We start from the raw sequence: 57,097 nt of genomic DNA on the forward strand, positions 1-57,097 counted from the left end.
TCCACGTCGAGGTCTTTCGGATGGGCAGTGTGAGAACTTCCATCATCGGAAGACCTCGACGTCTATCCGGGTAGCGACTCGCTCTGTTTGAAATTCATCGGTATACACTCTCGTTTGCGAAGAGCCCCTATGGTGCGTCCAAAAGATAGTTCGGCGGGGCACCAAGTGTTAAAGCCTGCATCTAAACAGCTGTATCTCCAGCTACGACTAGCTCTCGACGGTATATAGTCACAATCAATTCGCATAACGCACTGGACGCCAGAGTCAGCGACTTCTGTGTCCAAATCATCATTTGACCCTTTTTCATCCTGCGGATGCAAGAACATTCGCCACTCGAACAACAGAAAACCTAGGCCAAAAGAGAGGATCGATTGAAACATCTAGCCTAATTCGGCATGGTGCTAACCTATCCGTAAAGGCACTCGCGAGGCGCTGATCCTAACTCCTTCATATCCAAGATTGTCTAACAAGACTTCCATAGCGCGAACTTGCGACTCGTCATCCAACCCCGGACCTGTTCGAATTTCACAAATAGGGCTGCTTTCGAATGAAGATTGAAATGCTATCCGCCGGTAAATGGTCAGTCCTTGGCGGCCTACACCTACGTCTGGCGCGAACTCGTCGTCTTGCGTTTTTGAATCTATGAATGTTAGCAAGCGCCATTCACGCTCTTCTGAAAAATGTTCATCTTTGTGCAAAGCCCCATTGAAGGCAAGATATTCAATTTTCTGGAAGAGTTTCGCTATGTCGCCTTTCATGTCCTCAAACTCGGATTCATAGATCACCCTCTTGCCTTCTTTGTCTTTTCGAAGCGAGTTGATCCCACCAGGAAACACCCGATGATACTCCTCTGTCACTTCTCGCGCATCAACGACTGCCCTCAGGAAGGAAGTGGAAGAAGAATATTCAACCGGCCGCAGAAATCCTTGCCATGACTCTCCCTCCCAAAACTGGCGCAACAGTTGCGACTTGAACCCAATCGCAAAGCCCCCACCACCACTATAGCCACGCCATTGACTTAATAAATCGCCATCCGGGCAAAAACACGCGGCTCCAAATCTTCGATATGCACTCTCAAATAACTTCTCGATTCCGGGCAGATCGTCTTTAGACGTCAGATGTTCAATCGGTTCTCGCATTAATCCACGTAAATACTTTCCCTCAGTAATATCGTTCAAATACGATAGGCCCGTCGCACGGATAGCCCCTTCCCGAAGTATTCCTAGCAGTCCAGACGCCGTCGTGTAGTGCCATAGAATCTTAGGCGGATCAACGACTTCAGTTGCCATCTCTTCACTCTCGCTGCTCGCCTTCGACCGCTGTTCACTTGATTTGAGATACGGATCCATAACCGCAATTTACCCGACATTCTGAGTCTCACCAAAGTTGAATAGGTGACGCTTTTGATAAAAATTGTCACTAGGCGATGCTGTGCAGTACCGGCAGGTACTAGCCCTGCAACCTGCCGAGAGTCGGAGTAGGAGTAGGAGCAACCCTGCCGTTCAGTCAGTGCGGGAGGCACCCAACGCTGAGAACTCATTGGTCACCAGCGATCATTTGGCATCGAGATACCCCTCCGGACCCTCAGAACTCCACCAGACCAGCTAATGAACACACCCTAAGACCCCTTGCTTGCGGGTCAGTTTCCGGTACAGAATGATCAATCCTCGACGTCGACCATTGACACATTAATGGCATGCTGCTTACCATTAACGTGCCACGGAGGAGGTCCCTGGTGACGTAAGAAGGGAGCAACATGAGCGGGAAGCGAGCACGCGCGGCGACCCTTGTAGAGCGCGGCGCGGTCGACACATTGCTGAGTGACTACGAGGGGAACTCTGAAATCGGCCCCTTTGAAAAGATGCTGGTGCTGCGAATAGTTGCGCGAATTGGATTGTCTGGAACCTGGGAGCCGATTGTCGTGAGTCATCTTGCGGACGAGCTGCGGACGAGCCGGCAAACAGTTCGCAACGCAATCGACGCTGTATCTGGAGATTTGCTTGACTTCGACGTTCGCGGCAGCGAATCAGGCCGCGGAAGGCGCGTCAATTTAGCCAAGGCATCCCAGTGGATGATCGATCGAGTTCGAGAAGTGATTGAGCAGGAGAAAAACAATGAGTGACGCTGAGGATTTTGAGGTCGTTCTCGACACACTTATTCGCGGGGACGAGCAGCAGAAAGTGGTGTTAAACGCCCTATTGGAAAGAGGTGTGAATTGTAAGACGTTTGCGCCAGTGAATGTGCTAGGAGTGTCGCGTGAGACCGGCGTTAACGCTAAGACTGCGATAATCCGACTCATCGAAAATGGGAATCTGGAACGGCAGCCAGCTACCGATTTGAGCGCTCACAACAATTCTTACAGAACTCTCAATGCTTCGAGAGAGCTTACTAACTTAGACGAAATTGAACTGTGAAAGGTGATGGACAATGCAACGCATGAGACTCGATGAAAGCAACAACGGTTCGTTCCAGGTCATCAGTGTGACTCCTCGTGTAGATCGTGACGGGGTTCAGCGCACTGACCGCGAGAACGTCAACCAGTGGGAACTGGAGACTCTACACCGGCCTGCTGACGGTGGGTCCGCGCAGGTGATTAAGGTTCGGGTCGCGAGTGCAAGTGAGCCGTCGATCCGACCGATGGCTGAGGTCCAGTTCAAGGAATTTGAGGCCTTCTTCTGGCAGATGGGCGACCGGGCAGGCGTGAGTTTATCGGCTATACAGGCTGTGCCTGTTGCCGGGGGCAGTCAGCCACACACCGAGGCGAAGGGACGGGGTGATTGAGCATGTGGGTCTTTGATCCAGGAACCTCGTCGCCTGGCTTCGACTTGCTCGGGTCGTTATTCAACTCGTGGTGGGCATGGCAACTCGTCGGCCTGGGCGCTTTTGCCGCTGTGTTAATGATCCTGGTGATATATGGCCTGTTCGTTCTTGGCCGTGATCGTGGTCAAACGTTCGAACGCCGTGTCATGCAAGAAGTTCAGGAGCGAGAGGCAGGTCATCAGCCTGGTAAGCACGCCTGCCCCTCGCCGGTGGTCCATCACGCCGAGCAACTTCAAGATGCACGAGGTGATGTGCCGTGACGATTCTACGTGGTGTTGCTAGTTGGGGAGCCTGGGCGGCTCGTGGCCTGGCCGCCGGTGTCCTCGTTGGCATCATCGTCGGACTGACCGACTCGACGCTGTTGCACGGCGTTCTCTGGGTCGGCTGGCTCATTGGGGGTGCTGTCGCCTTGCCGATGCGGCAACTGCTGCGTGTTCTTTTCATCTGTCGGCGGTCAGGTGTCTCGTTCGGAGTGGCTCGGGCTGCGGTTCAGGTCACGACGTTGTGGCCGTACATCTCATGGCGGTCAGGTCATGGACAGTCAGAGGACGAGGTTCGAAAGGCGCGACTCGAAAGAAACCCGAACCTCACCGAGGAAGACGATCATTCGTGGAGTGACCTTGCTCGGTGGGGTCTGTATGTAGTTGGCCTGTTGCCACGACGCCGCACGGAAAGATTCTTCGATGTTCCTCGCCTCGTCTCGGCGTCGGCAACGGCTGCGGGTATGACGCTGCGGGTGCGTCGTGCCAAGTCTGGAACCACGGCAGAGGACGTGGGATCGGTTGAATCTGTTCAGCGGTTTGCGCAGACGTTGAGAGAAGTCACCGGCGCATGGTCGCTGTTGCTGAGGTCCGAGGTGGAAGGTCCCCATACGGTGCTCCGTGTGCTCTGGTCGGATCCGCTGCAAGGGTCACGGCCTTCATTTGAGCCCTCCGGTGATCAATCGCCGGTCCGGATTGGTGTCGATGAGTTTGGTTCCGATGTCTGGTGGGATCCATTTGAGGCTACGCACACAGCCGTTCAAGGCATGACTCGCAGCGGGAAATCGGTTCAGGAGTATACGCGGCTGTCTGGTCTGGCTGGGCGAACCGCTGTTGAGGTGTGCGGCTTAGACCCAACCGGAGTGCTTCTAGGGCCTTTCGTGGCCACTGGTGGTCGGGCTGCTGTACCTGCGACAGCGGGTGAGAGTCCAATGTTTGCTCACTTTCTCGATGTCCTCTATTCCATCGTTTCAGAGATGGATCGACGGACAATGCAGCTTGCTGCCGACGGTAAGGACAAGCTGGGGTCTGGTGACTTCTCGGCAGACTTGCCGTGCTTGGTGGTGGTGCTGGAGGAATGGCCGGGAATTATTCGGGCGGCGGCTGCGGAGGATGTGACAAAGGAGCGCAAGCCTGCGGAGCGTGTTGGTCCGAAGATCGAGGCCGGTGTTGCTCGTCTTCTTGCGGAGGGAGCTAAGAGTGGCATTCGTGTGCTGCTACTCGGGCAGCGACTTTCAGCAAAATCACTGGACACGGATAGTCGAAGCAATTTCGGGGTTCGGCATACTCTGCGGGTCGATAACGCTGATGCCGTAGGGATGCTCCACGATCACGCTTCGGAGTGGGCACCGATTGTCGCGGTTTTCGAACCTGGCCAAGGACTCATCGAGCGTCCCGGTTTGGGTCAGCGCCGTTACCGTGCCGATTTCACGAGTTACGACACCTACCTGAGGAGAGTGAAGGAAAGTGTTGCTGAACATGTATGAAAGCATTTTCGAGTGCAAACCTATTACGCATCTGGAGGCCGGGGACATGGTTGCTGCACTCCGTGAATGGGTCGAATGTGTGGTGGAGGTCGAGGACCGGGAGCGCGTCGAGAAGCTACTGCGAAACTGCGAATCGTCCTTAGACATAGTTTTGGTGTCGCGCCCTTCTCCCAGAGCCTCGGAGCGAGGTACGAGTTTCGAGGGTGACCCTCGCCGGGTAGGCGCATCCGGTCTGAACATTTAAAGGAGTTTTGTTGTGGAGTCGCAAGTGGTGGATCGGTTGTTGACGGCTCGTGATGTGGCCGAATGGTTGGCGACGAGTCCGGCAACGCTGTGCAGGTGGCGGCAGTCAGGCAAGGGGCCGCGCTGGGTCGCATTGGGTGATGCTAGTCCTCGCTACCGGCGCGAGGACATTGAATCGTGGATCGACGAGCAGGCGAGCTGCTAAGTATGGCCGTTCGTAAAGAAGCATCTGGCCGGTGGCGTGCAGTAGTGAAGCAAGGACGCAGATACGTCGATGGGGCCACGTTTGACACTCAGCGAGAGGCTAAGGCGTGGGAGCAGCGTCAAAAGGCAGCGCTGGCTGGCGGGGTGGATCTAGCTGCTCGTAAACAACCGATTCGTTCACTGCTCCTGACGTGGATCGAGGAACGTAAGAAGACCGTGGCGACCACAACGGCGCATACAGATGCCGCGATGATTCAACGGCTACCTGGAGCGTTTACGGCTCGCGCGGTCGGTTCAGTCACTGATCGAGACGTGCAGCGGGTACTCAACAGCTGGTCCGGTAAGTATGCAGAAGCCAGTGTCCGCAGATTCCGGGCAAGCCTAGCCACCTTCTTCGGGTGGTGCGTCTTGGAGCGGTGCGTCGTCTCGAATCCAGTGAGTGGGAGTCAAGTGCCGCGTAAGGATGCCGAACCTGGCCGCATGAAGCCGCTAACAGAGACCGAACTGGAAGAAGTTGCTGAGGCGATCCGTGAGTTCGAGGGCCGCGCTGCGGACTTAGTACTGATCGCCTCGTGGACAGGCCTGCGGTGGTCGGAGCTGCGTGCAGTGACCGTGGGCGACTTCTCGCGGGTTCCTGTACCCGTGTTGGTTGTACGGAGGGCTGCGCCGGAGGGCGTCGCTGTGAAGACAACGAAGGGGCGTCGTGCCCGCACCGTTCCGGTCGCAGACCGAGTGTTGCGTCTGGTCGAGGCGTGTGCTGACGGCAAGGCCGGAGAAGATCCGCTGTTCACGTCGAGCACAGGGGCACGTCTTCATGCCTCAGGCTTCAAGAAGTCGGCACGCTGGTCCCAGACGGGGAAGGCCCGTCGTATCCACGATCTGCGCCACACAGCGATTTGTCTGTGGCTGGCTCGTGGAGTGGATGCGGCGACGGTACAGGCATGGGCCGGACACGCGTCGATTAGCACGACGAACTTGTATGTACAGCATCTTGGAACGGTCGCCGACCGGGCTGGATTGAACCGTTTGAACACTCCGGGGCACACCGGGGGCACACATGGAGAGGAGGACGGTGCTACCAACGAGAACACCCCAGGCCGTTGACCTGGGGTGAGCTACCGAGCCGCCTGCGAGAATCGAACTCGCGACCTATTCATTACGAGTGAATCGCTCTACCGACTGAGCTAAGGCGGCAACCGAGCTAACTCTAGCCAAAACCTGGACTCCTGGTCAAAAGGAGCACGGTCGAAACCAGACTCCGTTATGCAGCTCACATATGCTGGACTTCTCAGTGCGTTCCCTCCGCAGCTCAGGAGACACATGACTACCGTTTCGCTGTCCGTCCCGCAGGCCGCAGAACTTCCCGAGATCGGTGCCGTACTCGATTCGTGGCAGTCCGATTCCGGCCCTCTCCACCTCCACACAGGAGACCTGGGCTGGTATTCGCTCCGAGGTGCGCAGCCAACGGCGCAGGCCCTGCGAGTCTGGCGATTCGGCGAGCACATCGCCGCCATCGGCCTGCTTGATGGTGAGGATCTTCTGCGCCTGTCCATCGACCCGGACCTCAGCGATGACGACACTTTGGCACAACAGATCGAATCCGACGTCATTGCGGCAAGCACTGCAGTCTTCGGTCCGGGAGCGGCAGTACTCGAGGCTCGGGGTGCAATCCGACTCTGTGATCGTCTGCAGGCTCGCGGGTGGGATGCGGACGAGCCCTGGACCACGATGAGCCGAGATCTGAGTCTGCCGGTGGAGGACCCCGGCATCCGAGTGGAGATCGCCGAGTCCGACGATGCGGAGGTCTGGACCGCCATTCACTGGTCGGCGTTCCGTGGTGTGCCCTACACCGCAGACGACAGACAGCGGTTCGTCGAGCGGTGGAACGAGATGATGTCTGGCCCGTTCTACTCACAGGCGCAGAGCCTGCTGGGCTATGACGATTCCGGGCTGCCGGTCGCAGCGACCACAGTGTGGTCCGCAGGACCGGACCGACCTGGGCTGATCGAACCGCTGGCCGTCGACCGTGACCAGCAGGGCCACGGCTATGGAAAGGCGATAGCGTTCGCAGCGGCGCGAAGCTTGCAGCGGCTGGGATCCTCGTCGGCGGCAGTCGCGACGCCCAGCGCGAATACGGCTGCTGTCGCCGCCTACACATCCGCTGGATATGTTCCCGGCGCCGAGGTGAGGGATCTTCGGCGAGACGGGTGAAGATCCGTGCGCTGACGGTTTCGACCCAGCTCAACCGTTAACCTGGTGACAACAGACATTTCAACAGAGTAGAGGGTGACGCACATGGTCGAGTTCGACTCGAAGGATTTCATGAGCGATTTCAAGGCGCTCATCGAATGTGAGTCGTTCTCCCAGGATCCCGAATCACTGGCCCGCAGCGCTCAGCTGGTCTCTCGGATCGGCACCGGGCTGCTGGGTGCGGCTCCGCACATCATCGAAACCGATTCGCATCCCCATGTGCTGTGGCGATTCGGGACCGGGCCCCGCAAGGTCGTGCTCATCGGTCATCATGACACCGTGTGGCCGACGGGCACCTTGAGTGAGTTTCCCTATTCAGTCGCCGATGGTGTCGTGCGCGGTCCCGGAGCCGACGATATGAAGGGCGGTCTGCTCATCGCACTCTATGCGATGGCGCGGCTGCGCGAACAGCGCGGGGACCTCGATGGTGTCAGTATCCTCATGACCGGGGACGAAGAGCTCGGCTCGCCCGGATCTCGTCAGATCATCGAGGATGAGGCCCGCGGTGCCAAGGCGGCGCTGGTCTTCGAAAGCGGTGCGCCTGACGGAGCTGTGAAGATCGCTCGCAAAGGTGTCGCCATCTACTCCCTCGAAGTCACCGGTTTGGCCGCCCATGCCGGGGTGGAGCCGGAGAAGGGCATCAACGCCACGATCGAGGTGGCCAACCAGGTCGTGAAGATCGCTGCGCTGCATGACCCGTCGGTGGGGACCTCGGTCGTGCCGACCGTCATGCACAGTGGTTCGACGACGAACACCGTGCCGGCCAAGGCCGTCGTCGGCGTCGACTCCCGGGCTGCCTCGGTGGCCGAGCAGGAACGCATCGACGCAATCCTCAGCGACCTCTCCCCCACCGTGGCCGGAGCAAAGGTCGACGTCAGAGGCGGGATTAACCGTGCCCCTCTGGAAGAGAAGATGGCGATGGGACTCTACGCCAGAGCTCAACGACTCAGCGCTCACCTCGGGCACCCGCCGCTGCGGTCCGTGGCTGTCGGCGGCGGATCGGACGGCAACTTCACCGCAGGAGTCGGAACACCGACCATTGACGGTCTGGGCACGGTCGGCGGCGGTTCGCATGCCAGGACCGAACATGCCCTGCAGGTGTGGATCCCACGCCGCGTTGAGCTCACCACCGCTCTGGTCGGCGAGCTCCTGGCCGAAGACTGAACCTCAGCCTGACCGAGGACTGAACTTCAGAGCGCGCCGGTACGGTCGTCGAGCAGCCAGGGGTTCGACAGCAGCACGAACGCCGATTCGACGATGAGCACGGGAGACATATTCGTCTGCAGTCGTCGTCTCGCCTCGGTGATGGCGTCGATCCGCAGCAGAGTCGTATCGGGTCCGTCCCTGTTGGCCTGCTCGGAGATGAGGTCGACTTCGCCGGCGTTGATCCACCCCTCACGGATGCCCAACTGGTACATGAGGATATCGCGATAGAGGCTCATCAGCTCGAGGAAGATCCGGTCGAGCTCGTCGTTGCGGGCCCGGACTGACCGGCGCTTCTGCTCCTCTTCGAGCTTTCTGATCTGAGACCTCGCCGAGGGCGGAATGGACTTCTCCGATTCGATGCCCAAGGTCGCCATGAGATCGCTGCGCTCCGAGGCATTGCGTTCCTCGACCCGAGACTTCGCGGTCTCCGCTGCTTCGTCGACGATGCGGCCCGCCAGGCGGATCGTCGCGCCGACCGAGGTCAGTTTGCCCGGGATTGCGAGGATCTGTCTGCGTTCCTCATCGGCGGACTCGTTGAGGGCCATGTATTTGGCCCGGCCGATGTGGTTCTGCGCTACGGCCGCCGCCCACTTCGCTCTGTCAGGATCGACATGGTCGCGTTCGATGAGGAGCTGCGCCACCGCGTCCCGGGAGGGGATACGCAGACGCACGGGGCGGCACCGGGAACGGATCGTGGTGAGCACGTCGATGGGGCTCGGCGCGCACAGCAGCCACACTGTGGCCGGAGGTGGCTCTTCGATCGCCTTGAGCAGGACGTTGGCCGTGCGTTCGCTCATCCGGTCCGCGTCTTCGATGATGACGACTCGCCATGGGGAGTTGACCGGGGCTGACTGTGCTCTCGTCACCAGTTCCCGCACCTCGTCGATGGCGATGACCGACTTCTGAGTCGACATGATCGTCAGTGATTCGTGGTGGCCTTTGAGGACACGCGCCGTGACGTCACCCTGTTCTTCGCCGCCGGAGATCAGAGCCGCGGCGAAGGCGCGAGCTGCGTTTGACCTCCCGGATCCGGGAGGTCCGGTGAAGAGCCAAGCGTGGGTCATCGCTCCCGGTGAGTACAGGGCGTGCTTGAGCTGGGTGATGACATCGTCCTGCCCGACGAGCTCGTTGAAGACGCTCACTCAGTGACCTTCCGGGTTGTTGAAGCGCTGGTGGTTGCGTTCTCGCTGTTTGCGCAGCCGCTCCCGTGCCTGACGCTCGATTTCAGCCTGAGCCTGCAGTCGCTCTCGACTCATCTGCCGGGCATTGCGCACGGGCAGGACCGTCGTCTTGGCATCCTCGTCGTCCCGGCGGGAATCGTCCTGGTTGGGAGTCTCGACCTGCTTGACGACACGAGTCTGGGCTTCTTCGGAAGACGGAGTCTCGATCACGTCCGTCGGATCACTGTCATCGTCACCGTCGTCCGAATCGCCGCTGTCATGGGCCTGTGCCGCAGCAGCGCTCGGGGTGAAACCACGCGCCGGCAGAACCGTGGTTGCGGCTTCCTCGTCGGTCTCGTGCTCGACCCCGGTCTCTGCCTCGGGCTCGGCGCTGGCAGCCTGGGCGTCTTCCGAGGCCCGGACCGACGGCTGGTGTGGACGCTGAGTAGAGCTGTGGGGTGATCGCTGGGCTGATGTCGGGTCTGCCTCGTCGGACTCTCGCAGATCGGCACCGAGATCGACTCGTTCCGTCTCCACTCCGTCATTGCGGTCCTCGGATTCCCGACGGCCGGCCGATTCCGGGATGAATCGTTCGCCTGTGAGCGGCACGAATCGGACCCCGGGCTCCGGGGTGATGTCCTCATCGTCGGCAGGTGCAGAGCTCGCAGCCGAGTCTGATGACTGTGCTTCGCGGGCTTTCTCGGACACCGCACCATCGGCTTCCTCGGACGGATGACTCTCGACCACCTCGGCGTCGGGCGAAGTTTCGGTGGTATCCGTCGAAGCACCGGTGGCACCGGTGACGGCACCTGCGGTGGCGGTGCCTGCTGGAGCGGCAGACGCGCCGCCCATCTGCCGTGGCAGCCGGGTGCGGATGGCGGTGAGGATCTCAGCGGTCAGGTCTTCCTCGGACACCGAGGCATCGAGGACGATGTAGCGGTCGGGCTCTTTGTGGGCACGAGTCAGGTAGGTCTGGCGGACCCGCTGGTGGAATTGCTGGTTCTCCTCATCGAGGTAGTTGTTCTCGCCGCGCTTACCCATCCGCGTCGCCGAGACCTCTGGATCGATGTCGAGGACGATGGTCAGGTGCGGAACGAGCCCCTGAGTCGCCCATTTGCTCAACGCCAGAATGGTCTTCGGGTCGAAGTTGCGGCCCGCGGCCTGGTAGGCGATGGTCGAATCGATGTACCGGTCTGTGATGACGATGTTGCCGCTGTCGAGGCTCGGGTCCACCAAGGAGGCCACGTGGTGGGCGCGGTCTGCGGCGAAGAGCAGTGCTTCGGTCCGGGGGCTGGGTGGCTCGGAATCGAAGAGCACCGAACGGATCTGTCGTCCGAGCTCGGTTCCACCCGGTTCACGGGTCGCCTCAACGCTGTAACCTTCGTCGGCGAGGATCTGTGAGACCCGTTTGATCTGTGTGCTCTTGCCCGAGCCGTCGCCGCCTTCGATGGCGATGAAGAATCCGGCGCCGAGGCGTTCCGCGGAGTTTCCGATGCCGTCGTTCGCACCGTTCTCGGCGGCGCTGGGCGGACGGAATCCGTGCACGATGTCCACGGACAGTCCCTGCAGACCATGCGGGTCGAAGATGAAGAGTCCGATGACTCCAGCGACAAGTGCGGCCAGTCCCATGATTGCGAATGCAACGTCGCTGGGGGCCAGCGCCCAATCCATTGCGGAGCCGACAGGGATGATGATGCCGAAGTCGAGGGCGTTGAGGATGAGGGCGACCACGGCACCGCCGACGGCGCCGATGCGACGAGAGAAGTTGTAGGGCTGTGAGCGCACACCGATTCCGACGAGGAAGGCGATGACAGCCGCCAGGACGACCTTGCCTGAGAGCTCATTGATCGCGCCCGTGGCGATCAGCAGGATGCCCGATACGGTCAGTGCGAACGCAGACACGCGCGGCCTCGACATACCCGGTGCGAAGGTGGGGCCCATTTCGAAACCGATGGCCCACCCGACCAGGCATGACGCAAGCATGAAGGCGAATCCGGCTTGACCGAAGCTGTGCTCGACGGCGGTGGGCTGCGCCAGGATGAATGTGGTTCCCAGCACCGCGAAGAGGGCGATGCACACCCACGGCGTCGCGATATTCGCGGCCGGTCTGGCCACGCGGGCCTTGATCGAAGGGAATGCGCCCGTCGTCGCCGATTCCGCGTGGAGGGCTCGCTCGGGGGTGAGGAAGATGATGACGGCACCGACAGCCATGGCGATGCCCACCAGGAGGCTCGTCCAGCCCAGCGCTTGTGTGCCTGCGGCAGAGCCGCCGATGATCTGGAAAGAGAAGGAGACGAAGACGAGGAGTGCCGCGGGAATGCCGACCCGACGCCATGGCTTCTCGTTGGTGAAGGGGTTGATGCTCATCAGCAGGCCGACGACGGCACCCAGGAACAGAGCGGTAACCCAGGTCAGCCAGGCGCTCGGGGCAAGGCTGAGGACGATGAGCAGTCCGGCCTCAACGACAGCGGCGATGCTGAGGGCGAGTTTGCGGACGGCTGGCCCTTTGCTCGCCAAGATCTTCTGCGGGATGAAGAGTCCGGCTCCGGCGAGGACGAAGACGATGAGAAGAGACAGGCTTCCCAGCTGGTTGTCGAAGCCTCCCGCAGCCAGGCTGTCGGCCATCGCGGTGAAGGCTCGCCCGCCGATCGTGGCGAAGAAACCGCTGGTGCCCGCCACGACATAGCTGATCGCCACGAGTACGATCAATGCGCCCCAGGCTGCGGTCTCGGCAACCAACCGGCCAGGGGCTCCGGGAAGTCGATGTCCTGTAGTCGTCAACATACTCACAGACCTACAATATCTGCCGCGACTGACATATCTCTTGGAACAGACCGGATCTCTTCTCACCGATGTCTGATCCTCTACTCTTGATTGCGTGCACATAACGCGAACATCGATGTCAGCAGTAGCAACGACCGGCTTGGGTCCGATCGAGGAACTTGCCTTTGCCAGGGTCCTCCTCGACTCGGTCAAGCACGGCACCCGAGGAGCAACGCTGCGGATGTACAGGCCAGCACCGACGTTGGCCTTCGGGGCCAGAGATCGGTTCCTTCCCGGGTTCCCCGCAGCAATCGAAGCGGCGAAGGATCACGGTTTCACGCCAGCTCTGCGCAGCCTCGGCGGGCGAGCTGCCGCCTATCATCGGGGATCGCTGGTCATCGATCACATCGAACCCAGTGATGCGTTCATCAAAGACACCACGGCGAGGTTCTCCGCCTTTGGGCAGGACTACGTCGAGGTTCTGCGTGGCATCGGAGTCGACGCCCGCCTCGGCGAGATTCCTGGGGAGTACTGCCCCGGTGAGCACAGCGTGAATGTGGCCGGTCGGATCAAGGCGATCGGAACCGCACAGCGAGTGGTCTCGGGCGCGTGGCTGTTCTCCTCATCCGTGATCGTCGAGGATCCCGATCCCATCCGTTCCGTCCTCACCGACGTCGAGGCGGCCCTGGGCATCGAGTGGGATCCGGCCACTGGTGGGTCGATCAGAGAAGTCCACCCCGAGGTCACGATCGACACCGTCGCCGAGGCGTTCGCCTCCTACTATGCCCACGCCGATCCGCACACGCCCGGTGAGCCCACAGCCGCCGAACTCGCAGCGCTGCCCGACAAGATCGGCACCCACGTGCTGTGACGGCACCTACTCCATGACGACCCCTGCACTGCGACCCTGTACTGCGACACCGAAGCAATTGGAGACGATGACCCGATGAATGTGCGCGAGGCGACGAAGGACGATCTGCCCGACATCCTCCGGCTGGTCCAAGCCCTGGCCGTGTATGAGAAGGAGCCCGATGCGGTCGAGGCCACCGAAGACGATTTCGCTGCGGTGATGTTTCCCGCCGATGGGCATCCGAGCACCTATGGCCTCGTCGCCGAGGTGGACGGACAGATCATCGGCATCGCGATCTGGTTCCACTCGTTCTCCACCTGGACTGGGAAGAATGGGATCTGGCTCGAAGACTTATTCGTCGATCCCGATCACCGCGGAAATGGGGCGGGCAAGGCGCTGCTGGGTCACTTGGCCCAGATCTGCCAGGAACGGGGTCTGACTCGACTCGAGTGGTGCGTTCTCAAATGGAACGAGCCCTCAATCGGCTTCTACCGTTCGCTGGGTGCAAAGGCTCAGGACGAATGGGAGACCTTCCGTCTCGATGGTGAGGCGCTGCGCTCGTTCGCAGCAGAGTCGGCGGGCGCGTAGCTCGCTCAATTCCACAAGCTGTCAATTTCTCAAGCTGTTTGCCTCTGACAGGCGTTGAAGCCAGGTGTTCCCGGCGGAAAACGAAGATCGAGGAACTTTTGGAACGATTCACCGTAGAGAAATCGAACCAGAAGTTCCTCGATTCAGAGCTGGGACACCGGACTCAGGGAGTCTTCGGCTTCGCAGTCGTGGACTTCTTGGCCGCGGTTGTCGACTTAGCAGTCGTCTTCTTCGCCGTCGTCGACTTCGCAGCAGTCGACTTGGCAGCGGTCTTAGCCGGAGCCTTCGCCGTGGTCTTCTTCGCTGTGCTTGTCTTGGCTGCGGTCGACTTCTTCGCAGGAGCCTTCTTAGCCGCAGTCTTCTTAGCCGGCGCCTTCTTCTTTGCCGGTCCCTTTGCACGCTTCTCCGCGAGGAGCTCGGCGGCACGGCTGATGTCCATCGACTCGACCGAATCGTCCTTGCGCAGGGTTGCGTTGAACTCGCCATCGGTGACGTAGGGGCCGAAGCGACCGTCCTTGACCACGACCGGCTTCTTCGAAATGGGGTCCTCGCCCAGTTCCTTCAGCGGTGCCGTTGCCTGACGCCCACCACGCTGCTTCGGCTGGGCGTAGATCTTCAGCGCCTCGTCGAGGGTGATGTTGAAGATCTGATCTTCCTCGGTCAGCGACCGTGAGTCGGTGCCCTTCTTCAGATACGGACCATAGCGGCCGTTCTGAGCGGTGATGTCGGTGCCCTCTTCGTCCTGGCCGACGACGCGAGGCAGGCTGAGCAGAGTCAGCGCAGTCTCGAGGTCGATCGAGTTCAGGTCCATGGACTTGAACAGGGAGCCGGTGCGTGGCTTCGGCTTCTTGGCCCCACGCTTGGGCTTCTCTTCAGGCTCAGGCAGAACCTCGGAGACGTACGGGCCGAAACGCCCGTTCTTCGCCACAATCGTGTGTCCGCTCTCAGGATCGACTCCCAGTTCACGGTCACCGTCGCCCTGGGATTCGATGAGTTCAGCGGCCTTGGCCGCAGTCAACTCGTCCGGGGCCAAGTCCTCAGGCACAGATACGCGCTTCGGGTCTGCACCCTCTTCGGAGGCCGGGACTTCGAGGTATGGACCGTAGCGGCCGACGCGCAGGTTCACGCCTTCACTGATGCGAACGGTGTTGACCTCGCGGGCATCGATGTCGCCGAGGTCATCGACGACTTCCTTGAGCCCATCGCGATCTTGAGACTTGTCGCCGAAGTAGAAGCGGGCCAGCCAGGCCTTGCGATCTTCTTCGCCCATGGCGATCCGGTCAAGTTCGGATTCCAGATCGGCGGTGAAGGCGTAGTCGACGAGACCGGTGAAGTGCTCCTCGAGGAGTCGCACGACGGAGAACGCCAACCAGCTGGGCACCAGGGCGTTGCCGCGGGAGGTGACGTAGCCGCGGTCCTGGATGACGGAGATCGTGGCAGCGTAGGTCGAAGGACGGCCGATGCCGAGCTCTTCGAGCTGCTTGACCAGGCTGGCTTCCGTGAAGCGCGGTGGTGGGGCTGTCGTGTGACCGTCGGCTTCGGCCTTGACCACCGACAGCGACTGTCCTTCGTCGACCTGCGGCAGGCGTGATTCGCCGGACTTCGTGTCGTAGCGTCCGGCGTCGGTGCCCTCTTCGTAGGCGGCGAGGAATCCGCGGAAGGTGATGACGGTGCCGCTGGCGCTGAAGCCGGCTTCGTGGCCGTCGGCGAGGTCGGCACGGACCTTGATGGTTGCGGTCTTGCCCTTGGCGTCGGCCATCTGGCTGGCGACTGTGCGCTTCCAGATCAGGTCATAGAGACGGAACTCGTCGCCGCTGAGTGACTTCGAGACCTGGGCCGGGGTGCGGAAGGAGTCACCGGAGGGACGGATCGCCTCGTGGGCCTCCTGCGCCGACTTCTGCTTGCCCGAGTAGGTGCGAGGCGACTGCGGAACGAATTCGGGACCGTAGAGTTCGGTCACCTGCTTCCGTGCCGCGGAGATCGCCTGGCCCGACAGCGCCGAGGAGTCGGTACGCATATAGGTGATGTAACCGTGTTCGTACAGCGACTGGGCAGTGCGCATGGCCTGACGCGCACTCATGCGCAGCTTACGGCCGGCTTCCTGCTGCAGGGTCGAGGTAGTGAACGGTGCCGCAGGCTTGCGCGAATAGGGCTTCGACTCGACGGCAGTGACCGTCAGCGCGTCCTTCGCGGTGCCGTTGAGCTCTGTGGCCAATGCTTCAGCCCTGGCCTGGTCGACGACGGTGGCCGATGAGTTCTTCAGCTCACCCTTGTCGTTGAAGTCACGGCCGGAGGCCACGCGAGCACCGTCAAGGGTCGCAAGGTTCGCTGCGAACGGGCTGGTGCCGTCGGGCAGCCCCAGGTCGACATCGAGGTCCCAGTAGTCGGCGGAGACGAAGGCCATGCGTTCGCGTTCGCGTTCGACGACGAGGCGGGTTGCCACAGACTGGACACGTCCGGCGGAGAGGCCGGCGCGGATCTTGCGCCACAGGACGGGCGAGATCTCGTAGCCGTAGAGGCGGTCGAGGATGCGGCGGGTCTCCTGTGCGTCGACGAGAGCGGTGTCGATCTCACGAGTGTTCTCCAGAGCCCGTTCGATGGCCTCGGGAGTGATCTCGTGGAAGACCATGCGCTTGACGGGGATCTTCGGCTTGAGAACCTCGAGAAGGTGCCAGGCGATGGCCTCACCTTCGCGGTCCTCATCTGTTGCGAGATAGAGTTCGTCGGCGTCCTTGAGGAGGCGCTTGAGTTCGGTGACCTTCTTCTTGCCAGGGTCGACCCGGTAGTAGGGATCGAAGTCGTTGTCGACGTCGACGGCGAATTTGCCGTACGGTCCCTTCTTCATGTCTGCCGGGAGCTCGGACGGGGTGGGAAGGTCGCGGATGTGGCCGACCGACGCCTCAACGTCGTAACCCTCTCCGAGGTACCCAACGATCGTTCGCGCCTTCGTCGGAGATTCGACGATGACGAGACGGCGGGGCTGCTTCTCGGTTGTGGTCACGCTTTCACATTCCTCTCACGGCGCCGGTTGATCGAATAAACGGACGATCCGGCCCAATGTAACACTGATGTTCGTGCTCTACCTGCATCGGGTTGATGCAGTGAACCTCAACGGCAACGGTTTTCGATACTACCGTTATTCCAGGTTTCCACCGTTCACGGGCAGCAGCGCACCGGCGGCGACAAGCTGCCTCACCTGGGCGATGAGCTGGTCTTCGAGCGCGGTCGGATTGACGTCGAGCAGCTGGGCCAGAGCCACCGCGGTCTGCCTCAGGCTCAGGCTGCCGTCGGCGACGGAGACGAATCCTGCCAGGGCGGTGTCGAGGTCGAAGACCTGCCCGAATCCGATCCCCTGCTCCAAGGTGATCGAGCTCGGATCCGATTCTCCGGGCACATGGTGGCGGTGCTCGACGAGGTCCGGGGAACGGGTGAATACGGTGTTTGCGATCTCCTCGGCCCCGGCGGTTGCCAGCCATGACCTCAGCGCGAACGTGGTGGCGACGAACTGTCCGAGCCCGTGCGGGTTGTTCGCAATCGCCGAGGTGGTCCTGACCGTGGTCTTGAACGTTGAGGACGACGGTGAAGAGTCACCGGCACCCGCGTGGTCGGCAATCGTTGGGACATCGTTACCTGTCGCCTGCGCAGCTTCGTCGCCGTGATCGTCCTCAGCCGAGGCCGACTGCTTGTGCATGATGACATAGCCGAAGACGACCTCGCTCACATCTCGGGATGCGAAGTCGTCCATCCATGCTGCGGTCGCAGCGTTCCATTCCTCGCTGGCACGTGGGATGCCCCCATCGCGGATCCATGTCTCCGCGTAGGCGATGGGGTCAAGTCCCTCCCGTTCGATGACGAGCACCGAGGTGTCCGGGTCCGTGACCCAGGATTCTGGCCCTGCTTCCCTCGCCGAGGTGGTCTCCCAGTTCCCGAGGCATACTGAGCGTCCGCCCGGTTTGAGAGAGTCGGGAATCGCAGTGAATAGAGACCGAACGAGCCGGTCGCCGGTCATCCCTGCGTCTCTGTATTCGAAGGTGGTGACGTTCGTACGAGGGGTGATGACGAAGGGCGGGTTGGATACGAGCAGATCCACCTGTTCGTGCAGTGGTTCGAGCATGGATCCCGCCCGGAGTTCGATATTGCCCACCCCGTTGAGTTCTGCGCTGAGCCCCGTCAGGTGCAGGGCCCGTTCCGAGATGTCGGTGGCGATGACGCGGTCGCTGTGGCGGGCCAGAAGCAGGGCCTGGATCCCGCACCCGGTGCCGATGTCGGCGGAGACACTGACCTGGTCGCGAGGTGTCAGTGATACGAGGGTGCGTCCTGCCCCACCGAGTCCGAGTACGAAGTCGCCGTCGAGGACATCGGGATTGATGAGTGTCCCGTGGTCGCTGACCAGATAGAGATTCTCGTCACCGGGCCGAAAGCCGCGCGGAACTCCGACCGGCAGATCATAGGGAGTGATCGCAAACGGCGCGGACACGGATCCTGCATCCCCCACCTCGGCGACCTCATATTTGTCGGTGGCGTCATGCGTGCCGGCCACGAGCAGTCCCCGGTCGACGGCGACGTCGAACGCATCGTCGCCGAGAGCGGCACGGGCGGTTTCGTTGCTGACGTCACGATGGAAGTGGAAGAGCAGGGCCAGGGCCGCCAGATTCTGGTCGAATGGCTCCTGCGCCTGCGCAGAGTTGAGAATCTTCTCGCAGCAGTGGATCGCCGGTGCCGCATTGTTGCGCACCACTGCCGAGGCGATGGGTTCACCCCACAATTGGCGCAGTCGGGGCACGGTGTATCCGGCCCGATAGAGACGGTCTGCCACGAGGGTCATGTCTAGTTCACTCACACCCAAATCCTAACGACTGCACCCCGATGACCCCGACTGCGCCATAATTGAGGCCATGGCCTCTTCTGCTCTTCTCGACATCGTCACCGGATTCGGTGCCAGGGATGAACGGATCGTCCACGTGCGCGATATTCCACAGCGCTTCGAACATGAGTCGGCCTGGCCGGACTGGATCGACGAGGAACTCAAACATGCCTGCCACGCCATCGGCGTGGATCAGCTGTGGGATCACCAGCTCGAAGCCGCACAGGCCGCGCGCGAGGGCTCCGACGTCGTCATCGCCACTCCGACCGCCTCGGGGAAGTCCCTGGGATTCTGGTTGCCGGTCCTCGAATCCATTCAGAGCACCCGAGCGAAGCTGCGCACCTCCTCGGCGATCTACATCGCGCCGACCAAGGCTTTGGCGGCAGACCAGTTGGCGAATCTGGAGAAGCTCATCGTCCAAGGCATGCGCCCGGCCACCTATGACGGGGATACTTCGCAGGAGTCGAAGGACTGGGCCAGGCGGCATGCGAACATCATCTTCACCAATCCGGACATGCTTCATCGCGGGATCCTGCCGCAGCACGAACGCTTCTCCCGGCTCTTCAAATCGCTGCGCTACATCGTCATCGACGAAGCTCATCGCTACCGCGGAGTCTTCGGATCCCACGTCGCACTGATCCTGCGCCGCCTGCTGCGCATCGCCGCCCACTATGGGGCTCATCCCGTGGTCATCGGGGCCTCCGCGACGATGGCGAACCCCGATCAGGCGTTCTCCAAACTCACGGGGAGAGACGTCCACGCGGTGAGCCAAGATTCCTCTCCTCGCGCTTCGGGCAGCTTCGCACTGTGGGAGCCTCCGGTCTCCCCTGGAGGCGAGCGCCGCAGCGGTTTGGTCGAAGCCGCTGACATCCTCACCGACGCTATGTGCGCCGGGTACCGGTCGATCGCATTCATCGCCTCCCGCCGGGGCACCGAGGCTCTGGCATCAACGGTCCGAGACCAGGTGGGCCAGGTCGATGACTCACTGAAGGACAAGGTTGCGGCCTATCGCGGGGGCTACCTCGCCGAGGAGCGCAGGCTGCTCGAGTCCGCACTGCGCTCAGGTCGACTGTTGGCGGTGGCGTCGACGAATGCACTGGAGCTCGGGATCGACATCTCCGGCCTCGACCTCGTCATCATCTCCGGGTGGCCAGGAACCCTGGCATCGCTGTGGCAGCAGGCTGGTCGGGCCGGGCGTGCGGGACAGCGGTGGATGGCGGTATTCATCGCCCGTGACGACCCGTTGGACACCTATGTCGTCAACCATCCCGAGGTCATCTTCGATGCTCCCGTCGATGCTGGAGTCATCCATCCCGGCAATCCGCACGTGCTGGGCGGGCACCTGTGCGCCGCGGCCGCGGAAGTTCCGTTGCAGGAATCGGATCTTGTCCACTTCCCCGATAACTCCGCCGAGGTGCTCGCTGACTTGGTCGAACGCAAGCTTCTGCGGGCCCGGCCCACCGGGTGGTTCTGGGCGAAGGACTCGTCCGCGGCGGACATGTCCGATATCCGTGGCAGTGGGGGCGGTCAGTTCCGTCTCGTCGAGGCCAGCACCGGTGCGCTGCTGGGAACCGTTGACGAGTCCGGGGCCTTCACCGGCGCTCACCCTGGGGCGGTCTATACGCATCAGGGCGCGGACTTCACTGTCCTTGAGCTTGATCTCGAGGATCATGTTGCGCTCGTCGAGCGGACCGACGTCGACTACACGACGCAGGCCAGGTCGCAGACCGAGATCGACATTGTCGACACCGATCAGCAGCGGACTCTGCCTTCTGGGGTGACTGTGTGCAGCGGAACCGTCGACGTCAAGGACCATGTCATCGCCTACCGGATGCGAGCCAAGCGCGGTGGTGCGATCATCGCCGAGCACGAACTCGATCTGCCCGAACGCACCCTGCAGACGAAGGCTGTGTGGTGGACGATTCCGCAGACGCTGCTGGACGAGGCTGAGATCATCCACGCCGATCTGCCCGGTGCCGTTCACGCGGCCGAGCATGCCTCGATCGGTCTCCTGCCGCTGTTCGCTGGTTGTGACCGGTGGGACATCGGCGGAGTCTCCACCGCATTGCACGCTGATACCGGCATGGCCACCGTCTTCGTCTACGACGGCCTGGCCGGTGGGGCTGGATTCGCCGAGCGCGGATATGAGGTCATCGAGGGGTGGCTGTCAGCGACCCGTGATGCGATCGCCGCATGCGAATGTGTCGACGGCTGTCCCTCGTGCGTGCAGTCACCGAAGTGCGGCAACGGCAATGAACCCCTGGAGAAGGATGCGGCCCTGCGACTGCTGAGAGCAGTCCTGGGCTGAGGCTCTCCCTCGGAGCTGACGGCCCGTTCTACTTCCCGGCCACGGCCTTCTCCTTCACTTTCGGCAGCGGTCCTGGGATCTCAACCTCGACCTGAACATAGGCGCTCTGTTCTGACATTGATGCTCGGCAGTCGCTCACGACTGCACCATTGCGCCGAGCGACCTGCTTGGCGATGTCGCAGGGTTCGCCCGTGGCAAGTCCGCGAACCGCGTCGGCTGCCGCGAGCACCGCAAGGTCGGCCGCACTCTGCGCGGTGCTGTGGGCGGCGAAAGCTTGGCTGAGCCCGCCGATGGCGGTGACGAGGACCAGGATCATTGAACACAGGCCGACAACGATATTCGTCACGACAGGGCTCCTGCTGCAGGCAGGCTCTGAGCCTCACTGGTGGAGGAGCGGTCTCCCTCTGTTCGCGCCGTTGCAGCCGCCTCGACCTCGTTGAGGAAGATGATCGCTGCGGGAAGTTCGATGGTCACGGTCACCGTCGAGTATCCGCCCTCGGAGCGCACCAACACCTCGGAGGCTTGCCCGGCGTGCTTCTTGGCTTCGGTGACGACCGCTGCCTGTGGTTCCCCGCGGGCGATCTCCCTGGCCGCAGATCTGGCTGCGTCGAAGGCTCTCAGCTGTGAGAAGCCGACGGCGGCTGCCCCTGCAAGCACGACGATGAGAAGCACGATGGCGGGCATGACAACGGCGAACTCTGCGGTGGCCGTTCCCGCGTCCCGGTGCCGCTTCGATCGTCGCGGTTCACAGGAGCATCCGGTCGTCATGTCAGGCTCCGAGGCCGAGGGCCGTCTGGATCACGCCGGTGACGAGTTCCTTGATCGGTTCCGACTTCAAGATGACGACCAACAGTGCGGCGAACCCGCAGGCGGCCGCTGTGGTGGCGTAATGGCATACTTGAGAAATGACTACTGAACCCGCTCGTCGCGCCGTCCCACGCGTCGCCATCTATGCACGACAGAGTGTCGAGGAGGACCAAGGCATCGCGCAGCAGATCGCCGACTGTGAGGAAGAGGTCAGGCGACGCGGCTGGCTGGTCGCCGGCGAGCCCTACCCTGACAACGACGTCAGCGGCAGCACTGCGCGCGGATCGAAGACGAACTGGGCGAAGATGCTCAAGGCATACGACGCCGGCGAGTTCGACACCCTCATGGTCACGGAGGTCGACCGCCTCACCCGGAGCCTCACCGACGTGCTCGACATCCGCCCTCCGCGCCGTGACATCCGCGTCGTCACTGTGCGCGGCGGCATCGACACCGAGCACGACGACTACATGCTCAAGCAGCTGGTGCTCCTCGCCGAGCGTGAGGTCAAAATCAAGGCGCAGCGTGCCCAGCGCTATGCCCGCGAACGCCGAGCCGTCGGTCATCCGTCTCCCGGCAAGGCGCCGCACGGTTACACGTGGGTAGCCGCTGCCAGCCGCGACAAGGCCGGGACGAGGTACGTCATCGACACAGACGAGGCGAAAGACGTGAGAAAGATCTTTAAGGAGTTCTTGTCGGGCGCTCCGCTCGGTCAGATCGCCCGAGACCTCAACACTGCTGGTCGGAGTACGCGCAAGGGCGCACGCTGGCACACATCGACGGTCCGGCGTATCCTGATGAACCCGCTCTACGCGGCGCTCTTGCCGCCGTCCCAGGGAAGCCAGCCGCACGACCTCGCCGCCATCGACCTCGCTGCTTGTACCCCCGGCGCTTGGAAGGAGCTCATACAGCGCGATCTCCTCGTCGCTGCTCGTGACAAGCTCATCGGTGTCAAGCCCAACCACCAAGGTAACTCGCGGAAATGGCTGCTCTCCGGCCTGGCCGTCTGCTCCGTGTGTCGCGAACCGGTCCGCTCAGCGCGAGGCAAGACGCACCCAACGCCTCGGAAGGATGGCACCGGCACCGCTCCTAGTCAGCGGTATCACACCTACCGCTGCGTGAACGGGCACATCATGCGCCGGGGCGAGATCATCGACGAGTTCGCCTCGGAGGCGTGCATCGCTCGCTTGTCCGAGCCCGACACTCTCGACCTCCTTGCGCCGAAGCCGGATGTCGTGGACGTGCGCGTGCTCAACTCCCAGCGCATCGCCCTGGGAAAGCGGCGCAAGACCGTGCTCAAGCAGATCTCCTCCGGCCGGGCGACCGAAGAAGAGGCGGAGGAGGCGCTGGATGATCTCGCCGATGAGCTGCGGGTCGTGGACACAGAGATCGCCCGCGCCGTCGCCAGCGACCCTCTCGCCGAGCTGGTTGGGGTCGAGGACGCTCGCGCGTGGTGGTTCGACGAGGAGCGGACGCTCGCCCGTCGCCGCACTGTAGTGGAGGCACTCATGACCGTGGTCATCCATCCCGTCGGGTCAGGGCGACGCATCACCACCTTCGAGGCTGCTGGGGAGACCGTGGAGATCGACTGGAAGCGGTCCGCCACCTGAACAGTGGGCTACCGCTTGCCCTCGAACGGGTCCACGACGCTATGAACGCCGTGGGTCGGACATGCGAAAGCGATTCTGATGCCTTGCCCTTCTCCGGCATCGAACGGCTCCGGTGGACAATCTCGACCACAGTCTGCACATGTGCGGTAGCCAGTGGACTCGTCCCAAATGGTGATCTCCAGATCATCCGGGACTTCAACATCTTCGGGGTCACCACTCATGACGCGGACCTCATGAGTTCGGCATACTTTCCCGAGCCGTTCAGCGCGGAATAGAGCGTCTGGCGTGAAACGCCCATGTCGCAGGCCACCTTCGCCTTCGGCACGCCCTCTGAGATCCGCTGACGGGCATCCGCGATCTGCTCCGGGTCGAGCTTAGGTACGCGGTCGTATGTGCCCTTCTTCTTGGCCAGGGCGATTCCCTCGGCCTGCCTCTCCCTGATGGTGGCCCTCTCCAGCTGGGCGACGGCCGCGAGGATGGTCAGCATGAACTCGCCCTGTGGTGTGCCTGTGTTTAACGCAGGGTTGTCGACGAACTCCACGGCGACGCCCTTGGCCTGGAGCTGCTCGACGAGGTCGAGGAGATCCCGGGTTGACCGTGCCAGCCGGTCCGGAGACTTCACCCGCACGGTGTCGCCGTCACGGGCATAGGCGATCATCTCTTTGAGCTGCTCACGATCATCGACGTTCTTGCCCGAGACTTTCTCGGAGAACAGTCGGTCGACGACTCCGATCGCCTCGATCTGTCGCGCTGGGTTCTGGTCGGCCGCGCTCACGCGAACGTATCCGACGATCTGTCCCTTGTGTCCACTCATGTCTAGACCCTCCTGCGTATATGTCTAACTTTACCCGACGCCCACCCTGTTAGACAGTCCTAGGCAACTATTCATGAGCGTCCATCTGGGTACACGCAAATGGACAATGTTGAATATGGTGAGTCTCGTATGTGATCGAAACGGGTCATCGACGGCTAGCCACGGTTCGTCCTATCCGCCAACGAGAAGGTGGCCAGGGCCGGGGGTCTGGCTCCGATTGAGGCTCAAGCGGAAAACATAGTCAAGGGCGACCGCTGCTCAATATTAATCGCGTGCGGCGGTGCGGATCGTGCGCATAGTCGAGGCGATTCCCTACGACAAGCCTTCCTTCGGATAAGTATCCACAAGCCAAGCCTCCATCTGGTCGGCGACCTCGTCGCTGATGAGCCCCCGAAGGGGACCTTTCAGAAGTGGCCATATGCAGTACTTGATGATGCTGGGATGGCGGTCTGGATCGGGGCAAGTAATCGCAGCAATGACGCGCAGATGTAGCATCACACCCTCCTCAATGGGTGCCATCGCGGATCCTCTTGCGGCCTCTAGCAACTTCAGAATAACCTGATGCAAGAAGTCTCTTTCTCCATCTTGTAGCCTGAACGAATCATCTCGGTTACGCTTGCGGCGCTTCTTTCCCCGGCCTTTAGGCTTTTCAACTGTGCGAGGGTATGGCGCGGGTAAGCCATCCTTCGGATTCTGTACAGACAACTCGATAAGATCGACGATGATCCCCGCCAGTTTACTATTTGTCTTGTTCGCGAAGTTGTCCAGCGTCGCATAGGCCTGACATATCGCGGCCAAAACTACACAGAAGAAGTGGTCTGCTCTGTCTTTTTTGCTCCCCCGGGGGCCACCCGAGCGAAGATGTCCTTCCATATCCGACAGAACTTTGTCAGCAATGGTCTCCGACAGTTGTTGCACTGTAGCGAGCTCTGTATCGGAGAGATCTACCGAAGCAACACTCTCCTTGCTGCCGCTGTCAATCGCAATTTTATGCTCAATTAGTCCGATGATGAATTCGTTGACCATACGAGCGCCCGCTCGATCGCTTGTGTCCCCAGCTGGATAGGCGCTTGGCTCGTTCTCGTTTGGCTCGGTCTCGCTGTCACCATCGGTCGGTAAACCGTTCCCATGTGAGGGTCTTTTCCACCGGTGTTCCAGCGCCTTCTTGCGCGACTCATAGCGCCGTTTCTTGACTTCCGCAGCGTCATGCGAGCACACGGCCTCCGCCACTACCCCTTGAGTCTTCACTGTTCCGTGCAACGTGTTTCCGCAAGGACAGACGCACGTTGTACCGCTTGCGCCACCGCATCCCGAATGGTGCGACATCGTCAATCAGTCCTTCCTGAATTACGACGCGATATTTCCCTGAGTGTAACAAGGAGAGTGATTTCCACCACGTCGATGTTGATCTTGCTCGTACCTTCTTATGAGCTAACAGCTATCGGCCCGTCTTGCGGAACTTGGGCAGCCATAGATACGGCAAAACTGAGCCACGTCGTTCTGCCCGCGGGCATAAAGCATTTCTACGTCCTCCCTGCCCATGAGCCTGAAAGAGAGCATCAAATGACGCTATTCTTCAACCATGGGCAGAGGCAGAGTCGACTTTGACCGAGGACTGGCACGCTTGTCTGCATACGCCAGAGAGTATGGCCACGCGAACCCCAAGGCACATGAAGAGTGGCTCACCTGGAGAGTCGGACTTTGGGTTTCCAGCCTCCGAGAGAAATATCGTAAGGGCAAGCTGACGGGTGAGAAAGTCGCAGCAGCAGAAGCCATAGGAGTGCGATTCGTCCCGCCTTATCGCGATCCCAAACCCAAACCCCCGACTCGTGCTGAATGCAGGGAAAGTGACCTCCTCCGAAGACTCGAATGGTTGGAGGAATACTTTCAAGAAAACGGTCACATCAACATTCCACAGCTTCGCGGCATCAGCACATGGCCCAATGCAGGTCGTTGGGTCGCACGGCTTCGATCGCAGTATCGGAAAGGGAAGCTACCGCAGACGGTCGTCGATAGAGCGGAAAGTATGAAAATTGTGTGGAACCCGGGCGCGGGCCGCCGCTCCTACTGATAAGCGTGGCCACCAAATTGCGACATGTTTAGAAATATGATCAATCTAGGACATGGGTCTTCCAACCGTCCCGCAGCAATCTGAGAGGGGAACTGTTATTGTGCTAGCGTTCTCCGTCGCCCCGTCCGGAACCGGCTGTGAAGATGGGCCAGTACACGATGCTGTCGCTGCTGCCGCCAATGTTGTACGTGACTCAGGCTCGCCCAACACGACGTCGAGCCTGTTTGCCGAGACTGAAGGCGCCCGGGACGAGGGCGTCGGCATGGTGAAGCGTGCCACAGAGGCCGTCGAGCCGTTCAGTTCCCGCATCTCGCTCGTCAGCAAAGTCGACGTCCGTCCCGGATGCGGGGGCGAGCCGGTGGCGAAGGTCGAACGGTTCGAACACAAGATCGAAGTCAGGAGAGGGTAAATGTCGGGGCTGGACATCGCGTCGTTTGTAATTGACTGTGTCGGCTTGGTCTTAGCGATCATCGCGCTGGTTGTCGCGTACGCGGCTTGGTCGGCGGAATTCAAGAACCGCCGTTGGCACCAGGCACACGAACGACTCCTCAAATGGAACGAGGAGGTACTCGTGACTACCGAGAAAACACTCGCTCACCCGAATGCGTTAGACGAGGTGAGAAGTCGTCCAGTTTTCGACGCCCGACTCCGGATTTACGCTCGTCAGCAGTCCTCTCGTGATGTCGAGACTGTGTTCCTGAATCCGGTCTATCGCACGCCGGGCGCGAATAGTTATCAGAGCGGCGTTTTGAAGGACATTGGGCGGCACATGTCTGTGGTTGCTATGCAATGGCCATACGCTAATGGTTACGAAGTTCAGGTGGATAGAGTCGGTGCGCCACTGCTCAATAGTGACCATGAAGTACGGTTAAAGCTGGGCCACCTACGGGAGCGATGTGGGGTCTTCGACCGTTTCACGCGACAGCATCCCGAGCCGATGAGACTACGTATTGCGTGGAAGATGCTCTCCTCCTGGAAGGAAGTTCGCGAATATCGAAATAGGAATCGCACCGATACTTCCAAAGTCCGTGAGGCGTCGTATGACCTTTGGCTTGGCTAGCTGGCGCAGCTTACTCCAATAGCCTTTTGACCTAGGTTGTTAAATAAAAGGCCGCGGCAGCGAAGAGCGCCGCAGGACTCGTCGATCTAGCGTCCGCTACCTAAAAAAGTGATTCCAGTTTTCAGCGTCTGTCCTCGAACCGGTCGACGACAGTGTGCACCCCATGCGTCGGGCATGCGAAGGTCACCCGGACGCCTTGGTCCTTCGGGAACGATTCCGGCTCGCAGTCCGCTCCACACTCGGCGCAGGTTCGGTACTCCTCGTCTTCGGACTCGAACACGACTCAAGCCTCTGCCTTCGCCAGACGTTCGTGCTCGGAGATCACACCGTGCACGGCTCCCACTGAGACGCCGGTGGCTGCTGCGATCTCACGGATGGACTCACCCTTCTCCCGACGGGCGAGGACCACCGTGCGCTTGTCGTCGTCGATCACCCGCGGACGCCCCCCGACCTTGCCGCGCTTCCTGGCGGCCTCCAGTCCATTCCGCGTCTTGCGGACGATGTCGCGGCGACGGTCCTCAGCCAGCGCCAGCGCTAGGTCGAGGATCAGCGACCGCTCAGTATGCTCGCCGGCTGCGATGCCCTCCAACACCTTGACCGCGATGCCGCGTTCGAACAGATCGGTCAAGACGATGAGCCCCTCCAGGAGGTTGCGGCCGAGCCGGTCGACCTCCTGCACAGTCAGCATGTCTCCGCCCCGCATGTACACGATCGCCTCGCGGAGCCCAGGTCGGGCGTCGACGTCGAGCTTGCCGCTGACCTTCTCCTCGAACACCTTGACGCACAGCGGGTCGAGGGCATCATGCTGCCGAGACGTCTCCTGCTTCTTCGTGCTCACCCGCACCAGGCCGACCAGTGCCATGACGCCCTCCCGTTCAACATACGTGTTCAGTAACTCACTTCAAGGCTATCAGTTAGTGAACGGGTTTGTGAACAGATTGGAGCGGCAGATCCTCCTTTCGGCGGCCAACCGTTCAGTGTTCGACATACGACCGTTTGATGAACGATCAGCGGCGACTATTGCGTGGATTCTTGTTCTCTCAATCGACGCCGTCAAAGTCTTCGAGGTTTTCCCTTTCAGAATCTTCCTGTTCGTTGGTGAAACCATCCCAGAGCAGATTGACGACGAGACAGAGAGAGAGCGCAATGTATGCTAGAGATGCTGGCCCGATGCTACTTAAGCCCACCGCGATCCAGTCGACCCACCCAGCATGATCCTTCATCTCAATCAGTGCTACGCAGAGTAAACTTGCCGAGCCGAGTACCGAAACATGGATGCACATCAGGATTAACGCCCCAGCCTCGTTTAACGCCCTCACACGCACTTGGTCCACTGAACGACCGCGCTCTAGTATGCGTTCACGCCATCCGGCAACTTGTGAAAACCCGGCGAGTAGGGCGCCAACCAGTAAAGCGGCAGCGGCAAGCCAAATTTCTGGTTCATCAATAGCGACTCGGGCGCAAATAAGAAGAACGGCCACTGCAACTGGGAGACCGAATAGAACCAAGAAGGCGACCACATCAAACTTTTCGTCGCCAGTTTGAGATCGCCGTCGTAGTCCGGCAAAAACCCCGGCTATAACGCGACCGGGGTTGAATCGGTTAAGCATCGGATCACCTCGTCCGGGTCAATAATTTCTAGTTCAATACCTTCTTGGCGAGCAACCCTTGAGGCCCGGTCACAGACGCGAGCATAGTAGGAATGGATACTAGGGGGAAGATCTGATAGCGGGTAAGTGAAAGCGTCTCGCAGCGTGTCCACCGCGATAGTCGTCGTCGCGTCTGATTCTTTACCATGCAGTGCGATAGATGTTGATTGGTAACGATCCTCTTCCCCGTCTCCGAACAAGTCTCGCTCTTCGAGTAGGCTTGCGACCTCTGATACCGCCTGCTTTTGCGTCGTGTTCTCTTGGGATCGTCGCCTAGTCACCCAAGATCTGCCTGCCTGTCGACCGACGTCAATGATATTTTGGTCACGAAGCTTGATGGTCAGGACTCGATCGACATAATCATTGTGGCCGGTGGCATCAAGACGTTTGCTTTTAAATGTTACCGAGGCCCTGTCTGCGCCGGTTAGCAATTCATCTAAATACTCGTTGTCAGACGCCTGGTGTTCGTCAAACAATAGTCGCTTAAATGCCTTCTTTTTGGGGATCTTCTCGCCCGCTTTGCGTGCTTCATTGCGATTTGCCGCCTCCTCATCTTCACGCTCAGAACGGATCAGCTTGCTCTCGTCTCGGATCATCGCTAGAAGCCGTGCGTGTGGATCACGTCGGTAATTTGTTTGCGTGACCAACAGAAACCGAGAGTCTTTACCCTTTGGGAAAACGAAGGTGACCTGATGGGATGCCTCGGCGGACCAGCCTTCAAGATCCCGGGTCGTGGCTCTGGGCTTGGTCGCGGATGCGTGACTACCTTCCTCACCGGTCGCAATCTGAGCGTGAATGAGGCTGGGGCTAACTACTTGAGAAGAGGTGAGCGTGGCAGTCTTTAAAGGCTTTGTCACGTTTCCGTTTTGATCTGGGCGTGCCTCAAACCGCTGGGTTCCCTTGTTCTCAAGTCGCTCCAGCAAGAGTGAGATTTCTTTTGCAATACCGCCTCCGCTCTCCGCATTGTAGGGTTCCCGATCCTTTATGCGGTTGGGATACGCCTCGACGATGAAGACGCGAAATCCGTATGATCGTGCCATGGTGTTGAGTCACCGTTCCTTCAACTTTGCTACAGTGCGATTTAGTTTATTTGAAGCACTCCGGTGCTGACGGCCAAGCTTCGGTAAGTTCTTACGTGAATTGAACTCCCCTGCTTAAGCATTGTTAGCAAATACCTCCGCCTGTTCAAGAACAAGTTCAATCGCCTTGTCCTCCGCGTCAGGTGGGTAGTCGTACCGAGCGAGGATGCGACGCACCTTGGACCTCATCGCGGCCAGGACGGACTCCTTGAGGTTCCAATCGATCGTTGCCGACTGCCGCACTGACTTCACCAGATCCTGCGCGATGGCTTTGAGAGTCTCGTCGCCGAGTTCCAGGACGGCGGCGTCGTTCTGGACGACGGCATCGTAGAAGGCGACCTCGTCTTCCCGTAGACCAAGCTTCTCGTGACGCTTTTGGTCATCGCGCATCTGCTTGGCGAGCTTGACCAGCTCGGCGACGATCTCGGCCGTCGACAAGGACCGGTTCGTGTATCGGTTGACGGCCTCGTCGAGCATCTCCGAGAACTTTCGGCCCTGCACGATGTTCTTGCGCTGCACTGTGCGGATCTGGTCATTAAGGAGCCGCCTGAGCAGACCCATCTGGAGGTTGGGTCGCTCCTTCTCAGCCAAGGAGTCAAGAAACTCATCGCTGAGGATCGAGATTTCAGGCGTCTCCACACCGGCCATCTTGTACACATCCACGACCTGGTCAGCTGCGACCGCATCGTTGATCAGCTGGCCGAGTGCGGTGTCGATCTCCACGGCACCGGAACCACCGCGACCGGAGTCCGGGTTCTGGATCTTGAGGATCGCTGCTCTCACGTCCGTAAACAGACGCACGTCATCCCGGATCGCTGCTGCTTCGTCACGGGCACCAGCAAGTGCGAAGGCTTTGGCCAGTGCGAGTACCACGTCGTTGAACCGCGACGTACGCTCCGGATCCGCCATGACGAAGTCGAGGACCTTCGCGTACTCATTCAACCGCTGTGACGCTGTGAGCTCGGGCGAGGAGTCGAAGTCAACGCCGTGCAACAGTCCACAGACGACGTCGTGCTTCTCCATCATGACCGCGACCATCTCGTCGATGGGTACACCGGCCTGCTCACGGTCCGAGGGCGAGTACTCAGACAGAGCCGTCTGCAAGTTGGCGAACACACCGATGTAGTCGACGATCAGCCCACCAGGCTTGTCACGGAACGTGCGGTTCACACGAGCAATGGCCTGCATAAGCCCCGCACCCTGCATGGTCTTGTCGATGTACATCGTGTGCATCGACGGAGCGTCGAACCCAGTCAGCCACATGTCACGGACGATCACCAGTTCCAGCGGATCATCGGCGTTCTTTGCACGCAGCTTGAGGTCCTTGCGCACGTCCTTTGAGTGAATGTGCGGCTGGAACTCCACCGGATCAGTTGCGGATCCTGTCATGACGACCTTGATCTTGCCCTCAGCGGGATCATCGGAGTGCCAGTCTGGGCGCAGGGCGACGATCTTCTCGTAGAGGCGCACGGCGATCCTGCGACTCATCGTCACAATCATGCCCTTGCCGAGGAGTGATTCACGGCGCTTTTCCCAGTGCTCGACGATGTCCTGCGCCACAAGATCGAGTCGCGACTCGGCACCGACGATCGCTTCCAGTCGCGACCACCGGGACTTTGCGGCCGTGGCGGTGTCCTCCTCGACGGTCTCGGTGATCTCGTCAGCGAGACCGTCCAGCGTCGCGAGATCGGCCTCTGAGACGTCGATCTTGGCAAGCCGGGACTCGTAGAAGATCCTCACCGTGGCACCGTCCTCGACCGCCCTGGTGAGGTCGTAGACGTCGACATAGTCGCCGAACACCGATCGGGTGGACTTGTCGTTCGACTCGATCGGGGTGCCTGTGAAGCCGAGGTAGGTCGCACCCGGCAGCGCGTCGCGCATGTGCTTGGCCAGCCCCGACTTCAGTCGACCATGCCGGTCGAGTGTCTCGCTGAAGCCGTATTGGCTCCGATGCGCCTCGTCGGCGATGACGACCACATTCCGTCGGTCGGTGAGAACAGCGTTGCTGTCACCGTCCTCACCCGGAGCGAACTTCTGCAAAGTCGTGAACAAGATGCCGCCGGAGGCCCGCTTGAGCTTTGCACGGAGGTCGGAGCGTGTCGAAGCCTGTACTGGTGTCTCGGGCAAGATCTGCGCAGGGGCGAAGGTCTCGCCGAACAGCTGGTCGTCGAGATCATTGCGGTCGGTGATAAACACCAGAGTCGGATTCGACATGCGGGAATCGCGCATGACCTTCGCGGCGTAGAACACCATCTCGAAGCTCTTCCCTGAGCCCTGCGTATGCCACACCACGCCGCCGCGTCGATCACCCTCAGGCCTCGAAGCCTGCACCGTGGACTCGACGGCGGCGTTGACCGCCCAGTACTGGTGATACTTCGCCACACGCTTTACAAGAGCTCTGGTGGGCTGCCCGGTCACTTTGTTGGTGACGGTCTCATCGCTGAACACGATGAAGTTCTTCAGCAAGTCCAGGAACCGTTTGGGGTCGAACACGCCCTTGATGAGAACTTCAAGCGCGGAGCGATTGCTGACGACGTCGCGCCCGTCGATCGTCTTCCACGGCGCAAAGTGCTCGAACGCCCCCGAGTAGCTGCTCATGGCGGCCGAGGTCCCGTCAGAAATCACGGTGACTGCGTTCGGCACGAACACCGAGGGGATATCATGCCTGTAGGTCTGCACTTGGTTCCACGCCGACTTCAGGGTCGCGTGCCCTGCTGCAGGGTTCTTCAGCTCAAGCAACGCCAAGGGCAGGCCGTTGACCATCACCAACACGTCAGGGCGGCGGTGCTTTCCGTTGTCCACGATCGTGAACTGGTTGACAGCGACCCAGTCGTTGTTCTGCGGGTGTTCGAAGTCCATCAACCAAAGCCGGGTGGTGCGGAGCAGACCGTCGTCGCTGCGATGTTCGACCGGTACGCCATCCGTGATCAGCTTGTGTAGGCGGGCATTCTCATCGATCGGACTCTGTGACTCGGCACGCTGCACGATCTTCAGAGCCTCGGAGATCAATGCGGGGGTCGTGCCTGGATTAATCCAACGGATGGCTGCGCGAAGCCGCCCCCAGAGCACTACATCTTCGTATGACTCCCGCTCCGCGGCATGTTCATCTGGAGCGATGTCAGGTCCATGTAGCCGGTGATAGCCGAGCTCTGCAAAGTACTCTAGTGCGGCCTCCTCGACGATGTTTTCGTTGAAAGAAGTCATAATGTTCCTTCCTCGGGAGGGACTCGGATGCGGCCCGAGAGCAGTTGGGGGAGCAACGAGTCGCGAAGTGCGACAAGACGGTCAGACTCCGTTCGCAGGCTCTCGGCACGCTGAAGCATTGTGAGTACGGCGAATTTGAGAGCAGATGGTGCCTTAGTGAAGTCCGGAACCTTGATCGTCAGCACGTCATCGGGTCTCACCCGTTGATGGCTTCCAGAGGTTCCGGTTACCCGGCGAGGCAACTCTTCCTGGAAGAACGGAGCCCGAACTGCCAACCAGGCTGCAGCCAGCAAGTTCTCTTCCGGCGCCGTCAGCACGAGGAATTCGGTGGAGGCGAGAGCTGGAACATCCGATGACGAGGCCCACCATGTTCTGTTGAAACGAGGGTTGAGTCTGGACAACAAGATCGCTCGCCCCGGCAGGCGAAGCTTGTTGCTCTTTATCGAAGACGCAACTACACGTTCGGGCCGTGCTCCCGCATCGAACGCGGGAAGACTGAAATGGTCAACAAGACTCTCACCGAGAGAGACCGGGTTCACCGAAGCCTTCACCGAGGCCACGACGTGTCCGAGTGGTACGGCAGGAAGATCCATTCCAATCTGGGCGGACTGAGCATCTATCAATGACGATATATACGTAGTCGCCCGCCGGTTCGACTCGATCTTGTCGTCGATCGCGCCGAGCGTCGCGGCGATCGCGCGCTGTTCCGGTAAGGGCGGTATAGGTAGCTCAATGTTGGAAACTTCCGTCAAACTTAAGTTTTGCTGTACGGATTGCACCACTCGCGTCCGGGCGCGAGCGATGCGGTCGGTATCGCGAAGACAGTAGTATAGAAAACCCCGATCAATCTTGTGTATGTCGGGACGAATGATTGCAACAGCTTGGTTTGTGTTGGCAGGGAGATCTGAAGGTTGTACTCGCGCGACCCGGCCTATCGTTCCAGCGATGGAAAAGAGTATGTCGTCCGTATCGATGACGGAGCGGACAAGTTGTCTATGGGTCTCTTCGCTGATGAAAGCCAACTTTGATTGATTCAGTGCGCCCGAATCGTTGATCGACTCGACCTTGATGAAGTTGATACCGCTTTCTTCAAACCGGCCACCTAGCGTCGTAGGGGTGGTACCCTTTGTGACGCGCCGTGTGACCTCGCCAACTGTGCTCATCTGCCACTCGCTGCGGCTCAACGTAGTTCTCCAAGCCGACGCCGAACGTCGTCCTCCAGCTTGCGCCCATACTCGAACTCGGCAAACAATTCCTTTGTGAGGCGATCAATCTTCTCGTCAATCGGCTCGGCGTCAACCTCGGCCTCTTCCGCACCAACGTAGCGGCCAGGAGTCAGTACAAAGTCGTGCTTCTCGATCTCGTCAATCTTCGCGGATTTTGCGAAGCCCGGAACGTCCTCCTGCTCGCCGTCGTGGTTGCGCCAGGAGTGGTACGTACCCGCGATCTTTTCGACATCGTCGTCGTCCAGCACACGTAGCCGGCGAGATTCCATGGTGCCGAGCTTTCGGGCGTCGATGAACAACACTTCGTCACGACGTTCACGATGACCATTGCCGTCCCGACCCTTCGACACGAACCACAAGGAGACAGGGATGCCGGTGTTGAAAAATAACTTGTCGGGCATCGCAACGATACAGTCCACGAGGCCAGCCTCGACAAGCCTCTGACGGATCTCGCCCTCGCCGCTGCTCTTCGAGGACAATGACCCATTAGCGAGTACGAACCCCGCGGTGCCGTTGGGCGCAAGGTGGTGGATGAAATGCTGCACCCAGCCGAAGTTCGCATTGCCCTTCGGCGGCGTGCCGTACTTCCATCGGGGGTCGTCACCGAGCTTTGCGTCCCACCAGTCAGATACGTTGAAGGGTGGATTCGCGATCACGAAGTCAGCGCGCAGATCCGGGTGCAGATCCTCGGTGAACGAGTCCGCCGAATGCGAGCCCATTTCCGCCTCGATGCCACGCAGTGCGAGGTTCATCTTCGCCAGCTTCCACGTGGTGTCTGTGTACTCCTGCCCGTAGACGGAGATGTCGGTGCGCTTGCCACCGTGTGCCTTCACGAACTCCGCTGATTGGACGAACATGCCACCGGAACCCGCAGCCGGGTCGTAGACCCGTCCCTTATACGGCTCCAGCATCTCGACCAGTGTCTTAACCACGGACCGCGGGGTGTAGAACGCGCCAGCGTCCTTGCCGGTCTCCTTGCCTGCGAACTGGCCGAGGAAGTACTCGTACACCCGCCCGAGGACGTCGTCCGCGCCGTGGTCGTCGGTCTCGGTGAACCCGATGGAACCGATCAGATCGACGAGCCCGCCGAGGCGTCTCTTGTCGAGGCCGTCGCGACCGTAGTTGCGAGGAAGGACGCCACGGAGGGAGGGGTTCTCCTTCTCGATGAGGTCCATCGCCTTGTCCAGCTCCTGGCCGATCCCCGACTGCTTGGCCATCGACTGGATGTGGCCCCAACGGGCGAGCTCTGGCACCCAGAACACGTTGTGGCTTGTGTACTCATCGCGCTCTTCGAGGAACGACTCGATGCGTTCCGGCTTGATGCCGTCGGCTGCCAGCTCATCTTTGAGGTCGGCGCGGCGCTCATCGAAGCGGTCCGAGACGTACTTGAGGAAGACCAGGCCGAGGACCACGTGCTTGTACTCGCTGGGCTCCTGATTGCCGCGCAGTTTGTCAGCAGCATCCCATAGCGTCTGCTCAAGCGTCTTGGACGGTTTGGCCTTAGCGGCTGGTCGCGCCATGTGTTGCCCTTTCTTGCACGCTTGGATCGCGTGACGAAGTACTGCCTCTGAAGTTTCTTCTACCATATCCGCAGTTCACAGTGGTGCACTCCTGCCGCGCCGCCGAACGTGACGTCAAGGCTGTACTAACACTGCGTCGTTGGCCGCCAGAGGCGGCCCGGATTCTCGGGTGCACAAGCACAGACTATGTGCCTTCACCCTTGAGAACGGAGATCACCATGACTGCACAGTCCAATGCCGAAGCCCACGCCCGTGACTTTCACTGGTTCAAGGGCGACCCTGATCTCAGCGAGGAAGAGGCTCGATTGCACGATCTCATCGCCTTGCGCAATGCCACGACTGAACTCATCCGGGAGCAGCGTGATCTACTCGGCTACTACGACACTGACGAAGAACTGTTCGGGAACGAGTACACGGTCGACGAGATCGTCGACATCGTCGTCGGTGCCGGACTGCACACGGACCGTGACGACGTCCGCGACCGTGTGCTGCGCTTCATCGGTGCCGAGACCCGTCCTTCGGATGGCTGACCGTCCGACAACGAGTCAGCGGCCCCTGCAAGTGCAGAGTGGGCCCGGCATAGCCGGGCTAATGATTGAGATTTGTGTGCTCATTTGCGAGCAGATACAAACAGTCAAAGATGATGAGCGATGGATCAGTTGATCGTGGTCGCGTCATCGTCCATCGTCCTCGGAACCCACGAGAACCCTTGGTGTGCCAACCGCGCGGAGCGCGGCCCGGGGCCTTCCACAGAGAGCAGAATTCCTTTGCTCACGTCTAAGGAGAACATGCCATGCCGTGGACCACGATCCGAGAGCACGCAGTGCTAAGCCTCCCCGATCTCGATCTGGTGGGGGACATCAAGTACGACCGTCGACAGCACGCACTGATGCTGGTCGATCCCACTACCGGGGAAGAAGAGGTACTCACTCTGAGTCTTCTTGCTTCCGGCTTCGTCGCTGACCCGGGCCAGGTGTTCGTCAAGGAATGGAGCGAGCATACCGGCCTTGCGGCCGCGCTGGTTGCCGTACAAATTTGTCACCGCATTGAGACGGTGAACATCGGCCCGAACGGCGTCACAGCTTACCGGCTGCAAGTAGTCGACGAGGTCACTGGCAACGACGCCTCGGAGGCACCGAGGCCACGGCATGACACTGCGTTCGACGAACAAGTCGTTGCAGCAGCGATGAGGCTCGCATTGGTCGACAGCTCCGTTGTGGGTGAACGAACCGACGAGGAGTCAGTTGTGAACGAACCTGTCCCCCACGGGAACGACGATGATTTTCCAGACCTGCCGCCGAAGTTGGGGAAGTGGACATTGGAAACATGCTCTCAATGTCAGCCAGTCCAGTTTTGCAAAAGCGAGCTACTGTTCAACCCCGACGTCGGCCTCAACCGGGTGTACTACTGCCTAGATCATGGACTCGTGTCGATCGACAAGGTCCTGGACCAGCTCCGTTGATGGTTCTGCTCCCAATTCGGTGGGTGGCCCGCCGAGGGCGGGCCCGGGAGGTGGGGTGAGACGGGGACACCCGTAGTTCACAAGTCAAGGAGGAGCGACGATGGACACCAACAACCAGTCCGAGACCATAGGAGCCAGGCGGACGCGAGAGATCCTGAAACTGAAAAGAATCGTGGATATGCTCGCCCGCGACTACCGTGACCCGCTCAATGACCTCGAAGTCGTGAGGCTCGCCGAGATCCAGCTCGAAACTATCCGGATCGCAATCGTCGACCAGGCCAGCAAGGTGCATGAATATCCCTGGCCGAGAATCGCCCGCACACTCGGAATCACCGAGCATGAGGCGAGGAGGACCTACGGCCCATACAGGCCGATCCGCGATATCCCGTCGATTCTCCGCGAGCTGTGAGAGACACCTCGTGGTGCTAACTGGCCCCATACCGTCAGCCTTCCCGCGGTCACAAGTGGCCAATTCCCGGACAGAATCTGGTCACAGCCGGCCCATTTGTGACCAGATTCTGACCGGCTCACGAACGGTCGGTCTTCTATGGTCACGAGTGACCATTTTCTGACCAGATCGGGGCCACATTGTGACCACTTCAAGATTAAGGGGAAGCCTTCGGTCACTCGTGACCATTTCTTGGCCAGGAAGTGGTAACAGACTGGCCACCCGTGGCCCAGCCGCTGGAAGCGGCTCGGAATCTCTGATGAGAACGGTGAGGCGCAGCGTAATGCGCCAATTCGTAGAGCATGGCTGCCTGCTGTGCCCACCGCTCTCCTTCACGAGAGGAGAACCAGCCATGACTGAGCCCGCAATGAAGATATGGGTAGGATGCCTTGCCTGCCACAACGACGGCCGACTCGTCGGTGAATGGTTCAACGCAGTCGACGGCGACGAAGTCACTCTTGCAGACGTCCATGGCGGCACCGGCTGGGTTCGCCAGGGCTGCGAGGAGCTTTGGGTGTTCGACCACGAGCACCTTCCTGTCACCGGCGAGATGAACCCACACGAGGCCGCCGAGTGGGGACGGGTCCTGTCTGAGGTGCCCGACCATCAGCGGGCAGCACTGTGCGCATGGGTCCGCAGCGGCGACTATGTAGCTGAGGGGACCGGCGACCTGCCGTCCATCTCTGATTTCGAAGAACGCTACGCCGGTGCCTGGGATGACTTCAACGAGTATGCACACCAGCTCGCCGAGGACATCGGCCTGTTAGCTGACGTGCCCGCGGAGATTGCCCGTTACTTCGACTGGAAGTCGTGGACCCGTGACCTCGCACTCGACCACACGACCGAAACGGGCGCCGAGGGCGGCATCCATGTTTTCCGGAGCCTCTGATGTCGGACACCGACCTCAAGCTCTGCTTCTGCTTCGATTGCTCGCCGCCTGAGTTCACCGACCGCGCTTACGTCGCCGTACCTAGCCGAGGTCTCTGGCGCGTCCACACCTGCCCCATCCACGGCCCTGTCTCGGTGGCGGAGGTCGCCGTCAAGTCGGCCGGTACCTTCGAGGTGGAGTAAGGATGTCCGCTGAAAGCAATGCCCGCGTCCACATACATGCATTCCGGTGGTGGGTGGGCAATCCGGAGATGACACGTGCCGAAGCTGAATTGCGGGACCTCGCCGCTCTGCGTGACGCCGTGGAATACGAGATCGGAATCCATGCTCATGAGGTCGCCACATACGAGGGCATTTCCTGGGCCACTATTGCCGACGCGCTCAGCATCAGTCCCGCTGCCGCCCGCCGCTGCTATGCGCGCTGAGCCGTGTTCGGATCGTCGACGCCGAGCGTGAGCAAGGCGACGCCGTCGACGCGGAGCGCATCGGCAAGCGCATCGATCGAGTCCAAGGTGAGGTTGCGCTCGCCTCGCTCAATGCCTGCCAGATAGCGCGGCGTCACATCGAGGTATTCGGCCAGCTTCTCCTGAGTGAGCCCTCTCGACACGCGCAGGGCGCGGAGGTTCCGGCCCAGGCGGTGTTTGAGGGATTCCTTCACCCTTCAAGCCTCAAAGAAGGAAGCGAAGAGTACCAGGTACTCATAACTTCCACTAGGATCAGTAGCGAGTCCAGGACAAGCACACAGAGAGGAATGCGCCTACCCGCGCATGCGAATGATGATGAGAACACTGCACCGACCAGCGGCAACGCTCGCCGTGGCGATCCTCGGTTTCTCCCTTGCGGGATGCTCGTCCGACCCGGCAGAGACGCCGACTGACGGGACCGGCGACGAGAGCGCTGCCAACATCTACGAGTTCGAGACCAACGGCGTTGAGCCGTCGAGTGAAGTGACGGTCCGTGTTCCTGACGACCTCCGCGAGGTTATGGGAGCGGACGCCGGCGACATGGTAATTGACCAGATCGTCGTGACGGCACATGAACTTGAAGGTGCTCAGTACTGCGCCGCCGACCTCTCCATGAGCTACCTCGGGAACCAGCCACTAGACATGATTGCGGCAAACGAGACTCCTACCGACCGCGAGAGCGCGGTGCAGACCTTCATCGACAGAATTCCGGACAGCGGAGTTGATGACGAAGCATCCGTTGTCGAATGGCTTGACAGTGCAATCGAGGGCCGCATTGCGAAGGGTTACAGCGAGAGCGACATCGCCGATTCTTTTGAGGAGTTGTTCGGCACGCCTGTCGATCTGGAGAGCGATACATATCTCAGTCCATATCAGGACGGCGACACCGGCCAGGACGTCTTCGACCGCTACGTCGGCAGCGCATCCGACGAGCAGGCTCCGGGAACCACCATCGTTGCGGAGAGCCTCGGACTCAATGACGCCCATCCGCAGACCGACCTCGACGAGTCCGCGCCCGAAACAGGCACCTATGTCAGCGAGGACTACACGACTATCACCGTAGTAGGCGACTGCGCTGCATCCGCGACCGACCCGGACAACGCAATCGAGATCGAGCTTCCTTCGGTTGACGCCGATGGGAGAAGCGACACCACTGCGACGGTGCAGCTATCGACGATGACCGACGGCACCATTGGCGTCGCAGGCGAGGTCAAGAATTACATGCGGGACGCGAACGACGACTGGATCGACAGCTGAGGAATACCAGGACGATATTTCAACCACGACACTGAATGCCCCGGGCGGCTATTGCCCGGGGCATTCTTTTTCTCGTGTGGCTCACCACCCGCGATAGTTCTCGTAGAGCTTCTTTCCGCACCACCACACAGACAAGCCGAACAGCCCGCATCCAGTGAGGGTGCCGACGGCGATCAGCACTTTGGCCCACCAAGTAGTCGCGGTCGCGAATGAGTCCCACGCCCACGAAAAGAGTGGACCAAGACCGAGCATCTGCGTGATACCACCGACGAGACCACCGAGGATGATGAAGACCGCTGCGAAGGGCAGCAGCGCCAGGCACACCCGGCCCACCGTGGTCCAGGTCATTGCGGTCGCGAGCCTGTCGATACGACGCTCCGCGGCGTCCGCCGCCCGCTCCAACTTTTCTGCCCGGGACGTCACCTCGTCGAGCTTCTCGGTGCTGATGTTCGCGACACGATGCTCGAACCCCTCGACCACCTGCTCCACGCCGCGCACAGGAGCCTCAACGGCATGAGCGAGCCTCGCGTCGAGCACCTTCACCGCATGCTTGGTCAGTTTGTCGGTATCGATGGTTACCTGCCCGCGCTTGCGTACTGCTTCGGCCAGGTCAGCCGAAGCCGAGGTCGTCGTCTCCAGCTCCGTGCGGACTATCTTCAGTACCGACAGTGCTTCCAGGTCCGACCTCTTCATCGACGATCCGTTGCGCAGCTTCACGAGTGCGCTCTCGCTGAGCTGCTGAGCGACTGCGGCGAGAGTGCTTTCGATCTCGCTCAGCCTGGTCTTCGTCTCTTCGTCGAGCGATACCGTCGAGGGCTGCTCGGGCTGCTGCGAGGTCGACAACTGATCCAGGCGCTTCGTCTGCTCCTCGTCCATCAGCTTGATATACGCGTTCAGGTCCGCGACGGTATTCGTCAGCTTCTCGATCTGCGCCCTGTCGGCGTCGTGCTCGGAGGTCAAGGCCTCCAGCATCCGAGTAACGCGATGCAGCTCGTTCTCCTGTTCCATCTTGTCCAGTGCTCCCATGCTTTTTTCCTTTCTGTGCGTGGTAGTCGAAGATCTGCTGCGCCCCCTCCGCAGTGAATTCGGGGGTGAGCCCGGAGGCCTTCTTGCGGCCGAGCTTCCCGTTGTCGTCGCGGCGCATCTTGTAGCTCCACCCGTCGCGGTTCGTGACCGCGAGAGCGACGCCGTGCTCGGCGAGCACCTGCTCGAAGGCATCCTGGTTGGCCGAACGAGAGTCGATGAGCGCGCCGAGCACTTTGTCGCCGAGCACCTGCTCGAACCCACCAGGTTTGAACGCCTCCCGGCGCAACTCCCAGTCCGGCTTCGGCTCCTCAGGATCAGGCAGCACCTGCAAACCCTCGTCCAGCATCAGTTCATCGTTGAGCTGGCGCAGACCGTGCTTCCACGCCGTGTACCGCTGAAGACTCCCGCCGGTCAGATCGTCGTGGTTGGTGACGAGGACGTGTGCATGCCCGTGCTTACCAGCCGAGTCGGCGTGGACGACCACCATGAAATCGGCGGAGTGCATCCTCTCGGCGAGTTCAACGGCCACATCCCGGATTCGATCGAGGTCCTCCTGTTTCGTAACGTCGAACTCGTCAGGGCTGAACGCGAGGACGTAGGACTGAAGCTGGTTCTTGCGGCCATGCGCACTCGCGAGAGCTTGAGCGCGCTCGACGAACGCCAGCGGCGTCGCCGTGTTGTCGCCCGCGACACGGATAGCGAACGACCCCGCCCGAGTCCGAGGTTCTCCCGAGAGCAGCTTCACGCGTCCCTTGTACCCATGGCCGTACAGCACGTAGGCGGCCGATCCTGCAGCATCCCGCGACGGGCGAACATTGATGGTGCTCATGACGCCGTCCGATCCCCAAGTGCGGCCCGCACCTCGTCGACAGCATCGCGCAAGGCGACCACGAGGTCAGCGTCGAGCACCGTTGCCTTGCCGGAGTTGATCGCGCGCATGCACTGGTTGAGGTTCGAGCCGACCCGGCGAAGCTCGGTCACCGCACGTCCGAGTTCGGGGGCAATGGTCGGCACCGCCCCCGACGTGAGCGCTGCCCGTTCGATCTTCTCGATGTTCGAGGAGCGGGCGTCGAGGGCGTCGAGGATGACGGCCCGTGCCCACGAGCTCGGCCGCACACCGAGGACACGAGCCCGCCGGAGAACCGCTTCGCGATCCTCCGCGGACAGGCGAACGTCGAGCTTCGCCCGACGGTTCCGACGCGGTGCGTCGGCAGGCCCTGCCGCTTCCGTATCCCCACGACCGGTGTTCACCTGGGAGTCGTGGGGATGCTCCAGCGTCAGTGCCTGGTCTTCCGTCCACCCTTCCGAACGAACTCGACCAGCGTTGCTTCGGGTGTCGAGTTCGTCCTCCAGGGCGTACGGAAGACTGCCAGCAGGGTTCTTGTCCGACATCTCGCTGACGCTCATGTCGCCCAAGAACCGCTGGCCTCCGTCCTCGGTCGCTGCGCTCCCTGCGGGCGGAGGGGCACCGGGGCCGCTACGCGTGCCCCGGGGCGTCGACGTCACACGCTTCACGGTGCCGCCTCCTCCGACACCTGCTCGGCGACCTGCGACACAGGCTCATCAAGCACATCGGGCGACGGCGAGGATGCCTTCCTCGCCCGGCTGGACCGCTTCGCCTTCTCAGAAGCGAGAGCATCCGTCGCCTCGCGGGCGAGGATGTTGTAGAGGTCGGGCTTCTGCTCGCGCAGCAGTTCGACGACCCTCGCGTCGATGCGGCGCTGCTCGGCGACAGCGGCGCGCTTGAGCTTCGCGATGCGCTCGGCCGCGCGGCGGCGCTCCTGCTCGATCAGTTCGTCGAGGTTACTCGTGGCCGTGGTGCTCATGGTCTATCTCCTTCGGTCAGTACGGCAGCCGGTCGGCGTCCGTCGGGTGATCGCCGGAGGGCATAGACGCCATCCGGGCGAGGTACGGGTCGAGCACGTCGATGGGCAGCATCTGCGACGCACGCTCAGGTCGGCGGGCGTTGTCCCAGTCGCCTCGGGAGACGGTGCCGAGCCCCCACTCATCGAGCCAGGCGAGACGCTCGGCGATGCTCAGCGAACGGTCGGCGAGCGTCGGGATCACGACCACGCCCTGGCGGTGCGCCATGACGATGGACATCAGCACCGTGCGCTGCGGAGTCACGAGGCGGCGGCCCTTGCCGTGCGTGTACTTAAGGTCCCAGTCGCGCCACTCGGCGATGGTGCGCAGGCATCCGGTCTGCGCCATCTCGCGGGCGATCTGGCGAGCGCGGAGGCAGTCCTCCACCCGCTCCCACGGCTCGGTGGTGAACGTCGCCATCTCCTCCGTGGAGCCATCCGGCAAGGGAACCATTTCGGGGTTCATGGAGGACATGACGGGCTTGCGCTTGAGGTCGTAGTCCAGGCTCACAGAACGCTCGACGCGAGACGGGATGAAGTCCTTACGGTCCTCCGTCCGCGACAGCTCCTGGAACGACGGGAAGCTCGTGTACCCGTTGGGGACCCGGCCCTCGCGGGTCACCACGGAGACCAGCAGCAGCTCGCGGTCTTCGATGCTGTCCGGGACGATGCCCTTCGGGGCCTTGAGACCGTTGTGAGCGCACACGCCGCCGAGGTCGAGTGAGACGTTGCCACGGGTCGTGAAGTTCACGAGGTCGTTCTGCGCGTGCTTGGCCTCCCAGATGCCTGGGTCGCCGGTGAGTGCAGAGCGTGACTCGCTGAGCACCTCGTCGAGCCCGTAGAGGTCGAGGGCGGCGACCTCGTCCACCGTGAAGTCGGTGATGAAGCCATCCGTCGTGACCGAGTAGACGTGACCACCGCGCTCGACGAGCTGGTTCATGGTCGCCAGCAGCTGCGCCCGGACCAACGAGGTCGTCATTGCCGCGTGGTAAGGACTGGAGACGGCGGAGCCGCCGACATTGTCCATCTCCTGGGCGCGGGCATCCCACGACCGCTGCTCCGCAACGTCCTGTGCCGTCTTGCCGTAGATACTGTTCACACCGGTCTTGAGGGTCTGCTCTTCCAGCGACCCCTTGCCGAACAGCGCCTTGGCAGCGTTGCGATCGTCGATGAGATGCTTGACGCCATGGCGGAGGGAGAGACTCGGCTCGCCGTCCTGCCGCAGCTCACGACCGAGGTAGCCGATCTGGCAGTGGACCTCAGCGCCGAGCGTGAGCCACAGCTCGGGACCGCACACCCAGGTTCCGGCAACGCCTTCGGACGTGCGGGGATAGACCAGCGTGCCGTCGGCGACGATGGGCAGGCACGGGTGCGTCACCTCAGCGGGGAACGTGAACGACACGAACCCGACGAACGGCGTCGTAGCCGTCGGCACGTCGTTGATGGTGAGAGAGCGCTCGTGCACGACCTCCCCGATGGCACCGGCCTCCCAGTCGAGGTCGCGGACCAGTGCCATAGCGGTCGGGTAGGCGTTCTGGGCGTCGATGTCCACGGTCGGCAAGGGGTAGAAGCCCGGCATCGGGCACGAGTTGAGCCCGCCGTGGTAGGCGCGGGCAAACGCCGACGACAGCTGGGCGGCAGCGCCGTCGAGGGGATTGCGGCCCCGCTTCGCGTAGTAGCTCAGACGGTCGCCCTCCTCCACGGCCTCGACGCCCTCGTCCTCGTCCACCAGCCCGGCGAACTTGCGCCGGAACTCCGAGGGGCTCGATGCCCCGAGATAGGCACTGCCGGAGTCCACGAGCGCGGCGGCAGCACCACCGCTCAGCGTGATTGGTGGGACGACGCCGTCGCCCCACTGCCGAGTGAGGGTCCCAAGGACGATCACGGCGTCGTTGACCCCGTACTCCAGGAACTCCAGCAGGTGCTCGCGCCGGTAGTCGGTCATCCGGGAGATCCAGCCTTCCGGCACGTCGAGCTTCGGGACACCGCACGCCTCGCCGAGCACCGCGAGCGACTTCTTCCCAGCGGGGGTTTGGGACATGGTGTCACGCACGGTCACGGACAGGCTCTGCCACCAGTGACCGTTCTCGTTCCCGCGCTGCGAGCGGAACGGCAGCAGCGTCACGAGCCCGCCGGCAGCCGAGGTCAGCCGGACGAGGGCGTCCAACTCCCGAGCATGCCCGCCCGTGCGGAAAGTCGTGAGGTCCGCCGAGCCGTAGTGGCAGGCGAGGACAATGGGCACTCGCAGCTTCGCCAAGGCCTCCCGACGTTCCACCCAGTCATCGGACCAGAACGCGCCGCGGGCCACTCCACGGGGACCCACCTCGTCGGGCACCAGAGGCGACTGCCACAGCTCGGCGGCGACCACGACGGTCCACAGCGCCGTGTGCAGCGAGATGCGTGCACCGGAGCCCAGAGGAGGCAGGATGACGACCTCGACCATCACCGACGGATCGAGCGGGTCAGGCACGGCGAACTGGTACGAGTCGATGATCCGGGCGCCGTCCACCGTCGTGAACTCCGTGTCAAAGCCGACGACGATCCCGGCACGGCCAGTACCCATCGCCTTGACCGACGGAAGGTCACCGAAGGCGGTCGCGGGCACTGACACGCCTGCCCCGACCGCGCCCGACGCGGGCGACGCGGGCGACGACGAGCCGGTCGCCGCGGCACGGTCACACGGTCGTAACGCGGGGCTCCCCATAGGGCGTTCTGACCGTGCCCGACCATTCGCCTCCTGACCAGGAGAAACAGTGGTCTCGGAGGGGTCGGAATTGTGTGACAGTTCGGAAGTGTCACACCCGGCGACGAGGTTCTGAGACCCGATCGCTCTGGGCTGGGAGGCGGCAGCGGGCGTGCCTGAGCCCCCGCTGGCCGCTGCACGCGCGCGCCGACGGGTGAGCACCTCGAACACGATGCCGTAGCGTGAGCCGTCGGTGATCTCGTGACGCTCCCAGCCGGGAGGTGCGGCGCTCACGACGCGCCGCCGAGGATGATGGCGAGACGCTCGCGCTGCTCGTTGGTCAGGCGCGGCGCGGATGCGACCACGCGCGCCACGGCAGCGTCGACCTCATCGCCAGAGCGAGCGGCCTTCTGCGTCGTCTTGGGGATTGCGAGGGCGTCGAGGTCCTCGACGGTGATCTTGACGCGGCCGCCGATCTTCACGGCCGGTAGGCGACCGTCGGCGATCCAGGCTCTCAGGGTTGATTCCGCCGCGTAACCGCGAGCGGCGCCCTCCTGGAGCGAAATATACGAAGTGGGCTCAGTAGGGGCAGGAATTGCCGTAGCAGGCATAGTCGTCTCCGATGGACAACACACCTGCTCTCGGTGTGTGCCATCGGGGACAATCGGCTCCCCGACCCGGCGACCTTCGCCTCAGGCTATTTCGGCAGTTCGGCTCCGTCGCGCCTCCCCGTAGTGACCAAGGCCACCAATCGGGCAATCCCGTCCCGATCCAGGCTTCATCTCTCCGGGCGAAAGGGATGGTTCCACCCGACTCATCCATTTTCGGACTCGTCGTCAAGACTTATGTACGAGTCTAGCGAGCCTGTCAAGCCCAGTCAACTCTCAGAAGATGCGAGCGCTTTCTAAGTACGCTTTTCTTCGTCCACGGTTGCAAGCGTGGTGATCGCATACTCTGCGGTCGTCGCTCCCGCATCTGGGCCCCACTGTTCCGGAGTCCCGTCGCCGCGCAACGGTTCTTCAGCATTGCTGTCAACCGCACCAGTATCGGAATCCGAGTCGATGTCCTTGGTATCGACGCGGCGTGCCTCACCCCATTGCGGGTAGGGCGGACCGTCGCAGTCCTTCGTCGTTGTTCCTATGCTCATAGTCTCCTCCTCATTGAAGCCCCCATTCGCGGTCTGCGAAGGGAGTTTCAGTGTTGGAGGAGACACACACCCACGTCGAGAGTCGACAATCGGGCTGTGGATAGACAGTGACCGTCCACAGCTCAAACGCACTCGAGTGGTGCCGAAATCAACAGGCTTGCGCACTCGAGTCGGCTCTCGGCTCGGCACGGCTCACGAAGCAGCCTGCTCGGCCCATGAGACCGCGAGCGTGTGGGTCAGAGCGTCAGCCTCGCCCGGCCCACTCCTCCTTGAGGATCGCCATGATGACCTCGTCGTGACGGCGGCCGTTGAAGAAGACAGCCTCACGACGGCGTCCTTCTTCGACGAATCCGGCCTTGGTGTAGGAGGCGATGCCTCGGGTGTTGAATGCCCAGGTCTGCAGCTCGATACGATTGAGTCCCAGCTGCAGGAAACCGTACTTGATGCCCAGCCTCACAGCATCGGAGCCGTAGCCGCGACCGTGGAATTCCGGGCCGAGGACGATTGCCAGGGTGGCAGACTGGTTGACCGAGCTCCGCGCGAAGAGTGTCACGTGGCCGACGAACTCCTCGGTTTCGAGCAGCTCGATGCTGAAGCCGACCGCGTCGGTGTCCTTGTTTGCGCTCCACAGTGAGAACTGTTCGGAGACGCCGCCTTCGGGACGTGGAAGGACAGTGTGATTCTGCAGGACCACGATCGAGGGGTCGAACCACCACTGTTCAAGGTAGGGAAGATCGTCTCCCTGCAGTGGACGGAGCCGTACGTGTCGACCTGTGAAGAGGTTTTCGGCGTATTCTTCGGCTTGTTCGACGTTGGACAGTTGATTGAAGGGCGTAACCGGTGCCATTCCTCGACTTTACCAAGGCCGGCTGAACGCTCAGTCAGCAAATGCCTGAGTCGACCGGAACGCAGGGCGGGATCGGTCAGAAGAACACAGTCGTCAGGTCCGACAGCAGTGATATGACCACGGGAACGACAGAGAGCAGCAGAAAGGCCGGAAGGATGCAGACTCCGAGCGGCACGACGAGTTTCACGCCCAGAGCCGCAGCCGCTTCCTGCCTGCGTCGACGGGAGGAATCCCGCAGCTCCTTCGCGACGGACTCGATGAGTGGGGCGGGCCCGACTCCGGTGTGCTCGGAGAATTCGAAGACCTCGAGGACGGGCAGGAGTCGGTCATCAGCTGAGAGCTCCTGACCTCCGATCGTCATGGACCGTGCGACCCGGCCCAGGCCCGACCGGTCCCCTGTCGCCTCTGCGGTCAACGCCAGGGCGACCGGGATCGGCAGTCCGGAGGTGAGGCAGATAGCCACAAGATCAAGGTCGAAGGCGAGCAGGTCATCAACCACCCGCGGCGAGGCGCCAGATTCTCTCTGCAGTTCCGCCTTGGACAGTTCAACACCATGTCGCCGACGCTGTCCCGGCACGTCCAACAGACGCCGCAGCCGACCATCGGATCTGCCCGACCACAGCAGAACTCCGAATGCGATGAGGACTCCCACGAGGAGTGCAACCATGCCGATCAGGCCTCCGCTCGTACCATCATCCGTCTCATCCACCAGCGTCCAAGGAGGTAGAGAACGATGCCGCCGCCGATGCTCAGCTGGCCGGGCAGTCCTGAGAACAGCTCTGCTGGTTTGACGCCTATGAGCAGACCGAGACCGACGCCGATCAGCGGCAGCCAACTGAGGACTCGGACTGTCGCCTTGGGCCCGGCCATCGCAATGTGTCTCTCCCGATCGGCGTCCAGAGCGCTGCGCTGTGCCCGCGCATAGCGCAGAATCATGTCGGCGGCGGGTGCCCCGGATCGTTCAGACACGGTCCACACGGATGACATGCCGGCGAACACCTCGGCGGCTGCGCCCGGCAGTTCGGCTCCTCTGGTGGCGATGGCTCGGCCGGGTTCCTCGCCCAGTGAGATCGCTCGCGAAATCGGAGCCAGCTGCGCGTTCTGCCTGCTCAGGGTCGCCATCACTGCCTGCGGAGTCATTCCCACCTTGAGCAGATGTGCACAGTTCTCCACCGCAGAGATGGCCCACAGCTTCTCCTGCTCAGGATCTTCCTTGGCACGCCGCCCAGCTCGGCGGGGCTCGTTGCTGGTGGTGCGGGTGCGGAGCAGATCCTGGAGTCGCGAAGCCGGGTCCAGCGGTGCGCTGAGAATGACGCTCAACGCCACGAGCACTGCGATGACGGTGACCATCAGGCGGCTTTCTGCTCGAGCACGGCTTCGAACCGACTCAAGGCCCGACGGTTGAAAGTCCCCTCGGACAGCGGAGATGGTCGACCCCACACAGGCTCCATCGTCACTCCGCTGCTGCTCTCCCGGGTGGGAATCGCCAGTTCCGTGATTCCTCGGTCCGCGTCGACCCGTCGCAAGTGGATGACTAGGTCTATGGCGGTCGAGAACTGTGAGAACACGGCCTGTGGGCTCATGTTCGCCAGTGCTCCCAGCGCCGCGAGACGGCTGGGAACAGCTTCAGCGGTGTTCGCGTGGATCGTGGCGCTGCCACCCTCGTGACCGGTGTTCAGCGCCGTGAGCATGTCCCTGACCTCGGCACCTCGACACTCCCCCACGACGAGGCGGTCCGGCCGCATCCGCAGGGCGTTGCGCACGAGGTCGGTCAGTGTCACCTCGCCTCCGCCTTCGACATTGGCCTGGCGGGCGGCGAGCTGGACGACGTGGGAGTGTCCGACGATGAGTTCACGGGAGTCTTCGACGATGACGATGCGATGATCCGAATCGACAAGACCCAGAAGCGCGCCGAGGAGGACCGTCTTCCCGGTTCCTGTACCGCCGGAGATGAGGATGTTGGCACGGGATCGTACCGCTGTGCTGAGAATTTCGTGGACGTCGTCAGGGATGAACCCGCCAGTGCGCAGCTGTTCGAAGGTGAAGCCGGCGTGGCGGGGAACGCGGAAGGAGATCGTCGTGTGGTCTCCGGAGATGGGCGGCACGATCGCATTCATGCGTACTCCGTCGGGCAGTCTGACATCGACGAACGGACTCGAATCGTCGAGACGCCGACCGCCCAGTGCCGCCAGACGCACGGCCAGCGAGCGCACTTCGTCTTCCGAGCCCAGGGACAGGTCGAGCAGCCTGGGCCCTGTGCCGACGTCGGCGAAGATCTCTCGCGGACCGTTGACGAAGACGTCAGTGGTGTCAGCAACTTCGAGCACGGATTGGAGGGGTCCAGCTCCGGACAGCTGCGCGGACAACCTGTTCACGAGTTCGAGGAGGGCGCTGGAACCGAGCACCCGACCGGTACGTTGGACCGCCTCGGCGACGGCTGCCGTCGTCACGGGCCCAGGATTGTCGAGCAGAGTCTTGCGGACCTCAGCCACGAGCGAGGCGTCGAGCCATTCGCTCATTCCACCCACTCCCCCAGAAGCCGGTCGACGAGCTTGCCCAGTCGTGCCCCGCCGGGGATGCCTTCTCCTCGATCGACTGCTGCGGACAGGCCGCGATCGTCGCGGATGCTGCCAGCAAGATCGAGTCCGATGGAATCGGCAAGCAGCTCGGCGTCGAGGCCTCCGGCGCCGGTATCGCGCACGACGAGACGTACGTCGGGGTGAGATTGGGACAGACGTTTGGCGACTTGGGATGCTGCGACTGCGGAGCGGACCCGTGCCGGGGAGACGAGGAGGACGTGATGGCAGCGGCGCGTCCACTGAGGTGGGGCGTGTCGTGGCAGGTCGACGATGACGAGGTCGAAGGCCTGTCCGGCGGCGGCGAGGAAGTCGTCGAAGACATCGGGATCGAGCTCGAGGATGTCATCGCGCCCCCATGACAGGATCGCCAGGCCCTCGTGGCGAGGCAGTGCCTGGCTCAGCGTCGAGGGACGAAGTTGACCGCGTGAGGCGCTGAGATCGGCCCAGCGCGGTCCGGGAACCTGCTCGGCGCCCAACACCAGATCGAGTCCTCCGCCCAGCGGATCGGCATCGACGAGGACCGTGCTCACATCTGGTCCTGCGCGGCGAGCGAGTGCGCAGGAGAGCACCGAGGCACCGGCCCCTCCACATCCGGCGACGACTCCGACGGTGACACCGGGTGCCACCGGGGGTTCGACGGCTGCGATCATGCGGCCGCTCAGCCATTCCGCTGCGGAGGGCAGGACTGCCAACTGTTCGACGCCGAGGTGGGCCGCTCGTTTCCATGCCGAGCTGGGTTCATCCCCGTCAAGGACGACGAGAATGCGATCAGCATGGTCCGTGGCCGGAGCTTCGCGGACATCCTCGCCCAGGAGAATGAGAGACGCGTTCTGCCAGCCGCCCGAGTCGGGAGGCAGGACCTTGAGGGAGATGCCGATGCTTTCGGCGACTCGTGCGCATTCGTCGGTGATGGCGCCGAGGTCGGTGATGAGTGCTACCTGCATGATGACAGCCTGGACATCCGGCCCGGGATGAGGACAGTGCCGGAGGGGAACCTGTGGACAGAATGCAAAAGGGGCGGCTCCTGTGCACTTAAGTCACAGGAGCCGCCCCTTTTCGGTCGGCGTGAGCGTCTCCCCTGTTCAAAACCCTTGCGGGCTCAGGCTGAGGGAATCAGCTCAGCTGGTCGGACGGCGTGCGCTCGGAGTGTTGTCCACAGCCCGAGCGCACGAGTCGACCGTTGTGGGTTCAGCCTCGCTGGACGCCTTCGGTGTTGCGCAGGAGTCCTTCGCGACCGTCGGAGTCGCGGACCTTGAACCACGAACCGTTGTCTTCGAGGCCGAGGAACCAGTCACCGGGGTAGATCGTGAACACCGGCATACCGGTGGTCGCGTCAACGGCTTCGCGCGGTTCGGGAACGGCGAACCAGAACGCCTGGATGACACTCTGGCCCGAGCCGCGGTCGGAGCCATCCTGACCGGAGTCGTTCTGATTCTCATCCCGGCGATCCGAACGTTCGTCCGGGCTGCCGCCCGGCTGAACCGCGCTCTGGACGACGGTCTCATCTTCATCAACCGCGGAGTCGTTCGACACAGCATTCGATGAGGCGTTGCCGTCTCCGAACTGAGGGGCCGAAGGTGCGTTCCGTGCGTTGTCTCCGCCGCGGCCTTCCGCCTGCTCAGGCGCCGAGTCCCTGTTGCCGTAGCTGGCCACAGGCACATACTGCGTCGGCTCGTCGGCTTCCGGGTGAGCAGTTCTTTCCGACCCGGACTCAGCAGCGCCTGTTGCAGCGGGACCGTTGACGACAGTGGCGTCGTCATCGGTTGCCCCGGGGCGGGAGCCATCAACGCGGGAGTCGTTTCGGCGAACGTCATCGGCATCCGAGCGTGCCTCGGACCGATCATCGTGCGCAGAGTCGGCTGGGCTGGCCGAGTTGGCCGAAACTTCGGAGTCAGCCGAGTCATCGTCAGGCTTGAGCGCAACTCCGTCAGAGGCACGAACATTGGTGTCCGAGTCATGAGCGTTGACCTTCGAGGCGAACGAGCTGGACTCTGCAGGAGTCACGGAATCGTCACCGGTCAGCGCCGAGGAGTCATCCTGGTCTGAAGTCACAGCTGCACCTGAATCGTTGTGTGCACGATCGCCACGGCCGACGGTGTCCTCACGGTCAGCATTCACCGTGCGGTCTGAGCCGCCCGCTGTTCGGTCGGCCCCGCTGGCAATCGGTCCGCCTTCCGACTCGGGGTCGGTGTCCGCGTTGGGCGCGGCGTGGCGTCCACGACGACGTTCTGAATCCGAGATCAATGCCGAATCCGATCCACGATCGGATTCCGAACCGCGATCGGTGTCGGAAACTCGGTCGGAACCTGAACCTCGGTCAGATTCCGATCCCTTGTCAGAATCCGAGTGGGCTGAGGCGACTCCGGCAGCGGCTGCCCCGATGCCGACAGCACCCGCACCAGCAACGGCTGCGGCCGTGCCTGCATTCGAAGAATCGTCATTGCCGCTCTCGACCTTCGACTCGGTGGCACTCGAGCTGTCTGCATTTGAGCTGTTGACATTTGAACTGTCTGCGCTCGCATCACTTGGGTCGCTCGAGATACGAGCATCGCTGGAGCCCGAGCTGTCAGCAGGCACAGGAGCCTGCACTGCAGTCTCACCGTCATTGCTCCACGGGGATTCTTCACGATGAGCCCCGAAGCCGAATGTCTGCGTCGGTTCACTCTGCGTATGCTTCGGGTCCTGTGAGTGCTGAGCGCCCAGGTAGGTCTGACCTGACCCGGTGCTCTGCACTGCCTGATCCGCCGATTCACCTGCACCCGGTGCGGATTCGAACGACGATCCCTGTGCCTGTTCCTCTGGTGGAGCATAAGGGCTGTTCTGCTCAGACCCGATGGGCTGGCCGAACTGGTCCTGGCCATCAGGCTGGCCATTCTGGCCGAATTCGTCGACCTGGCCCGGTCCACCGGGCTGACCTGCTCCGTCAAACTGACCGGCGCTGCCGACCTGGTTGTGCTGGTTGAACTGATCTGCTGGCCCCGAGCCTCCGGAAGCACCGAACTGTCCCGGCTGACCCTGCTGGCCTGGCTGTCCGAACTGATCCGGTCCACCTGGCTGACCGACCTGGCTCTGTCCACCGAACTGGCCCGGGCCACCTGGCTGACCTGGATGCGCAGGCGCTCCTGGCTGGCCCTGCGAACCGAAAGCCCCATTGGGCTGGCCTCCGTTGGGCTGGCTGCCATAAGGGGCGCCGAATCCGCCTGGGCCGTTGTGTCCGCCGGGCATGTTCGCCACAGGAGCGGGATGCTGTACGTGCTTGGTCACAGGGCGCGCCTTCGGGTGCGCGGCAACCTCATCACGAATCGCGAATTCCTTGTTGAAAAAGGGAAGCATCGTGAATACGCCTGCGAAGAAGGCGATCAGGGCTGCAAAGAAGGCGAGGTATGCCCCGACGTGCCAGAACTGGACCGAGGTCAACAGGTGGACGAAAGCGAAGGTGAATGCGGCGCCAGACAGGACCGAGATCGCCTGATCAAGACTCAGCGAACCCACTTTGAGTCCGCCATTGCCGAATTTGCTGACGAATACCGCCGCCACGATCAACCAGATACCGAACACGTCGAATGTCAGAGTGCCCATTGAGTCGACGGTCCAATGCCACAGCGACCACGAAAGGAATCCGTCTGACTTGAACGGCACAAAGAGGACGACCAACGAGAGAAGCCCGGCGAAGAGCAGAAACAGATCACGCAGCGTCAGCGGCCCGAGCAGTCCCGGACCGGTACGAGGACTCTTCTGTGCTGCCGGACCCGCGGAGCCGAACTGACCCGGTGCTGAACCATAGGGACCTGGGGCCCCCGAACCGTATTGTCCCGGTGCCGAGCCATAAGGTCCGGGACCCGGGGCTGAACCGTATTGTCCCGGTCCTGAGTTCTGTGGGCCGGGGCCCGAACCGTATGGTCCTGGTCCTGAGTTCTGCGGACCAGGGCCCGAACCGTAAGGTCCTGGTCCTCCCGAACCAACAGGTCCGCCACCGTACCCGCCGGGTCCGGATGAATGCTGATCAGGTCCTGCACCGAATGCGGGGCCCGATCCGTATGCCGGCCCCTGACCGAAGGGTGGTTGGTTGCTCGGCCCGGGATTCTGCGAGTGCGGATCATGCCACTGCTGTGGACCTGATCCAGTTGGGTGCTGCGGCGAACTCATCGCTTACTCCAGTCGCGTTTGGGGACAGGGTCGTCAAATTCCATGTGTCAGTCTAGTTTCCTTCCTGACAGACTCCGACCCCATCCTTGCAGAACAGGACCCCCTGCGCACTCCTTCTGTGCTGCCTGTCAGATAAGAGTGAATCACCGAAAACGCCTCCCCCTGTTCTGGGTCGATGCATAGAGTGTGTTCTGTAGCACACCCGCAGAGTGATTGCTACCCCCGAACACCACCGTTCATCGAACGGACGACGGTGACCTGAGCCCCTGGCTCGGGTATACAGTGCAACTAGAATTTTCGATCCATCAAAGAAGCCGGAGGGAAAAATGACCGACAACACAGTAGAAACCGAATCCTTTGCCCCGCCTGAAGAGTTCGTTGCTGCCGCCAACGTCAAGGCCGACGAATACGACCGTGCCGATGCCGACTACCTGAGCTTCTGGGCCGAGCAGTCTCGAGACCTCGTCGACTGGAAGGAAGACTTCGGCGAAGTGCTCGACTGGACCAACCCGCCCTTCGCGAAGTGGTTCATCGGCGGCAAACTCAATGTGGCCTACAACTGCCTCGACCGCCATGTTCTCGCCGGCAATGGTGATCGCGTTGCCATCAACTTCGAAGGGGAGCCCGGCGACTCCCGGTCCTTCACCTACGCGGAGCTTCTCGCCGAGGTGTCCAAGGCAGCCAACACGCTCACCGACCTCGGAATCAAGGCCGGAGACCGTGTGGCGATCTATCTGCCCATGATCCCGGAAGCGATGATTTCGATGTTGGCCTGCGCCCGCCTCGGCGCCGCCCACTCTGTCGTCTTCGGCGGCTTCTCCGCCGATGCACTGCGCTCACGCATCATCGATGCCGACGCACGAGTGGTCATCACTGCAGATGGCAGCTACCGCCGCACCAAGGCCACCAGCCTCAAGCCCGCCGTCGACGAGGCCCTGTCGCATGGAGACACTCCCGTCGAAACCGTGCTCGTCGTCCGCCGCACCGGTCAGGACGTCGAGATGGTCGAGGGCCGTGATCAGTGGTGGCATGAGACCGTCGATAAGGCGAGCCCCGAGCACGAATGTGAATTCTTCGATTCCGAGAATCCGCTGTTCGTCCTCTACACCTCGGGAACGACAGGTAAGCCGAAGGGCATTCTGCATACCTCGGGCGGCTACCTCACCCAGGTTCTGTATTCGATGAAGGCCGTCTTCGACATCAAGCCCGAGTCCGACGTCTTCTGGTGCACCGCCGACGTCGGCTGGGTCACCGGACACTCCTACGTCACGTACGGCCCGCTGGCCGCCGGCGTCACTCAGATTGTCTATGAGGGCACGCCTGACACGCCGCACCAGGGCCGCTGGTGGGAGATCATCGAGAAGTACAAGGCCACGATCCTCTACGCCGCACCGACGGCGATCCGCACGTTCATGAAGTGGGGCGAGGAGATTCCGGCCAAATACGATCTCTCCAGCCTGCGTCTGCTCGGCAGCGTCGGCGAACCGATCAACCCCGAGGCCTGGCGCTGGTACCACCGCGTCGTCGGCGGCGAGCGCTGCCCCATCGTCGACACCTGGTGGCAGACCGAGACCGGCGCACACATGATCGCTCCGCTTCCCGGCGTCATGTCGACGAAGCCCGGCTCTTCGCAGCGTCCGATCCCCGGCATCTCCGTCGACGTCGTCGACGATGAGGGAAACAGCCCAGCGGGACCCGAAGGCGGACTCCTCGTCATTCGCCAACCATGGCCGTCCATGCTGCGCGGTATCTGGAACGATCCGGAGCGCTTCAAGGAAACGTACTGGTCACGGTTCGAGAACACCTACTTCGCAGGGGATGGTGCCAGGCGCGATGAGGATGGCGACATCTGGTTCCTCGGCCGGGTCGATGACGTGATGAACGTGTCCGGGCACCGTCTGTCGACGGCCGAGATCGAGTCGTCCTTGGTTGCCCACCCCTATGTCGCCGAGGCGGCTGTCGTCGGTGCCGCCGACGATACGTCCGGTCAGGCCGTCGTTGCGTTCGTCATCGTGGGCCACGATGTCGAAGACTCTCCTGAGACGTCTGAGCTGCTGCGTCAGCACGTCGGCAAGGACATCGGACCGATCGCGAAGCCGAAGAAGGTCCACATCGTGTCCGAACTGCCGAAGACCCGATCAGGCAAGATCATGCGTCGTCTGCTGAAGGACGTTGCTGAGCACCGCAAGGTGGGTGACTCCTCAACCCTGGCCGACGCTTCGGTCATGGACCAGATCGAGGAATCGGT

At 61.7% G+C, this 57,097-nt stretch carries 53 protein-coding genes and 1 tRNA gene (1 of these 54 cut by a window edge); 23 read left to right on the top strand and 31 right to left on the bottom strand.

Annotated elements, in window-relative coordinates:
* Positions 1–401 precede the first annotated feature (401 nt).
* Positions 402–1,289 carry a DUF2971 domain-containing protein gene (locus BAUR9175_RS14765; RefSeq protein ID WP_165770795.1) on the bottom strand — a complete coding sequence of 296 codons (888 nt, stop codon included), beginning with the start codon at positions 1,287–1,289 and terminating at the stop codon, positions 402–404.
* 467 nt (positions 1,290–1,756) lie between these two features.
* Between BAUR9175_RS14765 and BAUR9175_RS14770 the strand changes: the two genes are divergently transcribed.
* The 7 genes from BAUR9175_RS14770 to BAUR9175_RS19505 all read left to right on the top strand — a co-directional run bounded on the left by BAUR9175_RS14770 (position 1,757) and on the right by BAUR9175_RS19505 (position 6,118).
* Positions 1,757–2,122 carry a hypothetical protein gene (locus BAUR9175_RS14770; RefSeq protein WP_096146632.1) on the top strand — a complete coding sequence of 122 codons (366 nt, stop codon included), beginning with the start codon at positions 1,757–1,759 and terminating at the stop codon, positions 2,120–2,122.
* Positions 2,115–2,414: a hypothetical protein gene (locus BAUR9175_RS14775; protein WP_096146631.1), complete on the top strand. Its 300-nt coding sequence runs from the start codon at positions 2,115–2,117 to the stop codon at positions 2,412–2,414. Before BAUR9175_RS14770 ends, BAUR9175_RS14775 begins: the two co-directional genes overlap by 8 nt.
* 22 nt (positions 2,415–2,436) lie before the next feature.
* Positions 2,437–2,781 carry a hypothetical protein gene (locus BAUR9175_RS14780; protein ID WP_127362810.1) on the top strand — a complete coding sequence of 115 codons (345 nt, stop codon included), beginning with the start codon at positions 2,437–2,439 and terminating at the stop codon, positions 2,779–2,781.
* A gap of 2 nt (positions 2,782–2,783) precedes the next feature.
* A complete protein-coding gene (locus BAUR9175_RS19185) occupies positions 2,784–3,080 on the top strand; it encodes a hypothetical protein (protein ID WP_127362809.1) in 297 nt (98 codons plus the stop codon).
* Positions 3,077–4,567 carry a hypothetical protein gene (locus tag BAUR9175_RS19190; protein ID WP_127362808.1) on the top strand — a complete coding sequence of 497 codons (1,491 nt, stop codon included), beginning with the start codon at positions 3,077–3,079 and terminating at the stop codon, positions 4,565–4,567. The genes BAUR9175_RS19185 and BAUR9175_RS19190 overlap by 4 nt, the downstream gene beginning before the upstream one ends.
* Positions 4,568–4,838: 271 nt before the next feature.
* Positions 4,839–5,015, top strand: a complete 177-nt coding sequence (locus tag BAUR9175_RS19950) for a helix-turn-helix transcriptional regulator (protein ID WP_371860642.1) — start codon at positions 4,839–4,841, stop codon at positions 5,013–5,015.
* A gap of 479 nt (positions 5,016–5,494) precedes the next feature.
* Positions 5,495–6,118 (top strand): tyrosine-type recombinase/integrase, encoded by a 624-nt coding sequence (locus BAUR9175_RS19505; RefSeq protein ID WP_205677686.1) that lies wholly within the window; start codon positions 5,495–5,497, stop codon positions 6,116–6,118.
* 17 nt (positions 6,119–6,135) lie between these two features.
* On the opposite strand, the gene BAUR9175_RS14805 is transcribed toward BAUR9175_RS19505, so the two are convergent.
* Positions 6,136–6,208 (bottom strand) — tRNA-Thr (locus tag BAUR9175_RS14805).
* Between the two features lie 126 nt (positions 6,209–6,334).
* Between BAUR9175_RS14805 and BAUR9175_RS14810 the strand changes: the two genes are divergently transcribed.
* Positions 6,335–7,225, top strand: a complete 891-nt coding sequence (locus BAUR9175_RS14810) for a GNAT family N-acetyltransferase (RefSeq protein WP_096146625.1) — start codon at positions 6,335–6,337, stop codon at positions 7,223–7,225.
* Between the two features lie 111 nt (positions 7,226–7,336).
* Complete coding sequence (locus BAUR9175_RS14815; RefSeq protein WP_069601283.1) at positions 7,337–8,428, top strand: M20/M25/M40 family metallo-hydrolase; 1,092 nt, start codon at positions 7,337–7,339, stop codon at positions 8,426–8,428.
* Positions 8,429–8,454: 26 nt separating this feature from the next.
* Here the strand turns inward: BAUR9175_RS14815 and BAUR9175_RS14820 are convergent, their stop codons facing one another.
* Together BAUR9175_RS14820 and tmk are read right to left on the bottom strand one after the other, a co-directional pair.
* Positions 8,455–9,612: a DNA polymerase III subunit delta' gene (locus BAUR9175_RS14820; RefSeq protein ID WP_009883369.1), complete on the bottom strand. Its 1,158-nt coding sequence runs from the start codon at positions 9,610–9,612 to the stop codon at positions 8,455–8,457.
* Complete coding sequence (gene tmk / locus BAUR9175_RS14825; RefSeq protein WP_240513762.1) at positions 9,613–12,414, bottom strand: dTMP kinase; 2,802 nt, start codon at positions 12,412–12,414, stop codon at positions 9,613–9,615.
* Between the two features lie 115 nt (positions 12,415–12,529).
* Here tmk and BAUR9175_RS14830 point away from each other — a divergent pair, with 115 nt between their 5' ends.
* Together BAUR9175_RS14830 and BAUR9175_RS14835 are read left to right on the top strand one after the other, a co-directional pair.
* Positions 12,530–13,264: a lipoate--protein ligase family protein gene (locus tag BAUR9175_RS14830; RefSeq protein WP_226823732.1), complete on the top strand. Its 735-nt coding sequence runs from the start codon at positions 12,530–12,532 to the stop codon at positions 13,262–13,264.
* 75 nt (positions 13,265–13,339) lie between these two features.
* Positions 13,340–13,831 (top strand): GNAT family N-acetyltransferase, encoded by a 492-nt coding sequence (locus tag BAUR9175_RS14835; RefSeq protein WP_096162170.1) that lies wholly within the window; start codon positions 13,340–13,342, stop codon positions 13,829–13,831.
* 163 nt (positions 13,832–13,994) lie between these two features.
* Here BAUR9175_RS14835 and topA read toward each other — a convergent pair whose 3' ends face one another.
* Positions 13,995–16,832 carry a type I DNA topoisomerase gene (gene topA / locus BAUR9175_RS14840; protein ID WP_101584233.1) on the bottom strand — a complete coding sequence of 946 codons (2,838 nt, stop codon included), beginning with the start codon at positions 16,830–16,832 and terminating at the stop codon, positions 13,995–13,997.
* 135 nt (positions 16,833–16,967) lie between these two features.
* Positions 16,968–18,671, bottom strand: a complete 1,704-nt coding sequence (locus BAUR9175_RS14845; protein ID WP_257944342.1) for a DUF7059 domain-containing protein — start codon at positions 18,669–18,671, stop codon at positions 16,968–16,970.
* Positions 18,672–18,726: 55 nt separating this feature from the next.
* On the opposite strand from BAUR9175_RS14845, the gene sftH reads away from it, so the two are divergent.
* Entirely contained in the window at positions 18,727–21,003 is a 2,277-nt protein-coding gene (gene sftH, locus BAUR9175_RS14850; protein ID WP_096160251.1) for a DEAD/DEAH box helicase, read from the top strand.
* Positions 21,004–21,031: 28 nt separating this feature from the next.
* Here the strand turns inward: sftH and BAUR9175_RS14855 are convergent, their stop codons facing one another.
* From BAUR9175_RS14855 to BAUR9175_RS14865, 3 genes are read right to left on the bottom strand one after another with little or no spacing between them, the layout of a single operon-like run.
* The gene (locus tag BAUR9175_RS14855) at positions 21,032–21,349 is read right to left on the bottom strand and encodes an Rv3654c family TadE-like protein (RefSeq protein ID WP_009883361.1); all 318 of its coding nucleotides are present in this window, start codon (positions 21,347–21,349) and stop codon (positions 21,032–21,034) included.
* The gene (locus BAUR9175_RS14860; RefSeq protein WP_009883360.1) at positions 21,346–21,771 is read right to left on the bottom strand and encodes a TadE family protein; all 426 of its coding nucleotides are present in this window, start codon (positions 21,769–21,771) and stop codon (positions 21,346–21,348) included. Before BAUR9175_RS14860 ends, BAUR9175_RS14855 begins: the two co-directional genes overlap by 4 nt.
* A gap of 1 nt (position 21,772) precedes the next feature.
* The gene (locus tag BAUR9175_RS14865; RefSeq protein WP_101584285.1) at positions 21,773–21,952 is read right to left on the bottom strand and encodes a DUF4244 domain-containing protein; all 180 of its coding nucleotides are present in this window, start codon (positions 21,950–21,952) and stop codon (positions 21,773–21,775) included.
* On the opposite strand from BAUR9175_RS14865, the gene BAUR9175_RS14870 reads away from it, so the two are divergent.
* A complete protein-coding gene (locus tag BAUR9175_RS14870) occupies positions 21,909–23,417 on the top strand; it encodes a recombinase family protein (protein WP_101584236.1) in 1,509 nt (502 codons plus the stop codon). The genes BAUR9175_RS14865 and BAUR9175_RS14870 overlap by 44 nt on opposite strands.
* Before the next feature lie 217 nt (positions 23,418–23,634).
* Here BAUR9175_RS14870 and BAUR9175_RS14875 read toward each other — a convergent pair whose 3' ends face one another.
* Positions 23,635–24,231 carry a recombinase family protein gene (locus BAUR9175_RS14875; RefSeq protein ID WP_101584238.1) on the bottom strand — a complete coding sequence of 199 codons (597 nt, stop codon included), beginning with the start codon at positions 24,229–24,231 and terminating at the stop codon, positions 23,635–23,637.
* A gap of 312 nt (positions 24,232–24,543) precedes the next feature.
* Positions 24,544–25,461: a hypothetical protein gene (locus BAUR9175_RS14880; protein ID WP_141322621.1), complete on the bottom strand. Its 918-nt coding sequence runs from the start codon at positions 25,459–25,461 to the stop codon at positions 24,544–24,546.
* 352 nt (positions 25,462–25,813) lie between these two features.
* Here BAUR9175_RS14880 and BAUR9175_RS19955 point away from each other — a divergent pair, with 352 nt between their 5' ends.
* From BAUR9175_RS19955 to BAUR9175_RS14895, 3 genes are read left to right on the top strand one after another with little or no spacing between them, the layout of a single operon-like run.
* Positions 25,814–26,302: a helicase associated domain-containing protein gene (locus tag BAUR9175_RS19955; RefSeq protein ID WP_101584241.1), complete on the top strand. Its 489-nt coding sequence runs from the start codon at positions 25,814–25,816 to the stop codon at positions 26,300–26,302.
* Between the two features lie 52 nt (positions 26,303–26,354).
* Positions 26,355–26,711: a thiamine-binding protein gene (locus BAUR9175_RS14890; protein ID WP_307722852.1), complete on the top strand. Its 357-nt coding sequence runs from the start codon at positions 26,355–26,357 to the stop codon at positions 26,709–26,711.
* Entirely contained in the window at positions 26,712–27,362 is a 651-nt protein-coding gene (locus tag BAUR9175_RS14895) for a hypothetical protein (protein WP_101584246.1), read from the top strand.
* A 283-nt stretch (positions 27,363–27,645) separates the two neighbouring features.
* On the opposite strand, the gene BAUR9175_RS14900 is transcribed toward BAUR9175_RS14895, so the two are convergent.
* The 6 genes from BAUR9175_RS14900 to BAUR9175_RS14925 form a co-directional block, all read right to left on the bottom strand.
* Positions 27,646–28,224: a recombinase family protein gene (locus tag BAUR9175_RS14900; protein ID WP_101584248.1), complete on the bottom strand. Its 579-nt coding sequence runs from the start codon at positions 28,222–28,224 to the stop codon at positions 27,646–27,648.
* Between the two features lie 178 nt (positions 28,225–28,402).
* Complete coding sequence (locus BAUR9175_RS19195) at positions 28,403–28,972, bottom strand: hypothetical protein (RefSeq protein ID WP_141322622.1); 570 nt, start codon at positions 28,970–28,972, stop codon at positions 28,403–28,405.
* Positions 28,939–30,051 (bottom strand): hypothetical protein, encoded by a 1,113-nt coding sequence (locus BAUR9175_RS14910; protein ID WP_101584251.1) that lies wholly within the window; start codon positions 30,049–30,051, stop codon positions 28,939–28,941. Before BAUR9175_RS14910 ends, BAUR9175_RS19195 begins: the two co-directional genes overlap by 34 nt.
* Before the next feature lie 114 nt (positions 30,052–30,165).
* A complete protein-coding gene (locus BAUR9175_RS14915; RefSeq protein ID WP_101584252.1) occupies positions 30,166–33,294 on the bottom strand; it encodes a type I restriction endonuclease subunit R in 3,129 nt (1,042 codons plus the stop codon).
* Complete coding sequence (locus tag BAUR9175_RS14920) at positions 33,291–34,478, bottom strand: restriction endonuclease subunit S (protein ID WP_101584253.1); 1,188 nt, start codon at positions 34,476–34,478, stop codon at positions 33,291–33,293. The genes BAUR9175_RS14915 and BAUR9175_RS14920 overlap by 4 nt, the downstream gene beginning before the upstream one ends.
* The gene (locus tag BAUR9175_RS14925) at positions 34,475–36,040 is read right to left on the bottom strand and encodes a class I SAM-dependent DNA methyltransferase (RefSeq protein WP_101584254.1); all 1,566 of its coding nucleotides are present in this window, start codon (positions 36,038–36,040) and stop codon (positions 34,475–34,477) included. Before BAUR9175_RS14925 ends, BAUR9175_RS14920 begins: the two co-directional genes overlap by 4 nt.
* Positions 36,041–36,258: 218 nt before the next feature.
* Here BAUR9175_RS14925 and BAUR9175_RS14930 point away from each other — a divergent pair, with 218 nt between their 5' ends.
* From BAUR9175_RS14930 to BAUR9175_RS14955, 5 genes are all read left to right on the top strand, one after another.
* A complete protein-coding gene (locus tag BAUR9175_RS14930) occupies positions 36,259–36,570 on the top strand; it encodes a hypothetical protein (protein ID WP_219618413.1) in 312 nt (103 codons plus the stop codon).
* A 263-nt stretch (positions 36,571–36,833) separates the two neighbouring features.
* Entirely contained in the window at positions 36,834–37,502 is a 669-nt protein-coding gene (locus BAUR9175_RS14935; RefSeq protein WP_101584257.1) for a hypothetical protein, read from the top strand.
* A 100-nt stretch (positions 37,503–37,602) separates the two neighbouring features.
* Complete coding sequence (locus tag BAUR9175_RS14940; protein ID WP_101584259.1) at positions 37,603–37,911, top strand: hypothetical protein; 309 nt, start codon at positions 37,603–37,605, stop codon at positions 37,909–37,911.
* 391 nt (positions 37,912–38,302) lie between these two features.
* Positions 38,303–38,839 carry an antirestriction protein ArdA gene (locus BAUR9175_RS14945; RefSeq protein ID WP_101584260.1) on the top strand — a complete coding sequence of 179 codons (537 nt, stop codon included), beginning with the start codon at positions 38,303–38,305 and terminating at the stop codon, positions 38,837–38,839.
* Positions 38,840–39,023: 184 nt separating this feature from the next.
* Complete coding sequence (locus tag BAUR9175_RS14955; RefSeq protein ID WP_101584262.1) at positions 39,024–39,263, top strand: hypothetical protein; 240 nt, start codon at positions 39,024–39,026, stop codon at positions 39,261–39,263.
* Here BAUR9175_RS14955 and BAUR9175_RS14960 read toward each other — a convergent pair.
* The gene (locus tag BAUR9175_RS14960; RefSeq protein ID WP_101584263.1) at positions 39,251–39,496 is read right to left on the bottom strand and encodes a helix-turn-helix domain-containing protein; all 246 of its coding nucleotides are present in this window, start codon (positions 39,494–39,496) and stop codon (positions 39,251–39,253) included. The genes BAUR9175_RS14955 and BAUR9175_RS14960 overlap by 13 nt on opposite strands.
* 115 nt (positions 39,497–39,611) lie before the next feature.
* Here BAUR9175_RS14960 and BAUR9175_RS14965 point away from each other — a divergent pair, with 115 nt between their 5' ends.
* Entirely contained in the window at positions 39,612–40,559 is a 948-nt protein-coding gene (locus BAUR9175_RS14965) for a hypothetical protein (RefSeq protein WP_101584264.1), read from the top strand.
* Between the two features lie 81 nt (positions 40,560–40,640).
* On the opposite strand, the gene BAUR9175_RS19735 is transcribed toward BAUR9175_RS14965, so the two are convergent.
* The 13 genes from BAUR9175_RS19735 to BAUR9175_RS15030 form a co-directional block, all read right to left on the bottom strand.
* Positions 40,641–41,252: a hypothetical protein gene (locus tag BAUR9175_RS19735; protein WP_257944343.1), complete on the bottom strand. Its 612-nt coding sequence runs from the start codon at positions 41,250–41,252 to the stop codon at positions 40,641–40,643.
* Complete coding sequence (locus tag BAUR9175_RS19740) at positions 41,170–42,414, bottom strand: relaxase/mobilization nuclease domain-containing protein (protein WP_101584267.1); 1,245 nt, start codon at positions 42,412–42,414, stop codon at positions 41,170–41,172. The genes BAUR9175_RS19735 and BAUR9175_RS19740 overlap by 83 nt, the downstream gene beginning before the upstream one ends.
* Positions 42,411–43,100: a MobC family plasmid mobilization relaxosome protein gene (locus BAUR9175_RS19510; protein ID WP_219618414.1), complete on the bottom strand. Its 690-nt coding sequence runs from the start codon at positions 43,098–43,100 to the stop codon at positions 42,411–42,413. The genes BAUR9175_RS19740 and BAUR9175_RS19510 overlap by 4 nt, the downstream gene beginning before the upstream one ends.
* The gene (locus tag BAUR9175_RS14985) at positions 43,097–43,411 is read right to left on the bottom strand and encodes a hypothetical protein (RefSeq protein WP_101584268.1); all 315 of its coding nucleotides are present in this window, start codon (positions 43,409–43,411) and stop codon (positions 43,097–43,099) included. The genes BAUR9175_RS19510 and BAUR9175_RS14985 overlap by 4 nt, the downstream gene beginning before the upstream one ends.
* 16 nt (positions 43,412–43,427) lie before the next feature.
* Entirely contained in the window at positions 43,428–46,424 is a 2,997-nt protein-coding gene (locus BAUR9175_RS19400; protein ID WP_180959256.1) for a hypothetical protein, read from the bottom strand.
* Positions 46,421–46,741: a helix-turn-helix domain-containing protein gene (locus tag BAUR9175_RS14995; RefSeq protein ID WP_101584272.1), complete on the bottom strand. Its 321-nt coding sequence runs from the start codon at positions 46,739–46,741 to the stop codon at positions 46,421–46,423. Before BAUR9175_RS14995 ends, BAUR9175_RS19400 begins: the two co-directional genes overlap by 4 nt.
* A 293-nt stretch (positions 46,742–47,034) precedes the next feature.
* Positions 47,035–47,277, bottom strand: a complete 243-nt coding sequence (locus tag BAUR9175_RS15000; protein WP_101584274.1) for a DUF4244 domain-containing protein — start codon at positions 47,275–47,277, stop codon at positions 47,035–47,037.
* A 244-nt stretch (positions 47,278–47,521) separates the two neighbouring features.
* Positions 47,522–48,124 carry a GNAT family N-acetyltransferase gene (locus BAUR9175_RS15005; protein WP_009883358.1) on the bottom strand — a complete coding sequence of 201 codons (603 nt, stop codon included), beginning with the start codon at positions 48,122–48,124 and terminating at the stop codon, positions 47,522–47,524.
* Between the two features lie 76 nt (positions 48,125–48,200).
* Positions 48,201–48,791, bottom strand: coding sequence for a type II secretion system F family protein (locus tag BAUR9175_RS15010; protein ID WP_009883357.1), 591 nt, complete (start codon positions 48,789–48,791; stop codon positions 48,201–48,203).
* Between the two features lie 5 nt (positions 48,792–48,796).
* Entirely contained in the window at positions 48,797–49,474 is a 678-nt protein-coding gene (locus BAUR9175_RS15015; RefSeq protein ID WP_069599644.1) for a type II secretion system F family protein, read from the bottom strand.
* Positions 49,474–50,643 carry a TadA family conjugal transfer-associated ATPase gene (locus BAUR9175_RS15020; protein WP_101584276.1) on the bottom strand — a complete coding sequence of 390 codons (1,170 nt, stop codon included), beginning with the start codon at positions 50,641–50,643 and terminating at the stop codon, positions 49,474–49,476. Before BAUR9175_RS15020 ends, BAUR9175_RS15015 begins: the two co-directional genes overlap by 1 nt.
* Positions 50,640–51,647 carry a septum site-determining protein Ssd gene (gene ssd / locus BAUR9175_RS15025; protein ID WP_069599643.1) on the bottom strand — a complete coding sequence of 336 codons (1,008 nt, stop codon included), beginning with the start codon at positions 51,645–51,647 and terminating at the stop codon, positions 50,640–50,642. The genes BAUR9175_RS15020 and ssd overlap by 4 nt, the downstream gene beginning before the upstream one ends.
* 244 nt (positions 51,648–51,891) lie before the next feature.
* The gene (locus BAUR9175_RS15030) at positions 51,892–54,282 is read right to left on the bottom strand and encodes a hypothetical protein (RefSeq protein WP_101584277.1); all 2,391 of its coding nucleotides are present in this window, start codon (positions 54,280–54,282) and stop codon (positions 51,892–51,894) included.
* Between the two features lie 893 nt (positions 54,283–55,175).
* On the opposite strand from BAUR9175_RS15030, the gene acs reads away from it, so the two are divergent.
* A protein-coding gene (gene acs / locus BAUR9175_RS15040) for an acetate--CoA ligase (protein ID WP_096146617.1) crosses the window boundary here: on the top strand, positions 55,176–57,097 show its 5' portion. It continues 13 nt past the right edge of the window; 1,922 of the gene's 1,935 nt are visible here — the first part of the coding sequence; it begins with the start codon at positions 55,176–55,178; the stop codon falls past the right edge of the window.

This window comes from Brevibacterium aurantiacum, from assembly GCF_900169065.1.
GTDB lineage: Bacteria > Actinomycetota > Actinomycetes > Actinomycetales > Brevibacteriaceae > Brevibacterium > Brevibacterium aurantiacum.

Bases quoted from the DNA above. Each gene is read 5' to 3' on its own strand.
- BAUR9175_RS14765 (WP_165770795.1), bottom strand. From the start codon at position 1,289: ATGGCAACTGAAGTCGTTGATCCGCCTAAGATTCTATGGCACTACACG.
- BAUR9175_RS14770 (WP_096146632.1), top strand. From the start codon at position 1,757: ATGAGCGGGAAGCGAGCACGCGCGGCGACCCTTGTAGAGCGCGGCGCG.
- BAUR9175_RS14775 (WP_096146631.1), top strand. From the start codon at position 2,115: ATGAGTGACGCTGAGGATTTTGAGGTCGTTCTCGACACACTTATTCGC.
- BAUR9175_RS14780 (WP_127362810.1), top strand. From the start codon at position 2,437: ATGAGACTCGATGAAAGCAACAACGGTTCGTTCCAGGTCATCAGTGTG.
- BAUR9175_RS19185 (WP_127362809.1), top strand. From the start codon at position 2,784: ATGTGGGTCTTTGATCCAGGAACCTCGTCGCCTGGCTTCGACTTGCTC.
- BAUR9175_RS19505 (WP_205677686.1), top strand. From the start codon at position 5,495: ATGAAGCCGCTAACAGAGACCGAACTGGAAGAAGTTGCTGAGGCGATC.
- BAUR9175_RS14810 (WP_096146625.1), top strand. From the start codon at position 6,335: ATGACTACCGTTTCGCTGTCCGTCCCGCAGGCCGCAGAACTTCCCGAG.
- BAUR9175_RS14815 (WP_069601283.1), top strand. From the start codon at position 7,337: ATGAGCGATTTCAAGGCGCTCATCGAATGTGAGTCGTTCTCCCAGGAT.
- tmk (WP_240513762.1), bottom strand. From the start codon at position 12,414: ATGTTGACGACTACAGGACATCGACTTCCCGGAGCCCCTGGCCGGTTG.
- BAUR9175_RS14830 (WP_226823732.1), top strand. From the start codon at position 12,530: ATGTCAGCAGTAGCAACGACCGGCTTGGGTCCGATCGAGGAACTTGCC.
- BAUR9175_RS14835 (WP_096162170.1), top strand. From the start codon at position 13,340: ATGAATGTGCGCGAGGCGACGAAGGACGATCTGCCCGACATCCTCCGG.
- sftH (WP_096160251.1), top strand. From the start codon at position 18,727: ATGGCCTCTTCTGCTCTTCTCGACATCGTCACCGGATTCGGTGCCAGG.
- BAUR9175_RS14860 (WP_009883360.1), bottom strand. From the start codon at position 21,771: ATGACGACCGGATGCTCCTGTGAACCGCGACGATCGAAGCGGCACCGG.
- BAUR9175_RS14870 (WP_101584236.1), top strand. From the start codon at position 21,909: ATGACTACTGAACCCGCTCGTCGCGCCGTCCCACGCGTCGCCATCTAT.
- BAUR9175_RS14865 (WP_101584285.1), bottom strand. From the start codon at position 21,952: ATGGCGACGCGTGGGACGGCGCGACGAGCGGGTTCAGTAGTCATTTCT.
- BAUR9175_RS14875 (WP_101584238.1), bottom strand. From the start codon at position 24,231: ATGAGTGGACACAAGGGACAGATCGTCGGATACGTTCGCGTGAGCGCG.
- BAUR9175_RS19955 (WP_101584241.1), top strand. From the start codon at position 25,814: ATGGGCAGAGGCAGAGTCGACTTTGACCGAGGACTGGCACGCTTGTCT.
- BAUR9175_RS14890 (WP_307722852.1), top strand. From the start codon at position 26,355: ATGGGTCTTCCAACCGTCCCGCAGCAATCTGAGAGGGGAACTGTTATT.
- BAUR9175_RS14895 (WP_101584246.1), top strand. From the start codon at position 26,712: ATGTCGGGGCTGGACATCGCGTCGTTTGTAATTGACTGTGTCGGCTTG.
- BAUR9175_RS14900 (WP_101584248.1), bottom strand. From the start codon at position 28,224: ATGGCACTGGTCGGCCTGGTGCGGGTGAGCACGAAGAAGCAGGAGACG.
- BAUR9175_RS19195 (WP_141322622.1), bottom strand. From the start codon at position 28,972: ATGCTTAACCGATTCAACCCCGGTCGCGTTATAGCCGGGGTTTTTGCC.
- BAUR9175_RS14910 (WP_101584251.1), bottom strand. From the start codon at position 30,051: ATGGCACGATCATACGGATTTCGCGTCTTCATCGTCGAGGCGTATCCC.
- BAUR9175_RS14915 (WP_101584252.1), bottom strand. From the start codon at position 33,294: ATGACTTCTTTCAACGAAAACATCGTCGAGGAGGCCGCACTAGAGTAC.
- BAUR9175_RS14925 (WP_101584254.1), bottom strand. From the start codon at position 36,040: ATGGCGCGACCAGCCGCTAAGGCCAAACCGTCCAAGACGCTTGAGCAG.
- BAUR9175_RS14930 (WP_219618413.1), top strand. From the start codon at position 36,259: ATGACTGCACAGTCCAATGCCGAAGCCCACGCCCGTGACTTTCACTGG.
- BAUR9175_RS14935 (WP_101584257.1), top strand. From the start codon at position 36,834: ATGCCGTGGACCACGATCCGAGAGCACGCAGTGCTAAGCCTCCCCGAT.
- BAUR9175_RS14940 (WP_101584259.1), top strand. From the start codon at position 37,603: ATGGACACCAACAACCAGTCCGAGACCATAGGAGCCAGGCGGACGCGA.
- BAUR9175_RS14945 (WP_101584260.1), top strand. From the start codon at position 38,303: ATGACTGAGCCCGCAATGAAGATATGGGTAGGATGCCTTGCCTGCCAC.
- BAUR9175_RS14955 (WP_101584262.1), top strand. From the start codon at position 39,024: ATGTCCGCTGAAAGCAATGCCCGCGTCCACATACATGCATTCCGGTGG.
- BAUR9175_RS14965 (WP_101584264.1), top strand. From the start codon at position 39,612: ATGATGATGAGAACACTGCACCGACCAGCGGCAACGCTCGCCGTGGCG.
- BAUR9175_RS19735 (WP_257944343.1), bottom strand. From the start codon at position 41,252: ATGAAGAGGTCGGACCTGGAAGCACTGTCGGTACTGAAGATAGTCCGC.
- BAUR9175_RS19740 (WP_101584267.1), bottom strand. From the start codon at position 42,414: ATGAGCACCATCAATGTTCGCCCGTCGCGGGATGCTGCAGGATCGGCC.
- BAUR9175_RS14985 (WP_101584268.1), bottom strand. From the start codon at position 43,411: ATGAGCACCACGGCCACGAGTAACCTCGACGAACTGATCGAGCAGGAG.
- BAUR9175_RS14995 (WP_101584272.1), bottom strand. From the start codon at position 46,741: ATGCCTGCTACGGCAATTCCTGCCCCTACTGAGCCCACTTCGTATATT.
- BAUR9175_RS15000 (WP_101584274.1), bottom strand. From the start codon at position 47,277: ATGAGCATAGGAACAACGACGAAGGACTGCGACGGTCCGCCCTACCCG.
- BAUR9175_RS15005 (WP_009883358.1), bottom strand. From the start codon at position 48,124: ATGGCACCGGTTACGCCCTTCAATCAACTGTCCAACGTCGAACAAGCC.
- BAUR9175_RS15010 (WP_009883357.1), bottom strand. From the start codon at position 48,791: ATGGTTGCACTCCTCGTGGGAGTCCTCATCGCATTCGGAGTTCTGCTG.
- BAUR9175_RS15015 (WP_069599644.1), bottom strand. From the start codon at position 49,474: ATGGTCACCGTCATCGCAGTGCTCGTGGCGTTGAGCGTCATTCTCAGC.
- BAUR9175_RS15020 (WP_101584276.1), bottom strand. From the start codon at position 50,643: ATGAGCGAATGGCTCGACGCCTCGCTCGTGGCTGAGGTCCGCAAGACT.
- ssd (WP_069599643.1), bottom strand. From the start codon at position 51,647: ATGCAGGTAGCACTCATCACCGACCTCGGCGCCATCACCGACGAATGC.
- BAUR9175_RS15030 (WP_101584277.1), bottom strand. From the start codon at position 54,282: ATGGGCACTCTGACATTCGACGTGTTCGGTATCTGGTTGATCGTGGCG.